This window comes from Exiguobacterium sp. s150, from assembly GCF_018618435.1.
Lineage (GTDB): Bacteria > Bacillota > Bacilli > Exiguobacteriales > Exiguobacteriaceae > Exiguobacterium > Exiguobacterium alkaliphilum.
Map to the genome: position 1 here is coordinate 1 of NZ_JACSMC010000009.1, position 57393 is coordinate 57393.

59 protein-coding genes and 1 pseudogene (1 of these 60 only partly in view) are annotated in these 57393 nt (G+C 55.0%); 45 read left to right on the forward strand and 15 right to left on the reverse strand.

Features of this window, described 5'->3' with window-relative positions; translation table 11 throughout:
* Positions 1-95: 95 nt before the first annotated feature.
* From KNP76_RS06435 to amyS, 5 genes are all read left to right on the forward strand, one after another.
* On the forward strand, positions 96-773 hold the full coding sequence (locus KNP76_RS06435) for an NAD-binding protein (RefSeq protein ID WP_371816169.1): 678 nt from the start codon (positions 96-98) through the stop codon (positions 771-773).
* Positions 773-1900 (forward strand): YfbR-like 5'-deoxynucleotidase, encoded by a 1128-nt coding sequence (locus KNP76_RS06440; RefSeq protein ID WP_214843587.1) that lies wholly within the window; start codon positions 773-775, stop codon positions 1898-1900. Before KNP76_RS06435 ends, KNP76_RS06440 begins: the two co-directional genes overlap by 1 nt.
* 117 nt (positions 1901-2017) lie before the next feature.
* On the forward strand, positions 2018-2350 hold the full coding sequence (locus KNP76_RS06445; RefSeq protein ID WP_034817594.1) for a PadR family transcriptional regulator: 333 nt from the start codon (positions 2018-2020) through the stop codon (positions 2348-2350).
* The gene (locus tag KNP76_RS06450; protein WP_214843589.1) at positions 2347-2874 is read left to right on the forward strand and encodes a DUF2812 domain-containing protein; all 528 of its coding nucleotides are present in this window, start codon (positions 2347-2349) and stop codon (positions 2872-2874) included. The genes KNP76_RS06445 and KNP76_RS06450 overlap by 4 nt, the downstream gene beginning before the upstream one ends.
* A 171-nt stretch (positions 2875-3045) precedes the next feature.
* A complete protein-coding gene (gene amyS, locus KNP76_RS06455; RefSeq protein WP_214843591.1) occupies positions 3046-4590 on the forward strand; it encodes an alpha-amylase in 1545 nt (514 codons plus the stop codon).
* A 26-nt stretch (positions 4591-4616) separates the two neighbouring features.
* Here the strand turns inward: amyS and KNP76_RS06460 are convergent, their stop codons facing one another.
* Positions 4617-5447, reverse strand: a complete 831-nt coding sequence (locus KNP76_RS06460) for a lipoate--protein ligase family protein (RefSeq protein WP_214843593.1) — start codon at positions 5445-5447, stop codon at positions 4617-4619.
* Between the two features lie 18 nt (positions 5448-5465).
* Positions 5466-6365: a lipoyl synthase gene (lipA, locus tag KNP76_RS06465; protein ID WP_260577607.1), complete on the reverse strand. Its 900-nt coding sequence runs from the start codon at positions 6363-6365 to the stop codon at positions 5466-5468.
* A 326-nt stretch (positions 6366-6691) separates the two neighbouring features.
* Between lipA and KNP76_RS06470 the strand changes: the two genes are divergently transcribed.
* Positions 6692-8641: a glycoside hydrolase family 3 protein gene (locus KNP76_RS06470; RefSeq protein WP_214843595.1), complete on the forward strand. Its 1950-nt coding sequence runs from the start codon at positions 6692-6694 to the stop codon at positions 8639-8641.
* 51 nt (positions 8642-8692) lie between these two features.
* On the opposite strand, the gene KNP76_RS06475 is transcribed toward KNP76_RS06470, so the two are convergent.
* Both KNP76_RS06475 and KNP76_RS06480 read right to left on the reverse strand, forming a co-directional pair.
* A complete protein-coding gene (locus tag KNP76_RS06475) occupies positions 8693-9538 on the reverse strand; it encodes a DegV family protein (RefSeq protein WP_214843597.1) in 846 nt (281 codons plus the stop codon).
* Between the two features lie 4 nt (positions 9539-9542).
* Positions 9543-10385, reverse strand: a complete 843-nt coding sequence (locus tag KNP76_RS06480) for a lipoate--protein ligase family protein (RefSeq protein ID WP_156028814.1) — start codon at positions 10383-10385, stop codon at positions 9543-9545.
* Between the two features lie 106 nt (positions 10386-10491).
* Between KNP76_RS06480 and KNP76_RS06485 the strand changes: the two genes are divergently transcribed.
* Both KNP76_RS06485 and KNP76_RS06490 read left to right on the forward strand, forming a co-directional pair.
* A complete protein-coding gene (locus KNP76_RS06485; protein WP_034817610.1) occupies positions 10492-11787 on the forward strand; it encodes an HD domain-containing protein in 1296 nt (431 codons plus the stop codon).
* Between the two features lie 22 nt (positions 11788-11809).
* A complete protein-coding gene (locus KNP76_RS06490) occupies positions 11810-13396 on the forward strand; it encodes a Na/Pi cotransporter family protein (protein WP_211780413.1) in 1587 nt (528 codons plus the stop codon).
* A 146-nt stretch (positions 13397-13542) separates the two neighbouring features.
* Here the strand turns inward: KNP76_RS06490 and KNP76_RS06495 are convergent, their stop codons facing one another.
* Both KNP76_RS06495 and KNP76_RS06500 read right to left on the reverse strand, forming a co-directional pair.
* A complete protein-coding gene (locus KNP76_RS06495; protein ID WP_034804254.1) occupies positions 13543-13731 on the reverse strand; it encodes a 2-hydroxymuconate tautomerase in 189 nt (62 codons plus the stop codon).
* A 66-nt stretch (positions 13732-13797) separates the two neighbouring features.
* Complete coding sequence (locus KNP76_RS06500; protein WP_034817615.1) at positions 13798-14577, reverse strand: VLRF1 family aeRF1-type release factor; 780 nt, start codon at positions 14575-14577, stop codon at positions 13798-13800.
* 155 nt (positions 14578-14732) lie between these two features.
* On the opposite strand from KNP76_RS06500, the pseudogene ypfJ reads away from it, so the two are divergent.
* From ypfJ to KNP76_RS06545, 9 genes and pseudogenes are all read left to right on the forward strand, one after another.
* Positions 14733-15587, forward strand: a pseudogene (gene ypfJ / locus KNP76_RS06505) (KPN_02809 family neutral zinc metallopeptidase).
* Positions 15588-15694: 107 nt separating this feature from the next.
* Positions 15695-16543, forward strand: coding sequence for a MurR/RpiR family transcriptional regulator (locus KNP76_RS06510; RefSeq protein ID WP_034804245.1), 849 nt, complete (start codon positions 15695-15697; stop codon positions 16541-16543).
* A complete protein-coding gene (locus KNP76_RS06515) occupies positions 16540-17004 on the forward strand; it encodes a GNAT family N-acetyltransferase (protein ID WP_214843599.1) in 465 nt (154 codons plus the stop codon). The genes KNP76_RS06510 and KNP76_RS06515 overlap by 4 nt, the downstream gene beginning before the upstream one ends.
* Before the next feature lie 126 nt (positions 17005-17130).
* Entirely contained in the window at positions 17131-18024 is an 894-nt protein-coding gene (gene murQ, locus KNP76_RS06520) for an N-acetylmuramic acid 6-phosphate etherase (RefSeq protein ID WP_214843601.1), read from the forward strand.
* Positions 18025-18037: 13 nt separating this feature from the next.
* Positions 18038-19411: a PTS transporter subunit EIIC gene (locus KNP76_RS06525; RefSeq protein WP_034804239.1), complete on the forward strand. Its 1374-nt coding sequence runs from the start codon at positions 18038-18040 to the stop codon at positions 19409-19411.
* Positions 19412-19460: 49 nt separating this feature from the next.
* Positions 19461-20513: a DUF871 domain-containing protein gene (locus KNP76_RS06530; RefSeq protein WP_214843603.1), complete on the forward strand. Its 1053-nt coding sequence runs from the start codon at positions 19461-19463 to the stop codon at positions 20511-20513.
* 59 nt (positions 20514-20572) lie between these two features.
* Entirely contained in the window at positions 20573-21076 is a 504-nt protein-coding gene (locus KNP76_RS06535) for a YwhD family protein (protein WP_214843605.1), read from the forward strand.
* Between the two features lie 158 nt (positions 21077-21234).
* On the forward strand, positions 21235-22497 hold the full coding sequence (locus tag KNP76_RS06540; protein WP_214843607.1) for a dicarboxylate/amino acid:cation symporter: 1263 nt from the start codon (positions 21235-21237) through the stop codon (positions 22495-22497).
* Between the two features lie 60 nt (positions 22498-22557).
* A complete protein-coding gene (locus tag KNP76_RS06545; protein ID WP_034817625.1) occupies positions 22558-23088 on the forward strand; it encodes a TVP38/TMEM64 family protein in 531 nt (176 codons plus the stop codon).
* Here the strand turns inward: KNP76_RS06545 and cls are convergent.
* Positions 23064-24593 carry a cardiolipin synthase gene (gene cls / locus KNP76_RS06550; protein WP_214843609.1) on the reverse strand — a complete coding sequence of 510 codons (1530 nt, stop codon included), beginning with the start codon at positions 24591-24593 and terminating at the stop codon, positions 23064-23066. The genes KNP76_RS06545 and cls overlap by 25 nt on opposite strands.
* A 135-nt stretch (positions 24594-24728) precedes the next feature.
* On the opposite strand from cls, the gene KNP76_RS06555 reads away from it, so the two are divergent.
* Positions 24729-24875, forward strand: a complete 147-nt coding sequence (locus KNP76_RS06555) for a hypothetical protein (RefSeq protein ID WP_214843611.1) — start codon at positions 24729-24731, stop codon at positions 24873-24875.
* A gap of 36 nt (positions 24876-24911) precedes the next feature.
* Here the strand turns inward: KNP76_RS06555 and KNP76_RS06560 are convergent, their stop codons facing one another.
* Entirely contained in the window at positions 24912-25832 is a 921-nt protein-coding gene (locus tag KNP76_RS06560; RefSeq protein WP_251137381.1) for an EAL domain-containing protein, read from the reverse strand.
* Between the two features lie 205 nt (positions 25833-26037).
* On the opposite strand from KNP76_RS06560, the gene speE reads away from it, so the two are divergent.
* From speE to KNP76_RS06580, 4 genes are all read left to right on the forward strand, one after another.
* Positions 26038-26877 carry a polyamine aminopropyltransferase gene (gene speE / locus KNP76_RS06565; protein ID WP_034804220.1) on the forward strand — a complete coding sequence of 280 codons (840 nt, stop codon included), beginning with the start codon at positions 26038-26040 and terminating at the stop codon, positions 26875-26877.
* Positions 26874-27755: an agmatinase gene (gene speB, locus KNP76_RS06570; protein ID WP_211780419.1), complete on the forward strand. Its 882-nt coding sequence runs from the start codon at positions 26874-26876 to the stop codon at positions 27753-27755. Before speE ends, speB begins: the two co-directional genes overlap by 4 nt.
* A 2-nt stretch (positions 27756-27757) precedes the next feature.
* On the forward strand, positions 27758-28126 hold the full coding sequence (locus KNP76_RS06575) for a Na-translocating system protein MpsC family protein (protein ID WP_034817632.1): 369 nt from the start codon (positions 27758-27760) through the stop codon (positions 28124-28126).
* Positions 28127-28327: 201 nt separating this feature from the next.
* Entirely contained in the window at positions 28328-29278 is a 951-nt protein-coding gene (locus tag KNP76_RS06580; RefSeq protein ID WP_214843613.1) for a sodium-dependent bicarbonate transport family permease, read from the forward strand.
* 35 nt (positions 29279-29313) lie between these two features.
* On the opposite strand, the gene KNP76_RS06585 is transcribed toward KNP76_RS06580, so the two are convergent.
* Positions 29314-30066, reverse strand: a complete 753-nt coding sequence (locus tag KNP76_RS06585; protein WP_034817637.1) for a homing endonuclease associated repeat-containing protein — start codon at positions 30064-30066, stop codon at positions 29314-29316.
* Positions 30067-30525: 459 nt separating this feature from the next.
* Between KNP76_RS06585 and KNP76_RS06590 the strand changes: the two genes are divergently transcribed.
* The 9 genes from KNP76_RS06590 to KNP76_RS06630 are packed head-to-tail and all read left to right on the forward strand — an operon-like array spanning position 30526 to position 40097.
* On the forward strand, positions 30526-32439 hold the full coding sequence (locus KNP76_RS06590; RefSeq protein WP_034804207.1) for a polysaccharide biosynthesis protein: 1914 nt from the start codon (positions 30526-30528) through the stop codon (positions 32437-32439).
* A complete protein-coding gene (locus tag KNP76_RS06595) occupies positions 32436-33464 on the forward strand; it encodes an NAD-dependent epimerase (RefSeq protein ID WP_034804206.1) in 1029 nt (342 codons plus the stop codon). The genes KNP76_RS06590 and KNP76_RS06595 overlap by 4 nt, the downstream gene beginning before the upstream one ends.
* The gene (locus KNP76_RS06600; protein WP_214843615.1) at positions 33464-34807 is read left to right on the forward strand and encodes a phenylacetate--CoA ligase family protein; all 1344 of its coding nucleotides are present in this window, start codon (positions 33464-33466) and stop codon (positions 34805-34807) included. Before KNP76_RS06595 ends, KNP76_RS06600 begins: the two co-directional genes overlap by 1 nt.
* 25 nt (positions 34808-34832) lie before the next feature.
* Entirely contained in the window at positions 34833-36197 is a 1365-nt protein-coding gene (locus tag KNP76_RS06605) for a phenylacetate--CoA ligase family protein (protein WP_214843616.1), read from the forward strand.
* Positions 36198-36210: 13 nt separating this feature from the next.
* Complete coding sequence (locus KNP76_RS06610; RefSeq protein WP_156028816.1) at positions 36211-37542, forward strand: nucleotide sugar dehydrogenase; 1332 nt, start codon at positions 36211-36213, stop codon at positions 37540-37542.
* A complete protein-coding gene (locus KNP76_RS06615) occupies positions 37530-38660 on the forward strand; it encodes a glycosyltransferase family 4 protein (protein WP_214843618.1) in 1131 nt (376 codons plus the stop codon). Before KNP76_RS06610 ends, KNP76_RS06615 begins: the two co-directional genes overlap by 13 nt.
* 27 nt (positions 38661-38687) lie before the next feature.
* Positions 38688-39389, forward strand: coding sequence for a hypothetical protein (locus tag KNP76_RS06620; protein WP_214843619.1), 702 nt, complete (start codon positions 38688-38690; stop codon positions 39387-39389).
* A gap of 58 nt (positions 39390-39447) precedes the next feature.
* Entirely contained in the window at positions 39448-39660 is a 213-nt protein-coding gene (locus KNP76_RS06625) for a hypothetical protein (protein WP_214843621.1), read from the forward strand.
* Entirely contained in the window at positions 39624-40097 is a 474-nt protein-coding gene (locus KNP76_RS06630; RefSeq protein ID WP_214843623.1) for a hypothetical protein, read from the forward strand. Before KNP76_RS06625 ends, KNP76_RS06630 begins: the two co-directional genes overlap by 37 nt.
* Positions 40098-40124: 27 nt before the next feature.
* Here the strand turns inward: KNP76_RS06630 and KNP76_RS06635 are convergent, their stop codons facing one another.
* Together KNP76_RS06635 and KNP76_RS06640 are read right to left on the reverse strand one after the other, a co-directional pair.
* Positions 40125-40886 (reverse strand): MerR family transcriptional regulator, encoded by a 762-nt coding sequence (locus KNP76_RS06635; RefSeq protein WP_214843625.1) that lies wholly within the window; start codon positions 40884-40886, stop codon positions 40125-40127.
* Between the two features lie 47 nt (positions 40887-40933).
* Complete coding sequence (locus KNP76_RS06640; RefSeq protein ID WP_214843627.1) at positions 40934-41398, reverse strand: GNAT family N-acetyltransferase; 465 nt, start codon at positions 41396-41398, stop codon at positions 40934-40936.
* Between the two features lie 214 nt (positions 41399-41612).
* Here KNP76_RS06640 and KNP76_RS06645 point away from each other — a divergent pair, with 214 nt between their 5' ends.
* The 7 genes from KNP76_RS06645 to mgtE all read left to right on the forward strand — a co-directional run bounded on the left by KNP76_RS06645 (position 41613) and on the right by mgtE (position 49276).
* Positions 41613-43340 carry a glycoside hydrolase family 13 protein gene (locus KNP76_RS06645; RefSeq protein ID WP_214843635.1) on the forward strand — a complete coding sequence of 576 codons (1728 nt, stop codon included), beginning with the start codon at positions 41613-41615 and terminating at the stop codon, positions 43338-43340.
* A gap of 127 nt (positions 43341-43467) precedes the next feature.
* Positions 43468-43887, forward strand: coding sequence for a YwiB family protein (locus tag KNP76_RS06650; protein ID WP_214843637.1), 420 nt, complete (start codon positions 43468-43470; stop codon positions 43885-43887).
* Complete coding sequence (locus KNP76_RS06655) at positions 43884-44312, forward strand: hypothetical protein (RefSeq protein WP_034804183.1); 429 nt, start codon at positions 43884-43886, stop codon at positions 44310-44312. Before KNP76_RS06650 ends, KNP76_RS06655 begins: the two co-directional genes overlap by 4 nt.
* Positions 44313-44359: 47 nt before the next feature.
* On the forward strand, positions 44360-44875 hold the full coding sequence (locus KNP76_RS06660) for a GNAT family N-acetyltransferase (RefSeq protein ID WP_034817664.1): 516 nt from the start codon (positions 44360-44362) through the stop codon (positions 44873-44875).
* A 6-nt stretch (positions 44876-44881) separates the two neighbouring features.
* A complete protein-coding gene (locus KNP76_RS06665) occupies positions 44882-45598 on the forward strand; it encodes a hypothetical protein (protein ID WP_214843644.1) in 717 nt (238 codons plus the stop codon).
* Between the two features lie 90 nt (positions 45599-45688).
* Positions 45689-47815 carry a (Fe-S)-binding protein gene (locus KNP76_RS06670; RefSeq protein WP_034804175.1) on the forward strand — a complete coding sequence of 709 codons (2127 nt, stop codon included), beginning with the start codon at positions 45689-45691 and terminating at the stop codon, positions 47813-47815.
* 102 nt (positions 47816-47917) lie between these two features.
* Positions 47918-49276, forward strand: coding sequence for a magnesium transporter (gene mgtE / locus KNP76_RS06675; RefSeq protein ID WP_034814467.1), 1359 nt, complete (start codon positions 47918-47920; stop codon positions 49274-49276).
* 31 nt (positions 49277-49307) lie between these two features.
* Here mgtE and KNP76_RS06680 read toward each other — a convergent pair whose 3' ends face one another.
* Complete coding sequence (locus KNP76_RS06680; protein WP_214843646.1) at positions 49308-50603, reverse strand: protoglobin domain-containing protein; 1296 nt, start codon at positions 50601-50603, stop codon at positions 49308-49310.
* Between the two features lie 167 nt (positions 50604-50770).
* Between KNP76_RS06680 and KNP76_RS06685 the strand changes: the two genes are divergently transcribed.
* From KNP76_RS06685 to KNP76_RS06715, 7 genes are all read left to right on the forward strand, one after another.
* Positions 50771-51199, forward strand: a complete 429-nt coding sequence (locus KNP76_RS06685) for a hypothetical protein (protein ID WP_214843648.1) — start codon at positions 50771-50773, stop codon at positions 51197-51199.
* Positions 51147-51485, forward strand: a complete 339-nt coding sequence (locus tag KNP76_RS06690) for a hypothetical protein (protein WP_214843650.1) — start codon at positions 51147-51149, stop codon at positions 51483-51485. Before KNP76_RS06685 ends, KNP76_RS06690 begins: the two co-directional genes overlap by 53 nt.
* Before the next feature lie 9 nt (positions 51486-51494).
* Positions 51495-52046 carry a hypothetical protein gene (locus KNP76_RS06695; protein WP_214843652.1) on the forward strand — a complete coding sequence of 184 codons (552 nt, stop codon included), beginning with the start codon at positions 51495-51497 and terminating at the stop codon, positions 52044-52046.
* A 90-nt stretch (positions 52047-52136) separates the two neighbouring features.
* Positions 52137-52616: a DNA-directed RNA polymerase subunit delta gene (rpoE, locus tag KNP76_RS06700; protein ID WP_051622659.1), complete on the forward strand. Its 480-nt coding sequence runs from the start codon at positions 52137-52139 to the stop codon at positions 52614-52616.
* Positions 52617-52854: 238 nt separating this feature from the next.
* Positions 52855-54450 (forward strand): CTP synthase, encoded by a 1596-nt coding sequence (locus tag KNP76_RS06705; RefSeq protein ID WP_034807595.1) that lies wholly within the window; start codon positions 52855-52857, stop codon positions 54448-54450.
* Between the two features lie 148 nt (positions 54451-54598).
* The gene (locus KNP76_RS06710) at positions 54599-55414 is read left to right on the forward strand and encodes a TVP38/TMEM64 family protein (RefSeq protein WP_251137382.1); all 816 of its coding nucleotides are present in this window, start codon (positions 54599-54601) and stop codon (positions 55412-55414) included.
* Between the two features lie 42 nt (positions 55415-55456).
* Positions 55457-56011 (forward strand): GNAT family N-acetyltransferase, encoded by a 555-nt coding sequence (locus KNP76_RS06715; RefSeq protein WP_034807605.1) that lies wholly within the window; start codon positions 55457-55459, stop codon positions 56009-56011.
* Positions 56012-56024: 13 nt separating this feature from the next.
* On the opposite strand, the gene KNP76_RS06720 is transcribed toward KNP76_RS06715, so the two are convergent.
* From KNP76_RS06720 to KNP76_RS06730, 3 genes are all read right to left on the reverse strand, one after another.
* Positions 56025-56693, reverse strand: coding sequence for a helix-turn-helix domain-containing protein (locus KNP76_RS06720; RefSeq protein WP_152545891.1), 669 nt, complete (start codon positions 56691-56693; stop codon positions 56025-56027).
* A gap of 115 nt (positions 56694-56808) precedes the next feature.
* Positions 56809-57021, reverse strand: a complete 213-nt coding sequence (locus tag KNP76_RS06725) for a hypothetical protein (RefSeq protein ID WP_034807587.1) — start codon at positions 57019-57021, stop codon at positions 56809-56811.
* 262 nt (positions 57022-57283) lie between these two features.
* Positions 57284-57393 carry the 3' end of an NADH-dependent flavin oxidoreductase gene (locus tag KNP76_RS06730; RefSeq protein ID WP_214843656.1) on the reverse strand. The gene runs 1006 nt beyond the window's last position, so 110 of the gene's 1116 nt are visible here — the last part of the coding sequence; its start codon lies off the right edge, out of view; the stop codon is at positions 57284-57286.

The following is a 57393-nucleotide window of genomic DNA, read 5'->3' on the forward strand; positions in this document are numbered from 1 at the left end:
AAACAGAAATGGACTGCGCTCGCACAAGCACTTCAGAATCCCACTCATCCCGAAGGGTGAGCTTGCGGCTTTAGCCGTGGGAGTGTCAAGTCTATATCGGGTGGTCACCGAAGACGAAGAAGGCGATTGACGAAGTGCTCGGCTACGAGCCGAACGCGGACATCGTCTTGATTGACCAATTAAAAGAAGAACCGTATGACCATGACCGCGTCCATTACGTGCATGGAGATGCCTCGGACGAGACGGTGCTCCTGCAGGCGAACATTCTCCGTGCGCGCCGCGTCGCCATCTTCGCGGACGCCCGGATCGCCGAGTCGTTGCTCGCCGACGGGAAGTCGCTCCTCATCGCTTCGGCCGTCGAGGCGCTGTCGCAAGCACAAGGCGTCGATTTGCATACGGTCGTCGAGGTGTGTGAAGAGCGGAACATCTCAAAGTTTAAACACGTCCGCATCGACGACTTCATCTTGGCGAACGACTCGGTGTCGCTCCTCATGGCGAAGGCGACGCTCCAACCGGGGACGACGTCGATTTTTCGGCAACTTTTGAGCAAGCAGTCGGGTGGCAACATCCAGGCACTCGCACCGCGCCCGGAATGGACGACGATTCGGGCGGCGGCCGAGGCGTTGCTCGGCCAGGGCGTCACGCTCATGGCCGTCAACGACCGGCTCGATTATGCGACCGTGCTCGACACAAAGCTCGAGGCGAGCGATACACTCTACGTCGTCTGTCACGACGACACGTGGGAACGATTGAATAAACAAGGAGGGGTTTGATGCATAACGGAACGTTCATCCGCAAGATGACACGCATGCAAAACGTCCAACGGTGGGACGAATATGCGCCGCACTATCACGACAATGCGGCGAGCCATAGTTTTCGCGTCGCGGTCTTCAGTTTGATCGCGGCTTATTATGAAGAACAAAAAGGACGTCCCGTCAACTTGCTCGATGTGTTAGGTAAGGCGCTCTTTCACGATATGAATGAGGTCCAGACGGGTCCGATCATGCACCGGACGAAAAAAGAGCCGACGCTAAAAGAACATATCGAGCGGATGGAGCGGACGGCGAGCCTCGGTCTCGTCGACTTATTATCGCAGTCGCTCCGACCTGACTTCTACCGCTTCCTCGTCGAGGCGGAGGACGACTCGTTCGAGGGACGGATCGTCGACGGCATCGACTCGTTCGATGCGATGTTGTTCGTCCGTCGCGAGGTCGCGCACGGGTCGCCGCACTTCGTCGCGAAGCTCGAGGAGATGAAAGCGGCGCTCCGGGAGCACCCGCTCGCTTCCGTCCGCTGGCTATACGATCAAGTCGAACAAGAGACGGAAGTGGCGACGTTCATCGAGAACGTCATGCGCATGGACAGCGTGAGGCGTTGGAAGGGTCGCTTCAACACGATTGACGACAACGACGCGATTCACGGCTTCCGGGCGGCGGCGCTAGGCATGTTCAGCGGGCTGATGGAGCAGAAGAAGTACGGCGTCGACGTCGATGTGGCGGAACTCGTCGCGCGCTTGCTTTGTCATGACCTCGTTGAAGGGGTGACCGGGGACGTGCTCGGTCCGGTGAAGCATTCGACGACCGAGACTGGGCAGGCGTTCGAGGCGTATGAGCGGGCTGAAAGTGAGGCGCTCTTATCGCTCCTCCCGGATTACATGCAATCGGCATTTCGCCGCTATATGGCCGACTCAAAAGACGATACGTATGAAGGCAAACTCGTCGACATGATGGACAAGCTCGACGCCCTCATCAAGATGAATATGGAGCGGAAGATGAACGGGGCCGAGTACGAGGTCATCTATCGGGAACAGCTGCGGAAAGTGCAGATGCGCTATGAGAACCCGAGTATGATTTTCTTCTTGGCGTACATTTTGCACGACCTGGATTATGTAACGAGTTGACAACGTCACGGACGAATTCGTCCGTGGCTTTTTTTATATCATTCATTGACATATATCATTTAACGATATATAGTAAACGTAAGAAGTATATCGTTGAATGATATAGGAGGTGGTCATATGCCACGGAATGACACGATCGAGCTCGGCGAGTTGACCGACAGCACGTTTTACATCCTGCTCGCCTTGACCGAGCCGAGACATGGCTACTTGATTATGCAGTTCGTCGAGGAATTGACGGCAGGACGGATGCAAATCGGACCGGCTTCGATGTATACGATTATCAAGAAGCTCGTCGCTGCAGGACTCATCCACCCGCTTGACGGAGACGGGAAGAAAAAGAGTTACTTGATCACCGATGCGGGGCGCGATTTGCTCTGCGATGATGTGAGACGACGCCAAGCGATTGTCGAGGACGCACGATTCATCTTAGAAGGGGAGGGACACGTATGAAACGGAAGTACATGTCGAGCTGGGGGCTCGCGTTTGCCGAAGAACGTGAGATGCGAAAGCTCGAACAGATGGCAGCTCAGGGATGGCACTTAGAAAAGTTCGCACCACTCGGTTATTCATTGGTCGAAGGCGAACCGGCAGACGTCCAGTACAGCCTCGATTACCGTACGCGTCCGGACGAAGAGTATTTCGAGATGTTCGCATCGAGCGGGTGGGAGCACGTGACATCGACCGGGGACGAGATTCACATCTTCAAAGGCCGTCCCGGAGCGCGGCCGATCTATTCAGACCGAGAGACGATGGTTACGAAGTACGCGACAGAAGAGCGGACAATGGGGCGTGCGGCGCTCACGTTTCTCGTCGTGTGGCTCGGCTTGCTCCTGTTGATGCAAGTCGATTGGTCTAGCGTGATGGCGACGGCGCTCTTCGTGGTCCATCTGCTCATCACGATCGGGCTCATCTTCACCGGACTCCCGTACCTCGGTTTCCTAGTGAAGCGAAAACGGATGGAACATGACAGCTGACTAGGCGGATGGCACAAGCCATCCGTTTTTGTTTTGGTCGACTGAACTATTCACGAAAAAAATAGTTAGGCGCGAAGCACCGTTTTAGCGAAACCCTCTATTCAACGAAAGTGAAATCGGGCATGATGATTAATGAAAGCGCTTGCATTAATCTTTTGAGGAGGAAAAGGGATGGGTAAACGACGGAAAGGGGTTGCTTTGACGGCAGGAGTCACAGCGATTGCACTGCTGGCTGGGCAACCGGTCGCGCAAGCGGCGACCCCGCAGAACGGCACGATGATGCAGTACTTCGAATGGTACGTCCCGAACGATGGGCTACATTGGAACCGGCTATCGAACGATTCACAGCATTTGAAAGACATCGGGGTGACGACGGTTTGGATCCCGCCGGCGTATAAAGGGACGTCGCAGAACGATGTCGGCTACGGCGCGTACGACTTATATGACCTCGGTGAGTTCAATCAAAAAGGGACGACCCGGACGAAGTACGGGACGAGAGCCCAGCTCCAGTCGGCCATTACGAGCTTGCGCGGCAAAGGCATCGGTGTCTACGGTGACGTCGTCATGAACCATAAAGGTGGTGCCGACTATACGGAGACCGTCCAAGCGATCGAGGTCAACCCGTCGAACCGCAATCAAGAGACGTCGGGCGAGTACGCCATCTCGGCGTGGACCGGCTTCAACTTCGCCGGGCGCAACAATATATACTCGCCGTTCAAATGGCGCTGGTATCACTTTGACGGCACCGATTGGGACCAGTCGCGAAACTTGAGCCGAATCTACAAGTTCAAGAGCACGGGCAAGGCGTGGGACACGGACGTCTCGAACGAGAACGGCAACTACGACTACCTCATGTACGCCGACGTCGACTTCGACCATCCGGAAGTGAGGCAAGAGATGAAGAACTGGGGCAAGTGGTACGCCGACTCGCTCGGACTCGACGGCTTCCGCTTGGATGCAGTCAAGCACATTAGCCATTCGTATTTACGGGAGTGGGTGACGAGCGTAAGGCAGACGACCGGCAAAGAGATGTTCACGGTCGCCGAGTATTGGAAGAACGACCTCGGCGCCATCAACGACTATTTGGCGAAGACCGGGTACACGCATTCCGTCTTCGATGTGCCGCTCCATTATAACTTCCAAGCGGCCGGGAACGGCGGCGGGTTCTATGACATGCGCAACATCTTGAAAGGGACGGTCGTCGAGCAACATCCGACGCTCGCCGTGACAATCGTCGACAACCATGACTCGCAGCCGGGGCAATCGCTCGAATCGACGGTCGCCAACTGGTTCAAACCGCTCGCCTACGCGACGATCATGACGCGCGGCCAAGGCTACCCGACACTCTTCTATGGCGATTATTACGGGACGAAAGGGACGACGAACCGGGAAATTCCGAACATGTCGGCGTCGCTGCAGCCGATCATGAAGGCGCGGAAAGACTTCGCCTACGGCACGCAACACGACTATATCGACCATCACGACGTCATCGGCTGGACGCGCGAAGGTGTGGCGGACCGTGCCAAGTCGGGTCTCGCGACGATTCTATCGGACGGACCGGGCGGCTCGAAATGGATGTACGTCGGTCGTCAAAACGCCGGCGAAGTGTGGAAAGATATGACCGGCAACAACGCTCGTCTCGTCACAATCAACGCCGATGGCTGGGGCCAGTTCTTCGTCAACGGGGGATCGGTGTCCATCTATACACAACAATAAGAAAAACGAGTCGCGAGACTCGTTTTTTAGCGTTTCCATATCCATTCGTCACTCTCGTACTTCAAGACGAGCTGACGGATTTCTTCTTGTTGCGACTCGGTGAAGACGAGCGGTTCGAACGTCAAGTCGAACGCGTCACGGAACCCGTCCGTGAACGCGGCAGCGACCTCATCGAACGACACGTCGCGCCCGAGCGTCTCGTTGAGCGAGACGGCCTTGTCCCCAAACCGTGCTTTCGCTTCCGCTTTTTCCTCTTTTTCGAGGTTGAAGCAGTCGAACAACACGTCATCGTTCATCGATAAGGGGATCGAGCCATGTTGCAAGACGGCGCCTTGATGGCGCACTTGGGCGCTGCCGGCGATCTTCCTCCCGTCGACGGCAAGCTCATAATACGAGGCGGCGTCGAAGCAGACGGCCGACTTCGGTTTCCGAAGTGCTTCGCGGTCGGCTTCTGTCAGCGGGACAGAAAATTCGGCCGGGACATCGAGTGCGCGGTATCCGCGACGTACCCCTTCGGTCAACAAGCGATAACTCTCGATGACGTTCGTCGGGAGGGACGGCATCGTCTCCGGCAAGATGACGCTATACGTCAGCTCATCCGCATGGAGCACGGCGCGCCCGCCGGTCAGGCGCCGGACGACCGGGATTTGGTTCTTCCGTAACGCGTCCCGGTCAAGGTCGCGCGTCGCCCGTTGGAAGCGACCGACGCTGATGGCGTGCGGGGCCCATGAGTAGAAGCGGAGCGTCGGTTTTAATTCGCCTCGCGCGACGAACGTCGCGACGGCTTCATCGATGGCCATATTTTCGGCCGGCGAGCGGCCTTCTGTCGTGATTAAGTGCCACGTCGTTCCATTCATACACTTCTCTTCTTTCTGTTAATCGATTGGGAGCATCGTGTGGCGACGCGCCTTGTGGACTTGTTCGTCGGCATGGTACGACGAGCGGACGAGCGGGCCGGCCTCACAGTGTGAGAAGCCTTTCATCAACGCGATCTCTTTCAACTCGGCGAACTCGTCCGGATGGTAGTAACGCTCGACGTCTAAGTGTTTCTTCGTCGGTTGCAAGTATTGGCCGAGCGTTAAAATATCGACGTGGTGAGCCCGGAGGTCATCCATCGCTTGAATCAACTCATCTTTCGTTTCACCGAGCCCGACCATGATCGACGACTTCGTAGGGATGTCCGGATTCAGCTCTTTTGAACGCTTCAAAAACTCGAGCGTGCGGTCGTACGTCGCTTTCGCCCGGACTCTCGGCGTCAGACGACGGACCGTCTCCAAGTTGTGGTTCATGATATCGGGACCGGCATCGATCAACGTCTGGAGCGCCGAGAAGTCGCCCATCATATCGGACGGCAGTACTTCAATCGACGTCTCCGGATTCATCGCGCGGACGGCCCGGACCGTCTCGGCGAACACCGTCGCCCCGTAATCGCTCAAATCGTCGCGCGCGACAGCGGTGATGACAACGTGCTTCAAGTTCATAAGGCGGACCGATTCGGCGACGCGTTTCGGTTCTTCCCAGTCGAGCTCGTTCGGTTTGCCGGTCGTGACCGCACAGAAGCGGCAGGCGCGCGTACAGATGCTTCCGAGAATCATGAATGTCGCCGTGCGGCGGACGGCCCAACATTCATGGATGTTCGGACATTTCGCTTCCTCGCAGACGGTATGTAGGTTTTTCTCGCGCATCATGTTTTTCAGGCCGGTGTATGTCTCGTTCGTGTTCAGTTTGATTTTCAACCATTCCGGCTTTCGTTTCAGTTCCCCTCGTGCCAAGATGATTTCCCCCTTTTTTAAGTTAACCCCTAACGAAATGAGTTTACCAAAAAATACGGAAGATTCGAACCACCGAAATTATTGGTTTTGCCAATACAGAGGAAGGTTGTTACAAAACAGGTTGTTTATTTCAAATTGGTTACGCTTTCATGTGAAGTGTTGTTTCCCTTTTTTGAAGTTGCTATACTGACGTTGACCACCTGAATAAGGACCATATGTAACTGATACGATCAGGCATGGGGTGAACGAGCGTTGATGAGGCAACGCTTCTTCCTCCGTGCCTTTTTGTTTAGGGGTCGGGGATAACTTTCAAAAAAGGAGTGGGGAACATGAACAAAGCATTGAACTGGACGGCGACACTCGGGCTGACGACGGCACTCTTCGTCTCATCGGTCCCGATGGCGAACGCGGTCGTGGCGGAGGAGGCACCACCGCTCTCGGTCGAGCAGCGGGTGACGAGCAAACTTGACGCCATGACGCTCGAACAGAAACTCGGTCAAATGATCATGCCAGACTTCCGATTATGGAACGGGGCGAACCATACGGCACTCGCACCGGACGTGGCCCGGGTCATCGACCGGTTCGACCTTGGGGGCGTCATCTTGTTCGCGGAGAACGTGATCGAGACCGAACAGACGACGAAACTCGTCCACGACCTGCAAGAAGTCGTCAAACAAGATGAGAGCAACGACATCCCGCTCTTCATCACGATCGATCAAGAAGGCGGCATCGTGACGCGGCTCGGGACCGGCACGAACCTGCCGGGCAACATGGCGCTCGGCGCGACGCGAAACAGCCAGTACTCGTATGATGCGGGGAACATCATCGGTTCAGAGTTGAACGCGCTCGGGGTGAACGTCAACTTCGGACCGGTCCTAGACGTCAACAACAATCCGGCCAACCCGGTCATCGGCGTCCGTTCGTTCTCGAGCGACCCGGAACTCGTCGGTGAGCTCGGTTCGGCGATGACGCAAGGCATCCAAGACCAAGGGGTCGCCGCGACGGCGAAACACTTCCCGGGACATGGGGATACGGCCGTCGATTCACACTATGGCCTCCCGATTGTCGATAAGTCGCTCGAGGACTTGCGCGGTCTCGAGTTGCTCCCGTTCAAGCGGGCGATCACCGAAGGCATCGACATGATCATGACGGCACACATCGGGATGCCGCAGATCGAGGATGAGGTCGTCGAATCGGCGCGCGGCACGTTCCCGCTCCCGGCGACGCTCTCGGACGATGTCATCACAGGCGTCTTACGTGAAGAGATGGGCTATGACGGCATCGTCATCACGGACGCCTTGAACATGCAGGCCATTTCGGACAACTTCACAGAGGCCGAAGCCGTTATCAAGACGTTCGAGGCGGGCGTCGATATCGCGCTCATGCCGACAATCTTACGGACGAACGCGGACGTCGTGAAATTGGAACGTATCTTTGATGAAGTGAAAGCCGCGGTCGAGAGCGGACGGCTCGATGAAGCGAAAATCGATGCGGCCGTCGAGCGGATTTTGACGCTCAAGGCTGAACGCGGTATTTGGGAAGAGTCGGTCGATACGACGACGCTCGAGGCGAAGCTCGCCGAGGCGAACGCGGTCGTCGGAAGTGCCGAACATAAAGCGAAAGAACGTGAGATCGCCGAAGCGGCTGTCACGCTCGTGAAAAATGATGACAAGACGCTCCCGTTCAAGCCGAAAAAAGGGGACACGGTCCTCGTGATCTCACCGGCGAAAGACCAGACGGACAGCATGGTGAAGGCGATCAAGTCGCTTGAGAAAAATGGGGGCAACATGAAAGACGTGGTCGTCACGACGGCGAACTATACGGCATCGACACCGCGCCTAGCGAACAATCCGAGCCTGAAACAAAAAATCGAGGCGGCGGACTATATCATCGTCGGCTCGAACGTGAACAACAGCGCGAAGCTCGGACCGAATGCGGTGGACAACTACGTGCCGGCGGAAGTGTTCCGTTACGCGAACGAGACCGGGAAGAAGTCGGTGCTCCTCAGCCTCCGGAACCCGTATGACGTCGCCGTTCAACCGGACGCACCGGCCCAGCTCCTCATTTACGGTTTCAAAGGGGACCCGAACGGACCGGACTCAGAGGCAGGGAACTTGAAGTCGGCTGGGCCGAACCTCCCGGCTGGCATCCGTGCCATCTTCGGTGAAGTGAAACCAGGCGGTAAGCTTCCGGTCGACGTACCGAAGTTCGAGAACGGGACGTTCCAAAACGAGCTCCACCTCGAATTCGGTGATGGTTTTACGAACTGGAATAAATAAAAAGACAGCGAGCGCCCAGATGGGTGCTCGCTGTTTTCGGTCGTCCATCGATTACGCCTCGAAATACGCGACGACGAGGAGGCCGGGACCGGTGTGCGCTCCGATGGCCGAGCCGACGATCGCCTTCGTCACGTGACGCGGCGTGACGTGTTCACGAAGCATCGATTCGAACTGGTCCGCCTTTTCAGGGTCGTCCCCGTGGCCGATAAAGACGTCCCCGCCTTCGATAATCGGTTTCGATTCGGTCATCCATTCCGTGATGCGACGCAACACTTTCTTATGGCCGCGAATCTTCTCGATCGGGACGAGTTTCCCGTCCTCGACCGTGAGGAGCGGGAGGATGGTGAGCAAGTCACCGATGAATGCGCTCGCTTTCGAGACGCGCCCGCCGCGCATCAAATATTCGAGCGATTCGACCGTGAACAAATGGCGAATCTTTCCGACGAGCGACACGGCATAGGCGACGGTCTCTTCATATGTATGCTCTTGACCATACTCGGCGACGGTTCTGACGAACAAGCCCTGTCCGACCGAGGCAGCACGAGTATCAAGAATATGGAACGTGCTATCCGGGTATTCTTCTTTTAACGCATTCCCGACCATGACGGCCGTCTGATACGTGCCCGACAGCTCGCCCGAAAAGGCGAGATAGAGGAACGGGACTTCTGATTCGAGCAATTGCCGGAAACAATGCTCGAGACGTGCGACCTCGATTTGAAACGTCTTCGGCGTCTTGCCGGCACGCATCGCCCCATATACGTCTTTCGGTTGAATCGTCTCGCCGTCTAGAAATTCTTCATTGTCGATGATGACACCGAGCGGTAATAGTTCTAACCCGTATTCAACGATTTGATCTTGAGTCAAATCGGCGCCGGTGTCCGTGATGATTTTAAACATGCGTTCACTCCTCTGTTAATTGGTGTTCGATGTCGCGAATCGGTTCATTTCGTTTCCACATCCGGTCGAGTTGCGCGGCGAGCATCTCTTGTTCGGCTGCGTCGAGCGTCCCTGACTTTAGCTCGCTGACGCTTCCGAGCACGTCGTACGCCCGTTTTAACACGTCTTGGACGGTGAGTGGAATCCCGAGCAACTCCTCGAGCGAGGCCATCGTCTCAGGAATGATGGCCGGATACGTGTGTCGTGTCGGTTCACCTTGAATCGCGGCGTCATAAAAGTCGCGGATGAGGGCGGCGCGTTCGCTCCCGCTTTTACGGACGCTCAAATAAATTTGAACGGCGACGCCACCGCGGACGCGGCGCTGCGAGATGCCGGCGAACTTCTTGCCTTCAATCGACAAATCGAAGCTACCGGGACAGTACGACCCGACGATCTCGCCGGCGACGATGGCGTCGGTCACGTCACGGAACATCTGTTGGATGAGTGACGTCATCGCCTCGTAGCCGCTGTCGATTTGAATTCCGTCATTCTCGGGTAAAATAAGAGATAAGTTCAATACATCTTCGTCAAGCACGACGGCAAGTCCTCCTGAATTTCGGACGACGGGGCGATACCCGCGCTCATGGAGCAGACGGATTCCGTCTTTCAAGTGGGGAAGGCGCGCGTCTTGAATCCCGAGCACGACCGTGTTCAAATGGACCCAGGCGCGGAGCACCGCACCTTGGACTTTCGTCGAGGCGCATAGCGTGTCGTCGGTCGCGAACGACTGCTCGGCTTGGAACATCGGACCGAGCGACGATTGGTCGATGAGGCGATAGGCCGGTTGGCGTAAAAGTGGATGGATCATATACATTAATTCCTTTTCAAAAGATAGTTTCCTGTTCATTATAGCATGGAGGGAACGACGCGCTGAAAGGCGAAATACATATTATTGAAACGTAGGGGGCAACGTCATGTACACGTCACGAGGTCAATTGTCCGGGTCGAAAGTGTTCAAAGACCCGGTTCATCGCTATATTTACGTCTACGATCATCTCATCTGGGAGTTGATTAACACGAAAGAGTTTCAACGGTTGCGTCGCATCAAACAGCTTGGGACGTCATTTTTGACGTTCCACGGGGCCGAACATACGCGCTTCCACCATTCGCTCGGCGTCTATGAGATCGCACGCCAACTCATCGACCAGTTCCATGAGTATCCGGAGTGGGACGACCGCAATCGGGAGCTGTTGCTCGCGGCGGCGCTCCTGCACGACGTCGGTCACGGGCCGTTCTCGCATGCGTTCGAACACGTCTTCTCGGTGCGCCACGAAGTGTGGACCGAGCGCATCATCTTAGGCGATACGGAAGTGAACAAAGTGCTTTCGGAGATGGGAATCGGCTTCCCGGAAGAAGTCGCGGCCATCATCAACAAGACGCATCCGAACCGGCTGCTCGTCAATATGCTCAGTTCACAGCTCGACGTCGACCGGATGGACTATCTTCTCCGCGACGCCCATTTCGCCGGCGTCAGTTACGGCAAGTTCGACTTGGAACGGATGCTTCGCGTCCTTCGTCCGGATGAAGATCAAGTCGTCGTCAAACAGTCGGGCATGCATACGATTGAAGACTATATCATGCGCCGCTATCAGATGTATTGGCAGGTCTATTTGCACCCGGCGACGCGCTCGAGCGACCTGCTCTTGAAAGCTGTCCTCGAGCGGGCGCAAGAACTGTACGAGTCAGGCTACACGTTCAACATGGAGCCGCGCCACTTCCTTCCCATCTTCAACCGCGAAGACATGACGCTCGCCCATTACTTGAAGCTCGACGAGACGGTCGTCTACTTCTATTTCCAAGAGTGGATGGAAGAGGCGGACCCGATTTTGGCGGATCTCGCGAGCCGATTCGTCAACCGTCGCCTATTGAAGTATAAGAACTTCCCGGAAGCGAGCCGGGTCCGCTATATGGACCGTCTTAGACAGACGATGGAGACGATTGGCCTGCCGACGCGTTATTACTTGCTCGAAGACCAATTGAGCCAATTGCCCTACGATTTATATAAAGGCCACGGCAACTACGAAGGGATTCTTCTACAGATGAACGATGGGGAGCGCCGCGAAATCTCGGAAGTGTCGATGCTCGTCCAATCGATTTTGAATTCACGCCAGTCGGACGAGAAGATTTACTACCCGGAGGACGTGCTCCTCAATTTGAAAGACCATGCTTCAGAAAAATCGTGGATGCTGTCAACGTTACGGGGGGACTGACACCTGAAAAGGAAGTGACACGATGGGGATCGCGACATTAATCGGAGGGATTGGGATTTTCCTGCTCGGCATGATGCTCTTGACGGATACGCTGAAAAGCCTCGCTGGGGAGCGGCTCCGGCGCCGGCTCAATCAGTTCGCGGAAGGGCCGGTCGCGGGTGCCGTGCTCGGGGCGACGCTGACGACGTTGTTTCAATCCTCGACCGTGACGACGCTCATGACGATCGGTTTTGTCAGCGCCGGCTTGTTGACGTTCGTGCAGGCACTGACACTCGTCATTGGGGCGAACGCGGGCAGTGCGACGACCGGGTGGATCGTGGCGCTCCTCGGTTACAACCTGGATATCCGCCAACTGTTCTTACCGCTCATCGGGGTCGGCATGGCGTTACGCTTTATCAATCGCCGGTTACGGCGAATCGGGATGTTGTTTGTCGGCATCGGGCTCATTTTTGTCGGGATCGGCACGCTCCAAGAGTCGATGCGCGACGTCGTCACGTTCTCGCTCAACGAGTGGAACGCGGACACGCCTCTGCACCAGTTGGCTTTGCTCGGAACCGGGCTCTTGATGACAGCAGTTTTGCAATCGTCGACGATTGGCCTCGTCTTGACGATGACGGCGCTCGCGACCGATACGGTATCACTGACGCAAGCTTGTCTGCTCGTCCTCGGGCAAAGCGCCGGGACGAGCCTTGTCGTCGCCATCGGCTCGATCGGGGGCTGGAAGTCGGCGAGACGGATCGTGCTCGCCCACGTCCTCATTCATGGGTCGATTTTAGTCATCGGTTGGCTGACGTTTCCGCTCTTGTTCGGAGTCGTCAACGAGGTGGCCGACCGGCTGAATTGGAATGAACTATTGCGGCTCGCCTTGTTCCATACGTCGTTTCACTTGCTCGGGGTGTTGACGTTTTTGCCGTTCCACGAGCCGTTCAGCCGGCGCTTGTTGACGTGGATTCCAAGTCGGGCTGAAAAGCTGACCCGGTTCCTCGACCCGAACATGTCGCGTATCCCGGCCGTCGCCCTCGAGGCGGCGAGACGGTCCTTGATTGAGATTGAACGGTATCTTGGCAACGAGACGCGCTTGTTGCTCGAGGAAGGACGAAAACGCGAAGATGAACTGCAACTCGTCGAAAAGACGCTCGGAGACGTCCGCGTATTCTTGAGCACGATTCAACTTGATGAATCGAAAGGACGAAACGATTACGGGCAGCATCTGTCGCTCCTTCATACGATTGACCACCTCGAACGTTGGCTTTTCGTCATGCGGGAAGTCGAGCCGGATGATGTGTTACGGGACACCGATTTCTTGGTCGCCCGTCAGCTCGTCTTGCATGAACTCGAACTCGTCGACGGGCTGAATCATCACACGCCGCCTGAGGAGTCGAGCCGATGGAAGCGCGCTTCGAAACAACTCGCCGAGTATCGGAAAGCGCATCGAGCGGAGTTGCTCGAAGAAGCTGCGACAAATCAACTCGAGATGGAGTCGTCGATTCGAAAAGTGCAGGCGCTTCTTTGGCTCGACCGGATCGGCTATCACGTCTGGCGGGCGACACGGCATTTGATTAAACCGACCGTGTCGAGTGAGCGGTTCGAAGTGAACTTGGAAGACTGAAAAAACATCAAGTCGTCGCGCGTGTACAATGCCGGACAGGGCAGGGCGGCTGAAGCAAGGAAAACAGAGGAGCGTCGTCCCGGTAGGGATGACGCTCCTCGATTCAAAAGCATTTGAAGTTTTTCAGTGCCAATCGGGTGCGCGTATTACTTCTTGTCCGCGTGCATGACACCGGCTTGGCCGTAATGCGTCGCATCCATCTCTTCGATGAAGACAGTGATGTTCTCTTTCGGTGCGTTCGTCGTCTCGGAGACGGCGTCCGTCACTTTCTCGATCAAGGCGCGTTTTTGCTCGAGCGAGCGTCCCGGTAACATTTTCACGGTCACGTATGGCATATCGATTCCTCCTTTTTCTCGTACGCTTTTATTTTAGAGAATCGAGGCGCGCGAGGAAAGTAAAAATCAATGGAATGCCGCTTCGACGATGTGCGATTCACTCGACTTCGACAAATTCTTATGCACGACACGTTCGGGTTTCGTCCGGAGCTCGTCTCGGAACGAGTTGGCCAGTTCGGCCTCGCCGATGACGACGAGCCCTTCCCAGTCGTGCGCGCCTTTCATCTGTTCGACCGTTTGGGCAAGGTCCCGGTAAAAGCGGTTCAAGTTCTCGGCGAGACGACGATCGAACTTATCGACTTGCGAGCTACTCGAAGCCATCCGGTCACCTGACGCCGTTCCCTCGAAGCGGACCCATTCTTCCGTCTCGGGATCGAATGCGAACGAGAAGGCGGCATCGACATGGCCAAGCGACGTGTCGAGGACAGTCACGTGATCGAGGTTCGTCAAGATGACGCCCGTCGACGGATACTTAGTATGCAACGCCTCGAGCGGTTCGAGCACCGGTTTCGTCTCCCAATGGAACGCCGTCTCGACGTCATGCTGTAAGTAGTATGACTCGAATAGGTTATTTTGTTCTGAGGCGAAGATGACGAGGCTGCGGGTGAGATCGTTCCGGTGTTTGCCAAGCTCGTCTTCGACTTGTTTGCGCAACTTTTTGAAGCTCTTCAGTTGCGTCGCATCCCCGGACGCCTCTAAGTATTCGCCGATGCGTTTCAAGCCGTTCTTCAGATGAATATTCCAGTCGCCTTGTTGGTTCGGTCCTGTATTCAAATAAACGGACAAGACGCACTTGTCCTTGCATTCGACATCACGTAAACGTTTCAAATCACTCGCTAATCCCATAATCATTCCTCCTTAAAATTTGTGTCTCTTAGTCTGTATCCTACTTGCCCTCCACATAAACGCTAGAGACGGTGGGAAATCGTGAAAAATCAGGTGCGAAACGTATAGAAACGGGGTAAAGAACAAGACAGACTCGACGTAGGAGGAAACGATATATGAAATGGAAGGGTAGACAGGCGAGCCGGAACGTGGAGGACCGACGCGGACAACGGGTCGGCGGGAAAGGCATCGCCGGCATCGGTGGTGGTTTCGGTCTCATCTTGGTCATCGTGTTCACGCTCTTGAACGGCGGCAACCCGGCCGACATCGTCAACAACATCGGATTGAATGAACCACAATCAGCTGAAACGTATCAAGGATCGGCCCGGGAAGAAGAAATGGCCGATTTTGTCTCGGTCGTGTTACGAGACACGGAGGAAGTATGGACCGACATCTTCGCCGAGAACGGACTCACGTATCGAGAACCGACGCTCGTCCTCTTCACCGGACAAGTCGAATCCGCATGCGGCATCGCCGGTTCTGCCGTCGGACCGTTTTACTGTCCGGGCGACCAGAAACTGTACATCGATTTGAGTTTCTATGACGAGCTGAGCCAGCGCTTCAACGCGCCAGGCGACTTCGCGATGGCCTACGTCGTCGCCCACGAGGTCGGCCATCACGTCCAGACGCTTCTCGGGACGACGAACGAGATTATGCCGCTCTGAAATGAGATGAGTGAGGCCGAATTCAACAAATACTTGGTCCGGTTCGAGCTTCAAGCCGACTATTACGCCGGGGTGTGGGCGCACCACGCCCAAGGGATGGGCTATCTCGAGGCCGGTGACTTTGAAGAGGCGATGAACGCGGCCCATCAAATCGGGGACGACACGCTTCAAAAGCAAGCACGAGGATATGTCACGCCGGACTCGTTCACGCACGGGACGTCGGAGCAGCGGAAACGTTGGTTCGAAAAAGGGTTCCAAAACGGGACGATTCAAGGCGGGAACACGTTCAACACGAACAATCTATGAGTCGAGGGTCGGGCGGATGCTCGGCCTTTTTTGATTGCGGTTGGCTTGTATTGAAAGAATCCGCTATCATTAGAACAAGACACCAGTAGCAGGAAGGGGATGACCGGATGGAATCCTTACTTAAGAAAATCGAACTCGCCTTGAGCGAGATGACGTCCGTCGAGAAGAAAATCGCGGACTATATTTTGACGCACTCGACACTCGTCCCGAACATGACGACGAAAGAGCTCGCGCAAAAGACTGACGTGTCGGAGGCGAGCATCGTCCGCTTCGCGCGTGTCGTCGGCATCGACAGCTTCAAAGCATTCAAGCTCGCGCTCGTGAAAGACTTGGCGATTACCGAGACGACGTTGACTGACTTCAATGTGCTCCAACAAAAGGACACCCCGTACGACTCGTTCCAAAAAGTCATCCATGTCAACAAGATGGCCATCGAGGCGTGTGCCGAGGCGATGGACAAGCGCGAGCTCGAGCACGCAATCGATACGTTCGCCCGTGCCAACCGGGTCGTCTTCTACGGCGTCGGTGGTTCGTCAACGGCAGCCTATGACGCGCAATATAAGTTCACGAAGCTCGGCTACGCCGCCCAGACGTCGCAAGACTTTCATTACATGTTATCGCTCATCCCGCACCTCGGACCGACCGACGTCTTCGTCGCCATCAGCACGTCAGGACGGACGAAAGACGTGCTCGAACTCGTGCGCTTCGCGAAAAAACAAAACGTTCCTGTCGTCGCCATCACCGATCTCGACAAGTCACCGCTCTACCGCGAAGCCGACGTCCGGCTCTGCACGCCGAACGTCGAGCGCGACTTTAGAATCGCGAGCATCGCCTCACGGATGACGCAACTGACGATCGTCGACACGCTCTACATGGGTCTGCTCCACCGAAAAGGAGAAGGGCTCATCGACAAGTACGCCGAGGCACGCGACGAGATGGTGAAATTGCGGCGATGAAGCTCGCGTCGTATAAAGCGGCGGACCGTGCGCGTCTCGAGGCGTTCCTTCGCCGGCAACAAACGTTCGCTGCCTTGAGCGGCCAGACGATCGATGCGTTTAGCGAAGAGAACGTTGCGGACTTCGAGGCGGACGGGACGATCAGCTTGCTCGTGGAAGCAGACGCTGAAGTGATCGCCGTCGTCGACTTGTTGAGACGGCATCCGGTCGACGGCTCGCTCTGGCTCGGTCTGTTCGTCGTCGACGAACGATACCACGGCAACGGAATCGCACAATCGCTTTATGAACAACTTGAGCAAGAGCAGATGCTTCCTTTTCACTCGGTATTCCGGCTCGGCGTCTTGCCACATAATGAACGGGCGTATCGTTTTTGGCAACGCCAAGGCTATGTGTACGAGAAAGAGTCCGTGACGGCACGAGGCGACCACGTCCACGTACTCATCAAGACAATCTGTCCGTAAACTCGACTGGTGAACAGTCGGGTTTTTATTTAGAAAAAAATGTAATGAAACTTTATTTCCTTATTTTTTTAAATAAGTTTGACTTTAAATTTCAAATTAGTAAAATGGACGTATAGAGAAGAAAGGATGGTGGCGATGCTACATAAACTTGCTACAGAACGACGGAATGAACGGACGATGCACTTAGACGAGCTGTCTGTCGAGACGTTATTGACCGTGATGAACGAGGAAGACGAGCGTGTGCCACACGTCATCAAGGAAGAGGTACCTGTCATCGCCCGAGTGGCAGAACGGGCCATCGCTTCGTTCAAACAAGGCGGACGTTTGATTTATCTCGGCGCCGGCACGAGTGGACGACTCGGGATTTTGGATGCGGCCGAATGTGTGCCGACGTTCGGGGTATCACCGGATGTGGTCGTCGGACTCATCGCTGGGGGCGAACGCGCACTCATCAAGGCGGTCGAAGGGGCAGAGGACAGCAAAGATTTGGCGGTTAACGATTTGAAAGCGCTTCACTTGACGGAGCGCGACACGGTCGTCGGCATCGCGGCGAGCGGACGGACACCGTACGTCATCGGCGGACTCGATTACGCCCGTGAAGTCGGGGCGACGACGGCGGCATTATCTTGCAACAAAGGTTCAAAAATCAGTGAACACGCCGAGTTCAAAATCGAGGTCGAGACGGGTCCGGAAGTGTTGACCGGATCGACGCGACTGAAGGCCGGGACGGCGCAAAAGCTCGTCCTGAACATGATCTCGACGGCGTCGATGATTGGCATCGGCAAAGTGTATCAAAACTTGATGGTCGACGTGCAACCGACGAATGAGAAGTTAGAGATTCGGGCGAAACGGATGATTGCGGAAGCGACAGGGGTCGACGAACAGACGGCCGCGCGTTATTTCGATTCATCGAACGGCCACGTCAAGACGGCTATCGTCATGATTTTAGCCGACGTCCCGTATGCGGAGGCAGTCGAGCGACTAGAGCGTGCGAACGGATTCGTCCGCGACGCGTTATAAGGGGGAACACGAGATGAAGAAAGAAGAGGTGTTGGCACACGCCATACTCGAGCATGTCGGGGGGAAAGACAACATCCGTCAGCTCGCACATTGCATGACGCGCGTGCGTTTGGCGTTAAAAGATCCGACGAAAGCGAATATCGAAGGTTTGAAAAAAATCGACGGTGTCATGGGGGTCATCGATGACGAGACGCTCCAAATCGTCGTCGGGCCGGGGACGGTCAACCGCGTCGCCGACCATTTGAGCCGCGAGACGGGACTTGCGATCGGGGAAGAAGCGGTCGATGCGAACTTGACGCCGGACGAACGGGCCGCCATCGAGCGTCAAAAAGTGAAAGAGAAGCAGAAGTCACCGTTCAAGCGTTTCTTGCGTCGCTTAGGAAATATCTTCATCCCGCTCATCCCGGGACTTGTCGCCTCGGGAATCATTAACGGGACGGCGAACTTCGCTAAAAACGCCGGCGTTGACCCGACCGAGACGTGGATGCAAATCCTCTTATTGCTCGGTAGCACGGTCTTTGCGTATCTCGCCATCCTCGTCGGCTGGAACACGGCGAAAGAGTTCGGTGGGACACCGGTACTCGGAGCCATCGCCGGGGGGATTCTCTTCAACCCGATGCTCGCCGACATTACGATTTACGGGGAGCCGCTCGTCGTCGGACGTGGTGGATTGTTCGGGGTCATCTTTGCCGCTTGGCTCATGACGTACATCGAGAAAAACGTCCGTCGCTTCATGCCGACGGCGGTCGATATCATCTTCACACCGCTCCTCACTGTCCTCGTCGTCGGTTTCACGGCGCTTTATGCGATCATGCCGGTCGCGGGCGTATTGTCAGACGGCATCATGCGTGGGTTGAACGCCGTGCTTGAGATTGGTGGGCCGCTCGCCGGCGCCGTCCTCGCCGGTTTCTTCCTCCCGCTCGTCATGGTCGGGTTGCACCACGGGTTGACGCCGATTCACTTGGAGCTCCTGAACACGGTCGGGAACACGGCGCTCTTGCCGATCCTCGCGATGGCCGGTGCCGGACAAGTCGGGGCCGCGCTTGCGATTTTCGTGAAGACGCGCAACCAACGTCTCCGTAACATCATCAAAGGTGCGATTCCGGTCGGATTCCTCGGAATCGGCGAGCCACTCCTCTACGGGGTCACGCTCCCGCTCGGGCGTCCGTTCTTGACGGCGTGTATGGGCGCCGCGGTCGGTGGTGCGTTCCAGGCGACGATGAAGACAGCCGCGCTCGGGATTGGCGTCTCAGGGCTCTCGCTCACGCCGCTCATCGACAACGGCATGTACTTGACGTATATTGGAGGTCTCGTCATCTCGTATACGGCAGGCTTCATCTTCACGTACCTCTTCGGCTTCAAAGAAGAGATGGCAGACGGGATTTGACAATCGAGGTGGCTCTTTGGAGTCACCTTTTTGCATAGGAGGAAGGCAGATGAGAGGACTATCGGTTTATTTGAGTCAGCCTGTGACGGCTGCATACGAGACGTGGCTCGCCGAGATGCGTCAGAGCGGGTTCACGTCGCTATTCACGTCGCTCCATATCCCCGAGGATGACGCGTCCGTCTACACGGAACGGCTCGAACACCTCGGGCGAATCGCCAAGGCGCTCGAGATGGAACTGTTCGCGGACATCGCCCCGACGTCGCTCGAAGCACTCGGGAAGACGTGGGACGACGCGCATACGCTCCTCGACTGGGGCGTGACCGGACTTCGCGTCGATTATGGCGTGACGCCGAAGCAAGTGGCCGACTTGTCGCAGCGGATGACGGTCGCGCTGAACGCGAGCACGTTGTCCGAAACGGAACTGGCCGAGATGGTGCGCCACGGTCTCGATTTGAGGCGGGTCGAAGCGTGGCACAATTTCTATCCGCGACCAGAGACAGGGCTTGAGCGGACGTGGTTCGATGAAAAGAATGCGTGGCTGAAAGGCCAAGGCATCCGCGTCCAAGCGTTCATCCCGGGAGACGGGACGCTTCGTGGGCCGCTGTTTGAACGGCTCCCGACGCTTGAAGACCATCGCACGTTGTCACCGTTCGCCTGTTTCCTTGACCTCGAACGACACGTCGACCGGATTCTACTCGGTGACCCGGCCGTGACCGACGAGACGCGTGAGCAGTTCAAGGCGTATGACGACGGAATCGTCTTGCTTCGAGCCGAAGCGGTATGCCCGCTCGAACCGATGCTCCGTGATGTGCAGACGAACCGGATGGACCCGGCCCGTGATATCGTCCGTTCGGTCGAGTCGCGCGCCTACGGTCGGCCTGGTCACCGCCTCGTCGAACCGCTCGCCGCGGCGCCGCGTCCGCTCGGGACGATTACGATTGACAACACGAACTACGGTCGGTATGCTGGCGAGATGCAAGTGACGAAGCGCGATTTGGAGGCAGATGACCGCGTGAACGTCATCGGCCGCGTCATTGCCGAAGACCGTCCGCTCATCCGTTTCATCGGACCGGGCGTCATGTTCCGCGTCTGTTGGGATTGAGTTCAGCATTGCCACATTCCCGCTTCTTTGTGTAAAGTAGAGAGGGAGGGACGCAACTTATGAAAGACATCAACTTCAATATCATCGCTGATGATTCGACGGACGGCCACGGTGGTTACGGCGTCGGCTCGCTCAGTTTGAACAATATGTCGCCGGTCATCATCGACGTCGAGGCGGGCACTGCCGTCATCGACATGGGTGCGATGCATGCCAAGTCGGCGATTGAAAAACGTATCAAGTTTTTGACCGATCGGGACGCCGTGCCGAACGGAAAACCGTATTGGATTGTCTGGGTGACGGTCGGTCGGAAGCCGGACGGGTTCTACTACGGCGGCGTCGCGGCGTGCGATATGACGGTCGACCTCGAGGCGCGCCGCGGCTACAAGCTATTGCCGTATCACGTCAACCAAATGGACAAGTCGCTCAAAGGCCGCATCCTGATCGACATGATGGATGCCCCGTCCCGGGACGTGTTGGCCCGTTTCTTAAAACAGCACCGTCCTGAAATTTGGGAACAGTCGACTGAGCTGCAAGATGAATTGACTCGCTTAACTGCCGAGTAAAAAGATTGGACCGTCCGCGGTCTCCAATCTTTTTTGTTTGGCATGAAGCGAAGGCGGGAACATACGCCTGTTATGACATTGTGATACAGCCGTAATTGTATGAAAATTCAGTATTATGGTATACTATACGCACTGTGTAAAAAAGAAAGGGTGACACGATGAGTGAAACGAAGAAAATTCTAATTGGTCTTGTACTGGGGGTCGTCGTCGGGCTCGGGCTCGCTGGCCTGTCTGGCAACGTATATGACATCGTCAATACGTACATACTCTCCCCGGTCGGGACAGTGTTTTTAAACTTGATTAAAATGTTGGTCGTGCCGATTGTCTTCTTCTCAATCATTCTCGGCGTCATGGGTCTTGGGGACCCGAAAGAGCTCGGGCGTGTCGGGTCGAAAGCGCTCCTCTTCTTCTTGACGACGACGGCGCTCGCCATCATGCTCGCGATGGGCGTCGCATCGGTCATCCAGCCGGGTGAGCGTGGCGACTTCGCGACGGCGAACCTAGAGTTCGAGACGGCGGCGACGGATGAGTCGTCGAATATCGTCCAGACGTTCGTCAACATGATTCCGACGAACCCGATTCAATCGCTCGCCGAAGGCAACATGCTTCAAATTATCGTCTTTGCGGCCTTGATCGGTTTCGCGATGATCGCTCTCGGGGACCGTGCCAAATCGTGGCGCCGGTTCGTCAAACAAGGCGATCGCATCATGATGCATCTCATCCATTTGGTCATGAAGCTCGCGCCGTATGGTGCCTTCGCCTTGATTGCTTCGGCAATCGGCGGGATCGGCTTTGATGCCGTTCGTGCGATGGCGTGGTATATGTTCGCCGTCGTCTTGACGCTCTTCTTGCATGCGACCATCGTCTATGGCGGGGCGCTCCTCTTCCTCGGGAAGATGAGCCCGGTGTTCTTCTTCAAGAACTTTAATGAAGCGATCACGCTCGCCTTCTCGACGTCGTCGTCGAACGCGACGCTCCCGGTATCGATGGAGCTCGCTCAGACGAAACTTGGCGTGCCACGTTCCATCTCGTCATTCGTCCAGCCGCTCGGTGCGACGGTGAACATGGACGGGACGGCCATTATGCAAGGGGTCGCGACGATTTTCATCGCGCAAGTGTTTGCGGCTGACTTGACGATTGCACAGCTAGCGACTGTCGTCATCACGGCAGTGCTCGCCTCAGTTGGAACGGCCGGGGTTCCGGGTGTCGGGCTCATCATGCTCGCGCTCGTCTTACAATCGGTCAACTTGCCAGTCGAAGGGATCGCCCTCATCATCGGGGTCGACCGGATTCTTGATATGCTCCGGACATCGGTCAACATCACAGGTGACGCGACGTGTGCGGTCGTCGTATCGAAACTTGAAGAGAAACACCTCCCGCCTGTCGACGAAGACGCGTGGGACGAAGTCGAAGCGAAGTAACAGAAAAAGGCTGCCCCGCGAGGACGGGACAGCCTTTTCGTTTGAAAGGAAGTGTGTGCGATGGAATGGGCACTTCTCCCACTCCCGCTGTTTGTCATCATCAGCATCGTATTGAATATACTGATTGCCGTCGCCGGCGTCTTGCCGAGCGCGTTTTTGACGGCGCTGAACGTTCAACTGCTCGGTTTCGGGCCGGGCGTCGCGGTCTCAATCATCGGCGAGGCCGTCGGGGCCATCATTAGTTTCATCGTCTATCGAAAAGCGCTCCAGCCGTATACGTCGCCGACCGGGACACGGTTCAAACGGCTGAGGGAAGCGGAAGGGATAGAGGCGTGGTTCCTCGTCCTCAGCATGCGGCTCATGCCGTTCGTGCCGTCGGGTCTCGTCACGTTATCAGCGGCGTTTAGCCGGATGACGCTACCCTCGTTCGCCGTGGCAAGCACGCTCGGCAAAGTCCCGGCCCTCTTGATTGAAGCGCTCGCCGTGACGGCGATCCTATACGTCGCGACCGGGTGGCAAATCGCGCTAATCGCCATGGTCGGCATCATCTATGTCGTCTGGCGTCGTCATAAAAGTGGCGAGAAGATGTGACAGAACGCTTCGACGAACCGTTTGCCGTTCGTCTTCTTCCGCAGGATCGACCAGTCGATGAGGATGGATTCGTCAAAGTCTTTTAAGAAGGCGTCATGCAGTTCTTGGACCGAGGACGTCTCGAATTGGGCGATCGTCATCTCGTGATTCAAATACATGCTCCGAAAATCTACATTAGCCGTCCCGACGAGTGCGATTTTGCCATCGATGAGGACGGTTTTCGCATGGATGAAATGGCGATTGTATTTATAAATGCGGACGTTTCGTTTCAATAATTGTTCAAAGTAATACTCAGTCGCGTGAAAACTGAACCACTCATCGCCTTTCCCCGGGACGACGATTCGGACATCGATGCCGCTCTTACTTGTCACTTCAAGCAGAGCGAGCAGTTCAGGCGGTGGAATCAAATACGGGGTCGTGATCCATATCGATTCCTTTGCCTCCATCATGAGTTGCATGAGACCGTCGCGAATCGTGACGTCTTTTCCGGGCGAGGTGACGAGCAGTTGTGTCGCTCCGTTCGAATCTTTTGGTTCATCGATGAAATATTCAGGGAGATGCTCTTCGTTCGCGAACAAGTCCCACGTCTCTTTGTCGTCCTCGATACCGGCATAGAGCCAGTTCTCGATAAAGAGGCGTTGCAGTTCACGGACGAGCGGACCTTCGACGCGAAGGTGCGTGTCACGCCAAAAGCCGAGTTTTTCTTCTTTCCCCAAATACTCGTCGCCGACGTTCAATCCGCCCGTATAGGCGATCTTCCCATCGATGACGATCAGCTTTTGATGGTTCCGGAAGTTGGCGTTGAAGACGAGGAGCGGATGGACGACCGGGTCGAACGCTTCGACGTGGACGCGCGATTCGCGGAGCGGCTCGATGAAGTCTTCCCCGATCTCTTGACTACCGAGCCCGTCGTATAGGAAGCGGACGGTGACGTTCTCGTTCGATTTTTTGATGAGGGCGTCGCGGATTTTCGAAGAGATGTCATCGGTTCGGAATAGATAGTATTGGACGTGGATATGGTGCGTCGCTTGCTCGATGTCGTGCAAAACGGCCTCGAACTTCGCCTCACCGTTGACGAGCAGTTTCGTCGACGTATGCCCGTCGGCCCCGGTTGCCCCGAGCTTTTGGAGTGTGCGGGTGAGCGGGAAGCGATCCGAGACGGCGTTCGCGGTCTCGATGCGCTCCATCTCAATCGCTTGGCGGAACATGCGAATCTCGGATGACGTCCGTTTGACGCGGCGGTGGCGGCGCGGCGTTCGACCGAACATGACCCAGGCAAGGGCGCCGAGGAACGGGATGAACAGTACCGCGAGCAGCCAAGCGAGTTTCGCCTGCGGTTGGACTTGGTCAAACAGGATTTGCCAGCCGACGATGAGCGGGGCGGCGATGGCGATAACGATCAAGAAGGGGATCAATCCATCAATCGAGTACAGGAGGACAAGAAGGAGCATACCGAGCAGGATCATCGTGAAAAATTGTAAGACGCGTCGTTTCAACAGGTACACCTTCTTTCAGTTCAGTTGTCATCACTGAATTCATTCCACCGTTTACACATTGTTAATCTAAATACACGTTTTGGGATGTGGTCGACGGGAATGAACCATACTGTACGACGAAAACAATAAAGGGGTGTTTTTATGATGAAACGTAAAGGAACGTTAGCGGCATCATTGCTCGCGACAGGTATCATTCTCGGGGCTTGTGGGGGAGCCGACGAGGAGCCGATGGATAACAACGATACAGAGATGCAAAACGATATGGAAGATACGGAAGAAAACGACGACTAAAAAATGGCCCCGAGCACATGCTCGGGGCCATTCGTCTTAAAGGGCGTATGGGGCCGGTTTACCGAAGTAGTAGCCTTGCGCCAAATCGAAGCCGAGTTCGCGACAGACGTCGACTTCTTCGGCACGTTCGATACCTTCGGCGAGGAGCGTGATGCCCATCGTCCGGGTCAATTGACGAACGTTTTTCAAAAATGCCCGTTTCTCGGCATCCTGATCGCAAAATGAGATGTACGACCGATCGATTTTGACATAATCGGGCTCGAGCCGCTTCAACATATCGAGCGTCGAAAAGCCGGCGCCGACGTCATCGAGGGCGACTTTCATTCCGCGTTTCTTGTATGTAGAGAACACGTGCTGCAAATGGGCCACGTCTTGCACTTTTTCCGTCTCGACGACTTCGAAGATGAAACGGTCGGGGCTGAGGTCGTAGCGGTCAATCACTTCGAACGTGTGCTGCAGGCAATAGTCCGGATTGTAAATCGTCGACGGCAAGAAGTTGATGAACGTCTTCTCGTGAGGCAAGACGGCGTGATACGTCGCTTTAATCGCCTCGGCACGGGCGCGCTGATCGAGCTTTGAGTGCAAGCCGAACCGGTTAGCGGCTTGGAATAGCTGGCCAGGCGAAATGTCGTTACGACTGCGCAGGAGCGCCTCATAGCCGAAACGTTCCCCGGTATCGAGGTGGACGATCGGTTGCAAGTGGCTCTCGAATTCACCGTGTTGGATGAGCTCGATCGTATCGCGGTTGGCGATTTGATCCAACAGATTCCCGGCGGTGATGGGCGCGGTTTGGCGATTCGTCACGGGATCGATGCAGTAGACGTTCGATTGGATATCCGCGAGTCGGTTCGTCAACTCTTCTAGCGAGTCGTAAGGATGGGACTGTTCGTTGACGACGACGAGTCCGCGTTCAAAAAATGGGATGGTCGTGGCGCATGCCACGCAAGGTGACCACATGGTGATTCCTCCTTTCGGTTGTAAGAAACTTCTATATATAGTGTATCGGTTACAACTCACGGAAATCTCACACATCTAGACAGATTAATAAAAAAATCGTGCAAAATGGGTACAGGTTTTGTATACTTCCTATCGTATGAATAAGAAGCGCCTCAAAACGCCACTCGCATACGAACAACTTTTTAATCAGAAAGGGGTTCTATCGATGGACCAAAAATTAAAATTATGGTTTACGGAGCACCAGACAGAAGATTACGGAATCACGTTCCGTGTAAACCACGTTTATGAGAGCGAACAAACGGAGTTTCAACGACTAGAAATGGTCGAAACGGACGAGTTCGGAACAATGTTGTTACTTGACGGAATGGTCATGACGACGGATAAGGACGAATTCGTCTATCACGAGATGGTGGCTCACGTCCCACTCTTCACGCACCCGAATCCGAAGCATGTGCTCGTAGTCGGCGGTGGAGACGGCGGCGTCATCCGTGAGATTATGAAACACCCATCAGTCGAAAAAGCAGTTCTCGTCGACATCGACGGGAAAGTCATCGAATATTCGAAGAAATACTTGCCAAACATCGCCGGTGAACTCGACAACCCGCGTGTCGAAGTCATCGTCGGCGACGGTTTCATGCATATCGCCAAGTCGGAGAACGAGTATGACGTCATCATGGTCGACTCGACAGAACCGGTCGGCCCAGCGGCGAACTTGTTCACGAAAGGCTTCTACGCCGGCATCTCGAAAGCGCTCAAAGAAGACGGCATCTTCGTCGCGCAGACAGACAACCCGTGGTTCACACCAGAACTCATCCAGACGGTCCAACGCGACGTGAAAGAGATTTTCCCAATCACGAAGCTTTATACGGCGAACGTACCGACGTACCCGAGCGGCATGTGGACGTTCACGATCGGCTCGAAGCAGTACGACCCGGAAGCCGTAGCACCAGAGCGGTTCCATGACATCGAGACGAAGTACTACACGCCGAAGCTTCACAACGCGGCGTTCGTGTTGCCTAAATTCGTGGAGGATTTGACAAAATGATTAAACGTTTCGACGAAGCCTACTCAGGCAAAGTGTTCATCGCGAGCCTCCCGGAAGTCGCTGACGCGAAGACGGTATTGTACGGCATGCCGATGGACTGGACGGTCAGTTTCCGCCCTGGTTCACGTTTCGGCCCGAACCGCATCCGCGAAGTCTCCATCGGACTTGAAGAGTATAGCCCGTACCTCGACGGCGATTTGACAGAAGCGGCCGTCTACGACGCCGGTGACATCCCGCTTCCGTTCGGGAACGCACAAAAGTCGCTCGACATGATCGAGTCGTTCGTGAAAGACGTCATCGACGCCGGCAAGTTCCCGCTCGGAATGGGCGGCGAGCACCTCGTCACATGGCCGGTCATCAAGGCGATGCACGATAAATACGGGGACGATTTCGTCATCTTGCACTTCGATGCGCATACGGACCTCCGTGACGAATACGAGGGCGAGCCACTCTCGCACTCGACCCCGCTAAAAAAAGCGGCCAACTTGATTGGCCCATCGAACTGCTACTCGTTCGGAATTCGTTCTGGGATGAAAGAAGAGTTCGACTGGGTGAAGGAAGTCGGCTACAACATGTTCATGTATGAAGTCATCGAGCCGCTCAAACGCGTCTTGCCGACGCTCGCCGGGAAGAAAGTGTACGTCACGATCGACATCGACGTCCTTGACCCGTCGGCAGCACCGGGTACAGGCACGCAAGAAATCGGCGGCATCACGACGAAAGAGTTGCTCGAAGCCGTTCACGCCATCGCGAACGCGGACCTCGACATCATCGGCGCCGACCTCGTCGAAGTGTCACCGGCATACGACCAGTCGGACATGACGGCGATTGCCGCCGCGAAAATCCTTCGCGAGATGATGATCGGGTTCGTGAAGTAATCATGCCGAAAAAAGGTCAGCTGGAGATGGAACTGAGCGCCCGCATCACCCAATGGGAGAAAGAGTATCTCGGACGCGGTTCATTGACGTGTAAGGCAGACCTGCTCCGCGACTTGGCCATCGTGACGTTACAAGGCGTCTTGACCCCGGCCGAGTACGATCTCGCCACGAAATCGGCGGGGCGCGAGCAATTGAAGAAGTATCGCAACAATCTCGTCGAATCGGGTCGTCCGCAACTCGAGACGATTGTGGCAGACGTCCTCGGACGGCGCATCATCTCGCTCCATACGGATATCAGTACGAAGACGGGGGAACGCCTCATCGTCTTTCGGCTCGATGCCGCGTGGGACAGTGGGATTGACAAGCCGTGACGACGTTTATAAACTAAAAGACAGATACGTGTCAGGATTGGCGGAGCGAGCCTCGGAGCGCTTCGTCACCGTCTTGACCCGGAGCTGAACGAATCATAACCCGACAGTTGTCGGCTAGACGGAGCGAACGCGTTCGAGCCGTCGGCATGCAGCGCACACCGTTTTTTCGGTGTGCGCTTTTTGTCGCCTAGGAGGAGAAACATGGAACTATTGACGTTTTTATTGACGAGTGCCCCGGTATTAATGTTTGTGACCGGTGTCGTGGCCGCGCTCGGCAAATCGAACTTAAAAATCCCGGAGTCGCTCGGCATCACGCTCAACTTATACTTATTGCTCGCCATCGGACTCAAAGGCGGGATGGGGCTCGCCTCGGTCTCGTTTGACGACTTGGCGCTCCCGCTCGCGGTGACGCTCGTCCTCGGGATGGTGTTGCCGCTCGTCGCATTCGGGCTCGGTGGCTTATTCAAGTTCAGTTTTCATGAACGGATTGCCATGGCGGCGACGTTTGGTTCGGTCTCGCTCGTGACGTACGTCGCGGCCGCGGCCCAGCTCGAACGGCTCGGCATTGCGTACGAACCGTTCATGACGACGCTCGTCGTCGTCCTCGAGATCCCTGGTCTCGTCGTCGCGTTGTTGTTATACAATCAGACGCGCGTTCTCGGCATCACGGCCGCCCCGAGCCAGTCGTTCACCGTCATTCGGGATAGCCTGCTCTCGAAGAGCATCTTGCTCCTCATCGCCGGTCTCGTCGTCGGACTCGTGACACCGGACACGTCGGCGCTCACTCCGTTCTTCATCGATTTATTCCCGGGAGTGCTCCTCCTCTTCTTGCTCAGTCTCGGCGTCAAGGTCGGGCAACAGTTGAAGACCGTGCCGTCCTATGGAATGAAGTTTTTGGTCATCGGGATGACGTTCCCGCTCATCGGTGCGGCGATCGGCTACGCCGGTGCGCAATTCGCCGGGTTATCGGACGGCGGGACGATTCTACTCATGACGCTCGCGGCGAGCGGGTCGTATATCGCGGCCCCGGCGATGCTGCAGGCGTCGGTACCGGAAGCCGAACCGTCGTTTTATTTGACGCTCGCCCTCGCCGTCACGTTCCCGTTCAACTTGCTCGTCGGGATCCCGCTCTTCATTTCAATCGTCACATGACAAAACGCCGTCTCGGCTCCCGAGACGGCGTTTTCTTATTGCATCACTTTCTGTTCTTCCATGCATCGTAACGCGGCGGTCCAACTGCCGAACAAGGCGTTGATCGTCGACGTGCTCGGCACGTTTCGACCTTCCGCCCATTTGCGGTAATGGAGGATGCTGAAATGGTTCAATTCGTCCTTGGCGAGTCGGAGTGCGTCGATGACGTCATCTTCATCCCATTTCCGTTTCGGCGGGGCGATGTCGAGGACGAACAAGGCATAACTCCAAGAACCATACTTGCGGGCGATTGTCGCCACGGTCGGATAGCCTTTCTCTTGCGCCCAGACGGCGTAATGTTGCGACGTGAGCCGTTCGAGTTCGGCCGACGCTTCGATGAGGGCTTGGATGATTCGCTCTTCATTGTTTCGAGCCGTCGTCGTTTGGAGTTTTGCTTCACGGAGCGCATTCGACCAAGAACCGAAACGGCTGCTAATCAAGGTGAGCGACGGCGCTTGGGCGATTTTGGCCCATTCACGATACGTCTGGCTCGTGAAGATATCGAGTTCTTCGGCGGCCTCGTTGAGCGCGGTCAAGATGTCTTCATCGGAATAATAACGGTACATCATTTTAATATCGGCGGCCTGGACGGCTTCGCGCCATGAGCCAAACTTGTAAATCACGGTCGATAGGGAAGGGACGTCTTTGCTGCGGGCCCATAGAGTGTAATGTTTTGTATCGAATTCGTCGAGTTCGTTCGCTGCTTGTTGTAGGCATGAGAGGATCTGTTGCTCTGTCCATCGTTTCATCGTGATGTCTCTCCTTTTTGGAAGCGAAGGTCGCTTCAAAGGTCGTGGTGTGGTTGAACAATGATGGTCCTTTAAGGAAAGCCCAAGCGGTCAAGGGCACGTATACAATTGGCAACGTTCAAGAAAGGGAGCCGAAGTCGGCATGTGAGAAAGGCAAGTTCGTGTTCAGGTTATTGGACGGTGCAGTGACACGTTTCGATGAATCATGTAACCTCCTTTGTTATTTACAATTTACACCTAATTTACAACCATGTACTTTCCATATTACCCATTTAATCCGGAAATATTCACAAACCAAAAGAAATAGTCAACACACATTCATAAAACCGTTTAATGGCTAAATTTCGTTGCTATGAAAAAGCTATGGTTTTCTTTCGGATTGTGAATCGTGAACGGGTACTAATGTAGCATCCACCCATACATCGACTCATTTTCGTACTCTGCAAAGGCGGTGACAGAATGACTACACGATTCACGTATTATCCGATGGACCGGAAAAACGCAATGCTCATGATGCTTGACGTCATGATTGCGGCGGCGGCCATCTTCCTTACCTTCAAGTTGCTTTTCGCCCACGACACGACGGTCTCGGGTGACACGACGAAACTGATGACGATTTTAGCGCTGAAAACGGTGGCGCTACTCGCGCTCGGGTGGGCGACACGAGTGTATCGCATCGATTGGCGCTACGGCTCGATGCGGGAGTTGCAGTTGCTCGCGCTCGTCTTGCTCACAAGCGACCTGCTCGTACTTGGTGCGGCGCTTGTCGTTTTAAAGAGCATCTCGTATCAGGCGTTGTTCGTCCAAAGCTTGCTCGCCTTCAACGGGATGTTGTTCATCCGGCTCGTGGCTCGAACTCGTTCGTTCTTCCGGTTCCGTCACGCCCAACCGAGCGGGAAAGCGACGCTCATCATCGGCGGCGGCGACTCCGGACAAAAAATCACGAAAGAGTTGAAAGAGTATCGGACGAACGTGTTGAACGTTGTCGGGATTTTGGACGACAACCCGCTCTTACAACGGCTCTACATCCACGGAACACCGGTCATCGGCTCAATCGATGCACTCGAACGGAAAATCGAGGAATACGGGATCGAGGTCGTCGTCCTCGCCATCCCGTCGCTTCCTTATAGCAAGCGTATCCAATTATTGAAACGAATCGAGAAGACGGGCGTCGAGTCCCATGCCTTGCCGATGCTGTCGGAGCTCGCGTCGGGGAAAGTGTCGATGAACGAGATGCGCGAAGTCGCAATCGAGGATTTGCTCGGACGCGAACCGGTTCAGCTCGATGTGTCTGAGATTTCGCAAAAACTAAAAGGTGCCACCATCTTTATCTCTGGCGCTGGTGGGTCGATCGGTTCGGAGTTGTGCCGGCAGTTGATCAAGTTCGAACCGGGACGCCTCGTCTTGTTCGGGCACGGGGAGAATAGCATCTACTCGATTGACCGCGAGCTGCGCGGACTCGACACCGAGACGGACATTTACCCGGTCATCGGTGACGTCCAAGACCGGAACCGGTTAATCGAAGTGTTCGAGCATTACGAACCTGACATCGTCTACCATGCCGCGGCCCACAAGCACGTCCCGCTCATGGAAGGAAATCCGAAAGAAGCCGTCAAGAACAACGTCTATGGAACAAAAAACATGGTGGAAGTGGCCCACTTGTTCAATGTCGAGCGGTTCGTCATGATTTCGACCGACAAGGCGGTCAATCCGACAAACGTCATGGGCGCGACGAAACGAGTCGCCGAGATGGTCGTCCAGCAGCAGGCCCGTCACAGCGAGACGACGTTCTCGGTCGTCCGCTTCGGCAACGTCCTCGGCAGCCGCGGCTCGGTCGTCCCGTTATTCAAAGAACAAATTGAACGGGGCGGACCGGTCACGGTGACCCATCCGGAGATGACACGCTACTTCATGACCATCCCCGAGGCGAGCCGGCTCGTCATCCAAGCGAGCGTCCGGGCGAGCGGGGGCGAAGTGTTCGTCCTCGATATGGGGCAACCGGTCAAAATCGTCGACTTGGCGCGGCGCATGATCACGCTAAGCGGCTTCACGCTCGACCAAATCCCAATCGAATACAGTGGCATCCGCCCTGGGGAAAAATTGTACGAAGAACTGCTTGCGACGAGTGAAAAAACGGACAGCCAAGTATACGACAAAATCTTTGTCGGTTGTACACGGCCGTTCAAGTCGGTCGATCCGATCCTGTTGACAATCGACCATCTCCTCGACCAACCGAATGCGCTCACCTCCTTCCTCTTGTTCGTTGCCAATAGCGAGATTCCGGAAGAAGTGATGGAAAACATGTTCACCCCTCAAATCGAACCTGTCCGGATGCGGACGAACGATTCAACTCAAAGGAGGAAGACGTTATGACAAAGACCGTACTCGTCACGGGCGTGGCAGGGTTTATCGGGTTTCACTTGGCCCGCCGACTATTACGAGAGGGGCATCGGGTCGTCGGGATTGATGAAGTGAACGATTATTACGACCCGAGTTTGAAAGAGTCCCGACTCCACGTGCTCACGCATCCGAACTTCAAGCTATATCGTGATTCACTCGAGAATAAAATGGCGGTCACGCGGGTGTTTGAGAAGCGGCGGCCCGACATCGTCGTCAACTTGGCGGCCCAAGCAGGTGTGCGCTATAGTCTTGAAAATCCGGACGCCTACATCCAATCGAATATCGTTGGATTTTTGAACGTACTCGAGGCGTGCCGGCATTATCCGGTCGAACAACTCCTGTACGCATCGTCTAGCTCGGTGTACGGATCGAATCGGAAGATGCCGTTCTCCGAACAGGACCCGGTCGATCATCCGCTCTCGCTATACGCCGCTTCGAAGAAGGCGAACGAGCTGATGGCGCATACGTACAGTCATTTGTTCGGGATCAAGACGACCGGGCTTCGTTTCTTTAGCGTCTATGGACCGTGGGGGCGCCCAGATATGGCGCTCTATAAGTTCACGGAAGCGATTATGAAAGGCGAACCGATTGACGTCTACAACTACGGGCAGATGGCGCGTGATTTCACGTACGTCGACGATGTCATCGAATCGATTGTCCGCTTGATGGACATCCAGCCGCTCGCTGATGAAGAGTTCGACTATGTCGCGCCGCTCCCAGACCGAAGCGACGTCCCGTTCCGTGTCTATAACGTCGGCAATCATAGTCCGGTCCAACTGATGGACTTCATTCGCATCATTGAGCAAAAGCTTGGCAAGCGGGCGATTTTAAACGAACTGCCGCTGCAACCGGGCGACGTACCAGAAAGTTTTGCCGATGCCTCGGCGCTGTATGAGTCGGTCGACTTTCGACCGCAGACACCGATCGAGCGCGGCGTCCATGAATTTATCGACTGGTATCTCGCTTATCACCATGCGTTGAAGGAGGGGATTGAGTGATGCCGTCCCTACATGACAAAATCTACGCCCATTCACCGCTCCCGGTTCAAAACTGGCTCATCTCCCTTTACGGGTTGAAGTTGTACCGAGAACGCTATGGTCCATATTACGACAAAGAGTTAAAGAAACTGCGAAGGCAACGGCTCGTCGACCCGGATGCGGCCCAGCTGAACCGACTCAACCGCTTCCTCCACTTCTGTCAGAGACACAATCGTTATTATCGAAACTTGTTCAAACGCCATAACATCGAGTTGCCGCTCAAGCACCTCGAGGAGCTCCAGCAAATCCCGGTGCTCGAGAAAGAGACGCTCCGAACGAATCCTGATATCTTCTCCGATATCAAAGCACCGATTATCGGAAGTACGGGTGGGACAACGGGAACGGCGCTCCAAGTCCGTTTCACCGTCGAAGACTATCAAGCGCGGATGGCCCACCTCGACTATTTCAAAGAACAGCATGGCTTTACGAAAGGGATGAAGCGGGCGAGCTTCACGGACCGGATGATTTGTCCCCGTGACCAAGAGGAGCCGATCTATTGGCGCTACAACGCCCCGATGAAACAAATGCTCTACTCGGTCGTCCATTTCCATGAACGGACCATCCCGGATTATGTAGACTCGTTGAACACGTATCGACCGGACGCCCTCGACGGTTCACCGTCCGCGATGATTGAAGTCGCCAAGTACTTAAAAGAGACGGACACCCGGTTGACGTTCAAACCGATCGCCATCTTCCCGACGTCTGAGACGTTGTCGCCGTGGGGACGGGCGTTATTGACCGAAATCTTTCAAGCCCCGGTTTACGATCAATACGCTTCCTCGGAAGGGGCGCCGCTCGTGACGGAGTGCAAACATGGACGGATGCACCTGCATCCGGAGACCGGCATCATCGAGCCCGGCGAGAACGGTGAGATTTTAGTGACGAGCTTCACGACGCACGGGACGCCGCTCGTTCGTTATCGTATCGGCGATCGCATGACGCTCAGCGATGAGACGTGCCCGTGTGGTCACTCGGGGACAGTCATCTCTTCCATCGACGGTCGGCAGATGAATTACGTCGAAACACCGGAAGGTTACAAAGTATTCGAAGGTGATTTGACGGCGACGGTCGCCGTCTTGCCGAACTCTGTCCTCCAAGTCCAAGTGTTGCAACACGAGGTCGATCAAATCGAGATGCTCTACGTCAAAGACGAAGAACGATTTGAAGACGAGCATGAGACGATCCTCAAACGAGAGGTCGAGCGACTGTTCACCCCGAACATGCGGATTCGCCTAAAGAACGTGCCAGCCATCAAAAAAGAGCCAAACGGAAAAATCCGGGTCGTGAAGCGACTTCACGTCTGACCTATACAAAAAGGGGAGTTCAAGAATGACCACTTTCGCGTTGCGGGACATGTATTTCAAAACGCCGATTCGGTTTCAAAACTGGATGACGTCACTATATGGATTGAAGTTATGGCAAGAACGGTATGGTGAGGCGTATCGACGGGAGCTCATCCGTTTGAAGGACCGCCCGACCGACGCGGAAGCCGTCTATCAGGATCAGCTTGATCGGTTGAACGTCTTCCTACAGTTTTGTGCAGCGAACAACGACTATTATGCACGCTTGTTCAAGGAGGCGAACGTGACGCTCCCGCTCCGTTCGTTCGAGGAGATGCGCCATATTCCAATCCTCGAGAAAGAGACGGTCCGGGCGACCCCTTCGATTTACTCCAACATCAAGACGGACATCGTCGGAAAGACGGGTGGGACGACCGGGGCGTCGCTCCAGGTGAAGTTCACGAAAGACGATTATCAAATCCGGATGGCCCATCTCGACTACTTCAAAGAGCAACATGGCTTCAAGAAAGGGATGAAACGGGCGAGTTTCACCGGTCGCGTCATCTGTGATCCCAACCAGGCGGCCCCAGTGTTCTGGCGTTACAACCGTCCGATGAATCAATTGCTCTTATCGCTCTTCCATTTGACACCGGACAACATCCCACACTATATCGAGGCGCTCAACCGGTTCAAACCGGCCGTCCTCGATAGCGCGCCGTCCGCCATGGTCGACATCGCCTCGTATATGAAAGAGCACGGCATCACGCTCGACTTTCAAATGATCGCCATCTTTCCGACGTCCGAGACGTTGACGGCGGGTGGGCGCAAACTGCTCGAAGAGGCGTTCAACGCCCCGGTGTACGATCAATACGCCTCCTCAGAAGGGGCACCGATTTTGACCGAATGCAGCCACGGTCACATGCATCTGCATCACGAGACGGGCTATATCGAACCGTACGGCGACGATGGAGAGATTCTCATCACGAGCTTCACAACGCACGGGACACCGCTCGTCCGCTATCGAATCGGTGACCGCATGAAGTTTGGAGAAGGGACGTGCCCGTGCGGCCAAGGTGGTACGTACGTCACCTCGATTGAAGGACGACAGTCAAACTACGTCGTCACCCCGAAAGGATTGAAAGTGTATGAAGGCGATTTGACAACAATCGTCCGCGTCTTACCGAACTCGGTCATCCAGACGCAATTCCGGCAGTTCGATTTGCATCATATCGAGATGCGCTATATCAAAGACCCGGAACGATTCCTTCCGTCCCATGAACGGGTACTCGAGCGAGAGCTGAAAGAGTTGTTCGGGGAAGGCGTCAAAATCACCCTCACCCCGGTCAAACAAATCCCTCGCGGGAAAAACGGGAAAATCGTCGTCGTCGAGAAGTTGATGGATCAAATTTCATAATAACTGGAGGCAGATGGACATGGACAAACTCATCTCAGAATCACGGACAACACGACGAACCATTGCCAATCGCCATATCGCCGTCGTCGGACTCGGTTACGTCGGACTCCCGGTCGCGGTCGCGCTCGGGGAAGTCGGGGACGTCATCGGCCTAGACATTAACGAGGCGCGCATTCACGAGTTGAACGAACACGTCGACAGCACAAGGGAAGTCGAACGGGAAGCACTCGAGACGGCGTCGGTCACGTATACAACGGATGCAAAGAAACTGGAGGAATCGGACTTCATCATCATCGCCGTGCCGACCCCAATCAATGAGCAGAATCAACCGGACCTCGGCCCGATTTGCGGCGCCACGCGCGCGGTCGGGAAACATTTGCAGCCGGGGACAATCGTCGTGTACGAATCGACGGTGTACCCGGGGTTGACCGAAGAAGAATGCATCCCGCTCCTCGAGCAAGAGTCTGGTCTTCGGGCCGGAATCGACTTCAAAGTCGGCTATTCGCCTGAACGAATCAATCCAGGTGACCGGGTGAACACGTTCCGGACAATCAAAAAGGTCGTCGCCGCCGAAGACGAAGCGACGCTCGACGTCGTGGCCGCCGTCTATGAGACGGTCGTCGACGCAGGGGTGCACCGGGCTTCCTCGATCAAGGTCGCCGAAGCGGCGAAAGTCATCGAGAACACGCAACGCGATTTGAATATCGCCCTCATGAACGAACTCGCCATCATCTTTGAGCGGATGGACATCGACACGCTCGAGGTGCTCGAGGCGGCAGGCACGAAGTGGAACTTCCTCAACTTCCGCCCGGGGCTCGTCGGCGGACACTGTATCGGCGTCGACCCGTTCTATTTGACGATGAAGTCCGAGATGCTCGGCTATCATCCGGAAGTCATCTTAGCCGGCCGTCGGATCAACGAGACGATGGGCAGTTTCATCGCCACATCGCTCATCAAGACGATGATTCGCCAAAACATGCCGGTACTCGGCTCTCGCGTCACCGTGCTCGGCATGTCGTTCAAAGAGAATGTGAGCGACATCCGCAACTCGAAAGTCGCCTCGCTCATCCGTGAGATTGAAGAGTTCGGGCTCGAGGTGCAAGTGTACGATCCGCTCGTCGACCATGAAGAAGTGAAGCACGAGTACGGCATCGAGGTGAAAGCGTACCATGAGCTGAAACCGGCCGAGGTCGTCATCTATGCCGTCTCGCACGACGAGTTCGTCGATGCCGGCTGGAAGCTTGCCGCCCGCCAGTTGAAGATGGGTCGCGGTGTCGTCATGGATTTGAAAGGCATCCTCGACCGCACGACGAAACCGGAGGAGGTGCACTTATGGCGCCTTTGAAGATTCTCCAGTTCTGCGCGGTCGATGCGACGGCTGACGTCTTGTTGCGTCCCCTCATCGAGTCTTTGAAAACCGAAGGCCATCAAGTCGATATCGCCTGTGCCTACGGTGACCGGACCGATCAGTTACGAGAGGAAGGCTGGGTCATCCACACGTTGCCGATTGACCGGAAGTTCCATCCGAAACGAAATTTACAGACGATTCAAGAACTTGTCACGCTGTTGCGGCGGGAAAAATACGATGCGATTCACGTGCATACCCCGGTCGCCGCTGCGCTCGGCCGCGTCGCTGCCCGCATCGCGCGAACCCCGCACATTCTTTACACGGCGCACGGCTTCTACTTCCACGAACGGATGAGCCGTTTCGCTTATGAACTCGTGTTCTGGCTCGAAAAATCGCTCGCCGCCCTCGCCACGGACTGGCTGCTCCTTCAAAGTGAAGAAGACTATTCCCTCGCGAAGACGCGTCAGTTCAAGCGGGACGACCGTCTGCTTCATCTCGGTAACGGCATCGACTTGAACCGCTTCAAACCGATTGCGAAGACGCATAATCCGGAACAGCTGAAATTTTTGTTCGTCGGCCGCCTCGTCCGAGAGAAAGGGATCTTGGATTTGCTCCAGGCGTTCACGCAACTTTCGAAAACGCACCCTGACGTGACGCTGACGATCGCCGGCGAGCTGATGGTGAATGAACGGGACCAAGAAACCGGGAAACTCGTCGAGGCGTACCTCGCCGACAATCCGAACGTCCATTATGCGGGCTTTGTCAAAGATACGCCGACACTCTTCAACGATCATGACGTCTTCTTGTTGCCTTCCTACCGAGAAGGGTTGCCGCGTTCTATCTTAGAGGCGATGGCATCCGGTCTTCCGGTCATCGCGACGAACATCCGTGGTTGCCGTGAAGAAGTGATTGACCACGAGACGGGCTATCTCGTCCCTGTCGCCAGTCCCGATGCACTCGCCGAAGCGATGGAGTCGTTCATCCTTCATCCGGATCGGCTCGAGACATACGGACGCCGTGGCCGGGAAGTCGTCGAGGAACGGTTCGATGAATCGATTGTACTGACACGGCAACTCGATTTATTCGCGCAAATCAGTGCGCGGGAGGTCGGCTGATGCGGGCGATTGAAAGGGGGAGGCGGCATGGAAGAAAAGCAAGTCGTTAAGCAACTGAGGACGGCGGCCGTCGACGGCCGCCTCACCATCCATATGTATCAGCAATGGCAAAAGCGCAACGATGGTCCGACGGTGATCGAATTGCTCGAGACGTACGGATCGTGGGCGAACGTGCTCCGCCTCGCCGGACTCGACAATCAAATGCCTCGTTTCACGAAAGCCGAGGTGGTTCGGGCGCTCCGTCGGGCCGCGAAAGAAATGGGTTCGATTACGAGTGCGGATTACCGGAAGTGGGCGCTTGACCGGGACGTGCCGTCATTGACCGAGGTCGTCATCTTGTTCGGGTCATGGAAAGTCGCCTTGATTGAAGCGGATTTACTCGGCATGATGGCCAAAGACCAAAAGTGTGAAATCATTCAAGCCCTCCTCGAAGCGAGTGAGGACATCGAGCCGCTCACATCGACCGCTTATGCGAAGTGGGCACGGGCGCGTCAACAGCCGAGCATCACGAAAGTCGTTCGACGGTTCGGTTCGTGGAGCCAAGCACTTGAAGAGATCGGGCTCTCGAACCGCAAAACGTTCACGGAAGACGAGATTTTAAACGCATTGAAAGAGGCGGGTGAGGAACTGGCAATCCTCTCGCCATGGGGTTATGAGATGTGGCAAAAAAAGATGGGAAAGGGCCGGCCCTCAAAGAAGTTCAACAGATGTTCGGCTCTTTTGACATAGCGGTGGAAGAGATGCGACTGAGCCGGAGTGAAGGACGGAATCGGAAAGGAGGTGCGTCATGACGAGACCAATCGTGTTATGTATCGGGGACAACAAGATGTCGGCTTACGTATATCAGGCGATTCGGCACCTCGGGGTGACGCACGTCATTCGAGAAGACGGCCCATCCGAAGAAAAGCCTGACTCGTTTCGAGGCTGGGTCCGGCAGTTGTACGTCCGGTACGCCCACCGTTCATGCGCTGGACGAGCCGGGCGCGCATCCAAGAGTTGAAACGGCGTCATCCGTTACGAGACGAACCGATCCCGATGCATCACGTCTTGAAAGTGACTTCGCTGAACGATGCGAGGACGAAAATGTGGCTTGACCGTCTCATGCCGGAACTCCTCATCTTCCATGAGACGGGACCGATTGAGCCGGATGTGCTCAATCGAATCGATTGCCCGATTTTGACGATTCGACCATCGATGGCGGCGGGACAGCTCGAGGCGTATTGGGCGTTCCGGGCCAAACCGGACGTCTGTGAGGTACGCATCGAACAGTGGAGCGACCGCGGCTGGAGCGTCCTCGACCGGGCCGTCCTCTACCTCGGCGGTACGGACAATTTCGCGACTTATCCGTACCTCCAGCTCTCGACTGGATTGCCGCTCTTGAAGCGTCAAATCGAGATGATGCTCGAAGAGGACGTCTACGACCGTAGAATCGAGTAAAAACGGCCAGAGCTTTCGCTCGGCCGTTTAACTTTTGGTGATGCAATAATGTTGAATCGCGTCGTTGTAGTAGACGGCGAGACCGGGGGCGTACTTGTCATAGAACGCCGTGAAGCGCGAGTCTGCCACGTACATCTGTCCGAGGCCGCTGAACATATCGAGCGAGCAATCGTAGAAGTGGTCGTGGATGAACGCATGGTTCGCCTCGACCACCACTTGGACGCGCGGGTCTTCGACCGGGACACCGGCCGTGAACAAGTCGACGAGCGGTTTGACGAGGTCGACTTGCTGTTGGCTGAGCGTCTCCCAGTCCTCTTTCGTCCGTCCGTGGGCCCGTTTTTGTGACGTCGCATAGGCGTCACTGTCGCCCCAGCGTGACGTCACTTCCGCCTCGTGTTTCGTCTCGTGCGCTTTCAGCTCGTCGAACGACAAGCCTTTGAACAATGATTCGTCTTCCATTTGAACGCCTCCTTCAAGTGAGGCGAGCGTCGCTTCGGCGGTCTCGGCGAGTGTCGCGAAATAGGCCGCCTTTTTACGCAGCGCGTTCACTTGTGTCTTAAGGATGTGAGCCCGGTCGGTGTCCGTTTTTAACAACGTATGAATCGTCTCGAGTGGAAAATCGAGCGAGCGATAGAACAAGATGAGTTGGAGCCGCTCCATGTCTTGTTTCGAATAACGGCGGTACCCGTTCGCGTCACGCGACGGGACGAGCAGCCCGATCGCGTCGTAATGCCGAAGCGTCCGGGTCGTCGTGCCGGCGAGTGTTGCGAGTTGTTGAATCGTAACCATCTGCTCACCTCCTTATGGACAGCATAAGCCTTGACGTCGCGTTAACGTCAACCCTCTTTTGTGAATAAGGAAAACCCGTCGCGTTCACCGACATACGCAAAACCGAATTGTCGATAGTAACGGTTCAAAAATGTGTTCGTGGCGACACAGTCGAGGCGAATCGTCCCGACCGTCTGGGTGAGCGCGTGGCGCATCAATTGTTCGCCGACACGCTTCCCTTTCATCCGGGCATCAACGACGAGCCGATGCACGTAGACCGCTACCTCGGCGTCATCCCATAAATTGTGGTCCCATGACGTCGGGGGAATCAAGCTGACCGACCCGAAAATCTTTCCGTTTTCTTCATATACATAGACCGTCCCGTTCGTGACGTCGTGACGGACGAACTCGGTCCGACTCGGTTCCAAATATTTTTCCCACTGCGTCTTTCCGGCAGCGCGAAACGCTTTTGCCTTATTCAAAATCAATGAATCGATCGCTTGAAGATCGGCCCGTGTGGCCAAACGAATCATGTAAGTCGCCTCACTTTCATTTCATTTCAAAATCGTGTAGGGTACACGTTGAGTAAGCTGTTGAAAAGCTCATTGTAGCGGTTTGTCTTTTTTGTTAAGATAAACGTAGTGCATCGTGCAAACGATTGCGCTAATTAAGAGATAACGTCAACAGCACTGATATTAGTATATAGGATGAGCAGTGAGTTTAGGGATAAGGGAGTATCATTGACACATGCAACTTTTACAACGTGACCAACACACAAAAGGATTTCAACAGACACAAACAAAAACGCTAAAACGTAATTGGTGGAAAGAAGCCGTCGCATACCAGATTTACCCGCGCAGCTTTTACGACGCGAACGGGGACGGAATCGGCGACATTCAAGGCATCATCGATAAACTCGATTATTTGAAAGAGCTCGGCGTCGACGTCATCTGGATCTGCCCGATGTACAAGTCGCCGAACGACGACAACGGCTATGATATCTCGGATTATCAAGATATCATGGATGAGTTCGGGACGATGGAAGATTTCGACCGCCTCTTGAATGAAGTCCACGCACGCGGCATGAAGCTATTGTTAGACCTCGTCGTCAACCATACGTCGGACGAGCACCCGTGGTTCATCGAGTCGAAGAGTTCGAAAGACAACCCGAAACGCGACTGGTACATTTGGCGTGACGGGAAACCGGACGGCTCGAAGCCGAACAACTGGGAATCGATTTTCGGCGGGTCGGCATGGGAGTTCGACGAGACGACAGAAGAGTACTTCTTGCACGTCTTCTCGAAGCGTCAACCGGACCTCAACTGGGAAAACGCGGACATGCGCCAAGCCGTGTACGACATGATCAACTGGTGGCTCGAAAAAGGCATCGACGGGTTCCGTGTCGACGCGATCAGCCACATTCGCAAAAACCCGACGTTCGGCGACTTGCCGAATCCGGAAGGCCTTGATTTCGTGCCGTCGTTCGAGATGCACATGAACGTTGACGGCATCCACGACTATCTCGAAGAGCTTCGGGACGAGACGTTCAACAAGCACGACATCATGACGGTCGGGGAGGCGAACGGTGTTTCGCCTGACGACGCCCATCTTTGGGTCGGCGAGCAAGACGGCAAGATGAACATGGTGTTCCAATTCGAACACATGGGCCTCTGGCGCGAAGACGCCGAGTCGAAACTCGACGTCGTCCATTTGAAGAACGTGTTGTCGAAGTGGCAAAAAGGACTCGAGGAAGACGGCTGGAACGCCCTTTACGTCGAGAATCATGACCAGACACGTACCGTATCGGCGTGGGGGGACGATGAGCGCTATTGGAAAGAGAGCGCGAAATCGATCGGGATGATGTACTTCCTCATGCAGGGAACACCGTTCATCTATCAAGGCCAAGAGATTGGGATGACGAACGTCAAGTTCGACTCGATTGACCAATACGACGACATCGCGACACGTAACCGCTATTACATCGGTCTCGAACACGGCAAGAGCCACGAAGAGATGATGGACATCACATGGAACTCGTCGCGCGACAACTCACGGACGCCGATGCAGTGGAGCAGCGCAGCGAACGCCGGATTCACGTTCTCGGACACGCCTTGGTTCGGCATCAATCCGAACTACACGGCCATCAACGTTGAAGAACAACTTGAAGATGAAGACTCAATCCTCAACTTCTATAAAGAGATGATTCGCCTCCGGAAACAAGATGAGACGTTCGTGTACGGCACGTATGACGTCGTCTTGCCGGAACACCCAGAGATTTACGCGTATACGCGCACGCTCGGAGACAGCCAATACCTCGTCATGACGAACTTGACGGGTGGCGAGGCGATCTTCGCTTCAGACCTCACACTTCGCTCGGAGGATGTCGTTTTGAAAAACATGCCGCTCGATCCGCATGACGAGACGACACTCCTTCACTTGAAGCCGTTCGAAGGACGCGTCTATAAATTGAGTTAACCGTTAAGACAGGGGCGACCCTGTCTTTTTGTGGTGTGAAGCACATGCGAACCGGGAAAAAAAAAGTTAGCGATTCCGGACCGTTTGTGAGGTATGGTACGATGGGACAGCGGAAAGGGGAATCATCATGGCAATTGAACCGAAACGTATACGCGTCCGTCAGACGACGAAAATGAGCGAACTCGATGAACCGATCGTGCTCGTCGCGGACGGTCTCTATTACGAACTGAAGACGGGCTTCATCTTGACGTTTGACCAAGAGCGTGAGGACGGCATCGTGCCGACGACGTTGAAATATACGACGGGGCGGCTCGCCCTTATGTGTAAAGGACCGATTGAGATGAACCATTCGTTCATCGAAGGACGGCTGACACAGAGTGTATACAAAAACCCATATATGGCGATGACGATGGCGACGACGACGGAACGCCTTGACGTTTCAGACGGGCGTTGCCAATTCGACTACGCGTTAACGATGAACGACGATGTCGCCGGCACGTACGCGGTCGACGTCACATGGACGTTTAAAGGAGGAGACGAAGCATGAACTTTCAAGAGCGAGTGAAAAAGATTGAAGAGATGTTGAACGAGGACTGGTTCGAGATGCTCGAGACGAACGAGGACGAGTATGAGGAATGGCGCGGTCGCCTCGAAGATCATGCCGAGCACGTCATCGGACATTACGACAACGAGACCGGCGTCGACATGGACTCGGTCGACAAGTTGCTCCAGTTGAACGACGAGTTCCCCCTCCTTTACGGAGAAGACACGGTCCGGTTGTACCTCGCCTTAATCGAGGCACGTCCGGAAGACAAGTCGGTGTACGAACGTTACGTCGACTATTTGGCCGCAATCGGGGACGCTTCGCACGAAGAGTTTTTACGGTTCCATACGCTCGTCGACGCGGGCAGGCTCGACGAGGCACGAAAGCTCGCGCCGGAGATGCCAGCACGATTAGGACTCGAAGAATAAGGCCGCATTGCGGTCTTTTTTCTACATAAAGATAAGGGGGAAGGGCGATGTTACGTCTTGTGAAGACATCGATGGACCAAGAACAGCAAGTGCATGCATTTTTGAAGGAGTGGCGTGAACGGGATGAACGCATCGTCCCGAACGCGGTCGACGGGGAGGCGTCTGACTTTGAGACGTATGTCAAAGCGATTCGGGCGCGTGAGGTACGCGCGGAGAACGCCGGTTGGGTGCCGAGCACGACGTATTGGTTGACCGACGGGGAAGAACTGCTCGGGGCGGCCAACATTCGGCACGAGTTGAACGAGCAGTTACTCAATTTCGGTGGTCATATCGGCTACGGGATTAAACCGAGTGCACGGGGGCGGGGACTTGCGACGAAACAGCTCGCCCTCGCGCTCGAGAAGGCGAAGTCGCTCGGCATCGAGCGCGCGTTGATCACGTGCAATCGAACGAACGTCGCCTCGAAGCAAGTCATCTTGCGTAACGGTGGGGTGCCGGACACGCCGTTCATAGAAACGGACGGGACGGTTGTCGAGCGGTTTTGGATTGAGCTGAAAGGGTGACGACACATGGGCGACTGGATCGTGGTGTACTTGGCGGCCATCAACTTCTTCGGCATCTATTTGTTCCCGCGGGACCTTATCCCGTCGAAGAAGTGGTTCTCGTTCTCGAGCGGGATCGCCATCACGTATTTCTTCATGTACTTGCTCCCGTCGCTCAATAAGCGCCAAGACACGCTCCGAGTCGACTGGCTCGACCTTGCCTTGCCTTCAGAGATTTATGTCGTCAGTCTCATCGGGTTCACCGTCTTTTACGGGACGATGCGGTTCGTGCGGACCCCGCACTTCCAAGATGAGACGCTCGACCGAAACGTCTCGTACTGGCTTCAAGTGACGCTCCTCACGGCGTATATGTCGTTCTCGGCATACGTCGTGACGGAGACGTCGGTGACGAACGTCGCCCAAATGTTTTATGCGACCGCACTCGGCGTCCATTTTCTCGCCGTCGGTCACGACTTGTATCGCCATTACGGCGAGGTCTACTTGACGCAAGGACGCTACTTTTTCACGGTCGGTATCCTCGTCACCGGCTACGTCGCCCGCTACGTCGACTTGGCGTCGCACATCGAGACAATTCTGTTCGCGTTCGTCGCCGGGGCGATGATCCTGAACATCGTCAAGTTCGAGTTGCCGGCCGACCGGAATCTTCACTTCCGGACGTTCGTGCTCGCCGTGACGATTTACGGGGGACTTCTTCTCATCTTGAAGCATGTTCTCTATTTTTAAGTTCCCCCAAGAAAATGAATGACTGTTCATTCATTGTTTGGTATACTGATTCCAAGAATGAATCCGTTTTCATTAAGGGGGATGTTGGGGATGTCTACATTTTTAATCGTCAACTGGATTCTGTTCTTGCTCGTTCTCGGCTATGGCTTGTACTTGTTCGCGTCGCTCGTCTATCAGCGGTACACGTTCATCAAGCTCGGGAAGAAGGCAGAATGGAGCCAGACGAACAAAGAACGGCTTGAACAGGTGATGATCAACGTGTTCGGGCAAAAGAAATTGTTGAAAGATAAGAAGAGCGGCATCATTCACGTCATGATGTTCTATGGGTTTATCCTCGTCCAGTTCGGGGCGATCGACTTCATTTGGAAAGGGCTCGCCGTCGGGACGCGTTTCCCGCACGTGCCGCTCGGTCCGCTCTATCCAATCTTCACGTTCATGCAAGAGATCGTCATGCTCATGATTCTCGTCGCGGTCGTTTGGGGATTCTACCGCCGCTATATCGAGAAGCTCGTGCGCTTGAAGCGGAACTTTTTGGCCGGTCTCGCGCTCATCTTCATCGGTGGGCTCATGGTGTCCGTCTTGTTCGGGAACGGCTTTTACCTCGTCTATAAAGAAGAGCTCCCGATGTGGGGCGAGCCGGTCGCGACCATCATCGGCTCGGCGTTCGCCTGGGTACCGGGCAGCGTCGCGTTCGCGCTCTTCATCGTCTTCTGGTGGCTGCACCTGCTATTCTTACTCAGCTTCATGGTGTATATCCCGCAAGGCAAGCACGCTCACTTGATTGCCGGCACACTCAACGTCTGGCTCGGCCGGACGCATAAAGTCGGTCGTCTCGCACCGGTCGATTTCTCGGCGATGGAAGAGGCGGAAGAGTCGGATGAAGAGGTCGTCTTCGGGGTCAACAAGATCGAAGACTTCAACCAGAAGCAGCTCGTCGACTTGTACGCCTGCGTCGAGTGCGGACGCTGTACGAACGTCTGCCCGGCGACCGGTACTGGCAAGATGCTGTCGCCGATGGATCTCATCGTCAAACTGCGCGACCATATGAACATGAAAGGGGCCGCCATCACCCGGAAGTCGCCGTGGGCGCCGGCGCTCTTGTTCCAAAATACGCAAGGCGCGGAGATCGCCGCGGCCGCGATGGATGGGAACATGCTCGTCGCCGACGAGTTGATCGGCAACGTCATCACGGAAGAAGAGATTTGGGCGTGCACGACGTGCCGCAACTGTGAAGACCAATGCCCGGTCATGAACGAGCACGTCGACAAGATCATCGACCTTCGTCGTTATCTCGTCATGATGGAAGGGAAGATGGACCCGGAAGCGCAGCGCACGGTCGCCAACATCGAACGTCAAGGCAACCCGTGGGGGATGAACCGGAAAGAGCGCGAGAACTGGCGCAAAGACACGGAACTCGTCATCCCGACGGCGAAAGAAAAGAAGAAGGCGGGCGAAGAGTTCGAATTCCTCTTCTGGGTCGGGGCGATGGGCTCATATGACAGCCGCAGCCAAAAAGTCGCCCAGAGCTTTGCGAGCGTCTTGAACAAGGCCGGCGTCTCGTTCGCTATCCTCGGCAACGAAGAGAAGAACTCGGGCGACACGCCACGCCGCATCGGGAACGAGCTGTTGTTCCAAGAGCTCGCCGAGGCGAACATAAAGCTGTTCGAGAAGTACGGCGTCACGAAAATCGTCACGGTCGACCCACACGCATACAACACGTTTAAAAACGAGTATCCGGACTTCGGGCTCACGGGGGTGAAAGTGTATCACCACACCGAGCTCCTCGCCGAACTGCTCGACACGGGGCGCGTCAAACCGGACTTCGCCGTGAATGAACGGGTCGTCTATCACGATTCGTGCTATCTCGGTCGCTATAACGGCATCTATGACGCACCACGCTTCGTCTTGGAGCGCATCCCGGGCGTCGAACTCGTCGAGGCGGCCCGGAACCGTGAGAACGGGATGTGTTGCGGCGCCGGCGGCGGTCTCATGTGGCAAGAAGAGAAAGTCGGGACGCGCGTCAACGTCGCACGGACGGAGCAATTACTTGAAACGAAACCGACCGTCATCGGATCGGCCTGCCCGTATTGCTTGACGATGCTCTCAGACGGGACGAAAGCGAAAGAAGTCGATGAGACGGTCGGCACGTTCGACGTCGTCGAACTGCTCGATCGTTCACTCGCTCCGCTCGAAGTACCCGAACCGCTCGTCCAATAAATTAGTGACCCGCTTCCGTATGCTGGAGCGGGTCTTTTTAGTTTCGATGAGGCGAAATATCGGAATAAGAAAGGAGATACATTTAGCAGAGGAAGTGAGCGTATGGTTGAAATGATGACGGACAACGAGATCGCCTTGGCCATCATCCAAGCGTTGAAAGACGGAAGACGCACCGAGTTCCAGGAAATCGTGGACGAGCTCCAACCGTATGACGTCGCCCAACAGTACAAGCTGTTGCCGGGTAAGCATCAAAATAAGTTCTTGCTTTACTTGACGCTCGAACAGATGACCGACATGATTCAAGAGCTCGACCAGACGACGCGGCTTCAGGTGTTGCACCGGCTCGGGTTCGAGCGGACGTCCGAAGTGCTCGATTTGATGGAGAACGATGAAGTCACGTCGTTCATGTCCGAACTCGACCCGGAACGTGTCGAGGAACTGTTGTCGGAAATGAGACAGGAAGAGTCGAGCGTCGTCCAAAACATGATGACGTACCCGGAAGAGACGGCGGGACGTCTCATGAACAACCGGTTCGTCTGGATTCCGGAGCACTACTCGATTCGGCAAGCCGTCGACAAGTTGAAAGATTTCGCGGCACTCGCCGAGTATTTGAACTATTTATACGTCGTCGATGCCGATAAACGGCTCGTCGGCGTTATCTCGTACAAGGATTTGATTTTAGCCGACATCGATGACGCCGTCGCCGACGTCATGTACAAACGCGTCGTCAAAGTCGATGTCATGACCGATCAAGAAGAAGTCGCCAAACTGATCAACCGGTACGACTTCATCTCGATTCCGGTCGTCGAGGACGGCGACCGGCTCGTCGGCATCATCACGGTCGATGACGTGCTCGATATCGTCATCCAAGAAGCGAACGAGGACATCGAGAAGCTGTCGGCTTCCGGTAAGGCGATTGACTTCGACACGAAACCGCTCGTCGCCGCCTATCGCCGCTTGCCGTGGCTCATCTTGCTCTTATTCATCGGTTTGATTTCAGGCAGCATCATCGACGGGTTCTCCGGCACGCTCGAACAAGTCGTCGCACTCGCGTTCTTCATGCCGATGATTGCCGGGATGACGGGGAACACGGGGACGCAATCGCTCGCCGTCGTCGTAAGGGGTCTCGCGACGCGTGATTTAACGTTCCGCCAAGTCGTCGCGCTCATCTTCCGTGAGTTGTGGGTCGGTGTCATCATCGGTGTCACGTGTGCCATTTTAATCGCCGTCATCGCGTTCGTCTGGCAAGGGAGCTGGACACTCGGTTTCGTCGTAGGCAGCTCGCTCCTCGCGACGCTTATCATCGGGACGCTCGCCGGCACGATCATTCCGCTCATCCTATACAAGTTGAACGTCGACCCGGCCGTCGCATCCGGTCCACTCATCACGACAATCAATGACATCTTGTCGCTCCTCATCTATTTCGGGGTGGCGACCGCCTTCTTGACGCGACTCATGTGAAAACACCCGGACAACGGTCCGGGTGTTTCGTTTATTGCTCGGCTTTCGTCAAAAGCGATGACGTAAGATGGGACAACCCTTGTGTCGTCTCATTGATGGCTGAAATCGTTTCAACCATTTGACTCAAATCTTCTTTGTTTCGTTCGAACGAGAGGGTGTAGTTGCCCATCTCATCTTTCACCGTCATGAAGCCTTCCTTGACCGCCCCGAGTTGACGCATCGCTTCATCGTTCGTGCGATGCATCTGCCCCATCTGTTCAAGTAGCGCGGCGATGTTCGTCTCGTTCTCATGGATGAGGACGTTAATTTGACTGCTCAGCTGCTTGGCGTTCTCGGCGAGTGTGCGGACCTCGGTCGCGACGACGGCGAAGCCTTTCCCGTGTTCTCCGGCGCGGGCCGCTTCGATGGATGCGTTCAAGGCGAGTAAGTTCGTCTGGTTGGCGATTTGCTCGATGCTTCGAGTCATGTTGACGATTTCCTCGGACCCGTGCTTCAGTGACGTGATGCGTTCGAGCGATGTATCGACGTACGTGGCCGAGCGCGTGAACTCGGATTCCATCTGTTCGATTTGCTGCCCGTTCGTTTCCGTGAGCGTCATCAAGTGTCGGCTCATCTGTTCCGTCTGTTCGGTTTCCCGTAGCACTTGATGGGCCCGATCGCTCGTTTCCGCCATGGCGCTCCCGGTCCGTTCCATCGTTGTCGCGACTTCTGAACTGACATGGCCGATGTCGCGCAACAAGGCGTCGCGTGCGTCGCTCGCCGCCTCGATTTCATCAAGCCGCGCGTCGACGTACTGCTCGGTCACGATTTGCGCGTCCAAGTTCATCGCATGGGACAAGGCAAGGAGCGCCTCGGCCATCGTGGCCGGGTCGTGTTGATAGTGTTCGACGATTTTTGGGACGAGGAGCGTATTGAATGCGGCATACGTCGCGAGGAACCACGTGACCGGGACCGCATAATGATGGTGCGTCTGCCCCATGCGTTTCCGCATGGCGAGGAACTTGTCATCGATTCGTCCAGTCAATAGGCTTCGGAAGTAGTCAGCGAATACGTTTTTCAGTCGCTCCCGTGTCGAAGCGGCGCTAGCGAGCTGGGCCATGTCAGGTTGTTGCATCAAATGGTCGAGCACGCTCTCTAACACATCGTCTAATACAGATTCGACGAGTGGCGCCATCGCTTGTAGCTGTTCGACTTGTCGCGACGTGTAGCCCATGTAGTGAGCCCGGCCGTTAAGGGTCGGATCGCTCGGTTTGGCGATCGTCGTCGCATCGGGAAAACCGATTGATGCGATAAACGAAGCGGATGATGATTTACGGAAGAGTGCCATATTGTTTCTCCTTTTTCTCATGAAGCTTAAAGTACGTTCTCTTCTATATCGGCAAAATGATGAAATAAGTGAGAAGTCGATGTGCAAGCGGGAAATCCGGGAATGAATCATGTAGAAGTCGATGCACTGGATAGCGAAGGAGGCCGAGATGTGAAAAATATCTTCGTGTGTTGACAATCGTCAGTGCCCTAAGTAGCCAAATCTTGCCTCAAATTTTATTTCTCGCGGTCATGGTGCAAGGCGAAGGGGCGAGTCGGGTGATTCCGTTCATGATCTTTTACGTCGCCAGCATGTCGGGGCTTCTCGTTTGGATTTATGTCGTCGGTCGAATCGGCTCAAAGCGAACATTTTTGCTGGCCCTCTTCGTCTTGGTCATCGGGCTCGGCTGTTGGTATTTGCCGTTCGCTTGGGGTGTCGAAGTGAGTGCGTTTTTCATCGGTGTCGGATCGATCGGTGTCGGCACGATGATGACGACGATCCTGTCTCAGCTGAAGGAGTTGTCTCCACAGAAGGAAGGGGGGGAGTTCGCTTCCACTCGTCATCTTGCTCGTCGCGTGGATTGTGTTATTCTCGTACGCGCTCACGCGCTCAAATGATCTCGCAGTCTTGTTCTTTATAATCAGCCTGAGTTTGCCGTGGTTGTTCGTTCGAAAGCTCCCACTTACGCGTGAAGCGACATGGACGTTCTCGACGACGCTGTTCCTTCGGGCGTTTCTCGTCGTCACCGTTTTCACACTCCTCAGCCGACTCGTCAGTCTACTAGAAGGGACGCGTGGGTATCTCGAGATTTTCTTCTTGACGCTACTCCTCGTCAGCTATATGGTCTGGCTCCTGCTTCAGCGGAAGACACGGAATTATGTGACGACGAAATCGACGCGCTAAGTCCAGTTCTTGGCGTATGCCGTCGGACTGTTCGGAGGGTGGACGTTGATTGGGGCCGTCTTCACGAGCCTCGCCCTCTATTCCTTCAACGTATTGCTCTTTTATGTCTTCGTTCCGTTTTTATTTGGGGTCATCGGCTGGATATTATTCGGTCAGGTCGTACCAGGTGTCAAACGTCCGTATTCGTTTCTACTCGTCGCATCGGTCACATTCTTCCTCGGCTTTTGGCATCCGATTGCCTTCCTCCCGGTTTTGTTCGTCAATGGCTATATTCAAACGATGTATTCGAGCATCGGACACGTGCAGTTGTATACGGCCTATCGAGAGAATAAAGAGTTCGCGGCGCTCGTCATGCAACTGTGGAAGAAGCTTGGGATGGTCGTCGCCCAAGTCTCGCTCATGCTCGGCATCCTCGCATACGGGCTGACAGTTGACCAAACGGTCAATGCCGACTTGTCCTTCGCCATCCCGAAGAGCTGGATGGTCGGCGTGCTCGCCGTGACGTGGGCGGTGAACGTCGCCGTCATCACCGTCTATTGGCGTCAAATCGTCCGGAAGTAAGTCGAAACAATTTTCTCTAGCTTTTTCATATCGCTTTTGTTTATAATGAGGAGTGATGTTTAACAAGTGACGGAAAAGGAGTGTCCTTTAATGAATAAATCGTTGATCGATTTCGTTTACGAGATTCTTCAAGAGACTGGCGAGCAACCAGTATCATTTGATGAAATCCGTGAGCAGATCAGACAAAACTATACGTTCGCCAGTGAAGAGGAAGAGCTCGAGAAAATTGCGCAACTCTACACGGACATGAACATCGACGGACTATTCGTCAACTTGGGAGCGAACCGTTGGGCGCTTCGTGTTTGGTATCCGTTCGATAAGTCAGACGAGGATCTCGTCATCGAAGCACGTCAACGCGGTGAGCTTGACGAGTTCGAAGAAGATCTCGATGAGACGGACGAAGGCATCGTCGACATCGAAGACGACCTCGACGTCTTTGCAAAAGGTGAAGATTTTGACGCATCTGAGTTTGAGACAGACGACGACGCCGAAAAAGTTCCAGACCTCGATGATTTCGAGGACGAGGACTTGGACGACGACCTCGATGTCGAAGACGAGGATGATTTATAAGAGACCGCAAAAAGCCGGGCATTTGTCCCGGCTAGGCGTGTCTCTTTTTCTTTTTTTGCGGCTTTCGAAAAAGAAAAAAATAATGACTTGACGACTGCATCGTCTCTGACGTAAATTAGTCATGGGCTCGTTTAGCACATGCCGATGCAGCAAAAGTGTCCTCCATTTCAGTGGGGGCACTTTTGCTTTTTTTGTTTTTTGTTTCCCATAGTGGGCATTCATGAGAGGAGAAATGATGATGACAAAGTATATTTTCGTAACAGGTGGGGTCGTATCCTCACTCGGTAAAGGAATCACAGCCGCTTCACTCGCACGTCTACTCAAAAACCGAGGATTGAACGTGACGATTCAAAAGTTTGACCCGTACATCAACATCGACCCGGGCACGATGAGCCCGTATCAACACGGGGAAGTGTTCGTCACAGACGACGGCGCCGAGACGGACCTTGACCTCGGCCACTATGAGCGCTTCATCGACATCAACTTGTCGCAAAACGCGAACGTGACGTCGGGCCGCATTTACTCGACGGTCCTCAAAAAAGAGCGCCGTGGGGATTACAACGGTGGAACGGTTCAAGTCATCCCGCACATCACGAACGAGATCAAAGACCGCGTCTTCCGTGCCGGCCGTGAGACGAACGCGGACGTCGTCATCACAGAGATTGGTGGAACAGTCGGTGACATCGAGTCGCTTCCGTTCATCGAAGCCATTCGCCAAGTGAAAAACGACATCGGCAAAGAGAACGTCATGTACGTCCACTGTACGCTCGTCCCATATCTCCGCGCAGCCGGTGAGATGAAGACGAAGCCGACACAACATAGCGTCAAAGAACTTCGCAGTTACGGGATTCAGCCGGATATCATCGTCCTCCGTACGGAGCATGACATCCCAGAAGACATGCGTGAGAAAATCGCGCTCTTCTGTGATACACGCAAAGAAGCGGTCATCGAGGCGCAAGACGCATCGACACTCTATGAAGTACCGCTCAACCTTCAAAAACAAGGCATGGACCAACTCGTCAACGACTACTTCGGTTTCAACACGCCGGCAGCAGACATGACGGCTTGGAAAGAACTCGTCCACACGGTGACGCACCTCGAGAAGAAAGTGAAGATCGCCCTCGTCGGGAAGTATGTCGAGCTCCGTGACGCGTACATCTCGGTCGCAGAATCGCTCAAGCATGCCGGCTACGCGTTCAACGCCGATATCGACATCGACTGGGTCAACGCAGAAGACGTGACATCAGAGAACGTCGCGACACTTCTCGGCGACGCGGACGGAATCCTCGTCCCAGGCGGGTTCGGGGAACGCGGCATCGAAGGGAAAATCGAAGCGACGCGTTTCGCTCGTGAGAACAACGTGCCATTCTTCGGGATCTGCCTCGGGATGCAACTCGCGACGGTCGAATTCGCCCGTAACGTCTTAAAACTTGAGGGCGCCCATTCGGCAGAAATCGATCCATCGACGAACTATCCGATTATCGATTTGCTTCCGGAACAAAAAGACATCGAGGACCTCGGTGGCACGCTTCGCCTCGGCCTCTACCCATGTAAACTCGAACAAGGGACGAAAGCGCACGCCGCTTACAACCAAGAGCTCGTCTACGAGCGCCACCGTCACCGTTACGAGTTCAACAACGAGTACCGTGAAGCGTTCGAGGCGGAAGGGTTCAAGTTCTCAGGAACGAGCCCGGACGGTCGTCTCGTCGAGATTATCGAGATTCCAGAACACAAGTGGTTCGTCGCGTCGCAGTTCCACCCAGAACTCATCTCGCGTCCAGAGCGCCCACAGCGCTTGTTCCACGACTTCATCCAAGCCTCGCTTGGCGAATGATTCACGAGCCGCAGTCGTCGACTGCGGCTTTTTCTATCGGACGAAAGGATGAGGTGTGTGACTGCTTCAGATGGATACATGTTCTCCGAAATCCGGGTAAACTAACAGTAGAACGGGGAGAGGGCGATGCGATATGCGGGAACGGTGGATGATTTATGGAGGGTACGGGGTATCATTGCTTTTGCTCGGCCTATTACCGTTTGTCGTCTTGCCGACCCTCTTGTTGCCGTATCAGCTCGGCTGGAGCGGGATTGTGCTCCTCATACTCACGATTGGGCTGTTACGGACGATTCGGGAAGGGTCGAGTACGTATTTGAAGCAGATGTTGAAAGTGACGTTCAGCCTGTTTTTGTTGTTCGTCTTCATTTATTACGTTTCATTTGGACTCGTCTTATATGACACATACGGCCTTGACCGCTTGCTCGATCGCTATGAGGACCAGGCCGCCTTCGTGTTCGCGGCGTTCAGTTTCTTGCAACCGATCGCGTTGCCAATCCCTGAGGCGGTCAGCGTACCGATTGGAAGTGTCGCCCTCGGTCCGCTTCGCGCCGCGCTCATCGGGAGTGTGGCGACGACGCTCGGCATCGTCGTCATGTACGGGTTAGCCCGTTTTGGACGTGAGCGGGTCATGCGACTTTTGGATGCGGATAAGCTGGCCACATATGATCGGTACGTCGAAAGATATGGGCTTGGGGTCTTGCTCGTATTGTTCATCATCCCAATCTTGCCGGACGAGGTGATCTGTCTTGCGGCCGGTTTCAGTCGCGTGCCGTTCGGTCGCTTTGTCCTCATCGCGGCATCCGCGAAACTCGTGACGTCGTTCGGCCTTGCCTACTCGGTCACGCTCGGCGAGTTATTCCTCACGGGTGCGAGCCCGTTCGCCATCGTCTCGGTCACGGCAAGTCTCATTCTCGTCTTACTCGCTTTCATTTGGCGACGACGGAAAAAAGGAGATTCGAACTGACATCTTGAAAGAGTGGACAGCACAGATCAAAAGGGAGATAGCATCGTGAACGACAAGACGTTACAGATTCGGCCGATTGAGGCACGCGACTTAGATCGCATTTGGGAATTGATTTACAAAGATGAGACGCCGGAGTGGAAGCGGTGGGATGCCCCGTATTTTGAACACTGGGCCATTCCGTACGAGACGTACCGCCAAGAAGCGGACGGCCACGTCGGTCGCGAAGACATGTGGGTCATCGAAGCCGAAGGGACGGTGTATGGAACCGTTTCTTCCTATTATGAGGACGCAGGAGAAGAATGGCTCGAAGTCGGAATCATCCTGCATCAAGCCGACCGCTGGAATCGTGGTCTCGGCACCCGGGCGCTTACGCTGTGGGTGAATCATTTGTTCACGACCCGTTCGACGGTCCGAGTCGGGTTGACGACATGGTCCGGTAACGAGCGGATGATGCGCGTCGCGGAAAAGGTCGGGATGCAGCTCGAAGGACGGATTCGTCGAGTGCGCGTCGTCGACGGGGTGCGGTATGATTCGATTCGCATGGGCATGCTTCGTGAAGAATGGGAACAACGGCAAAAGCGCAACGTCTCAATTTGAGGCGTTGCGCTTTTTATAGGTGGAACAGTTGGCGATATTGGAGCGGCGTCATCCGCTTATACGATTTGAACGTGTTGATGTAGGCGGTGCAGGACGCGAAGCAAAACTTTTCACCTATTGTACAAATCGGTACGTTCGTCCCGAGCAAGTCGGCGATGGATGCATCGATACGGCGTCGGCGAATCCGTTCCGGTATGCTCTCGCCGACTTCTTGCTTGAAGAGGGCGGACAAATAGTTGTTCGACAGACCGACCTGGTCGGCAATCCAAGGGAGCGACAGCGACGCGTCGCGTAAATGTTCTTCGATCAAGCGCAGTGTCGTCGAGACGTTCGGGTTCGTCGACACGGGTGGGGACAAGAACGCGGTCACTTTTGCTAAATACTCGACGATGACCGGAATGGCGTACAAAAAGTCGAGCGTCGTCTCCAATTCATCGATTAATGTCAGCAAGGCGCTCGTATAAGTGAGCGCGGTCTGCACGTTCGGGTTGTCGACCGGGATGAGACGGATGATGTGGTAGACGAGGCCACGATAATAGAAGCGGACACTCATATACTCATCATCTGACGGCAACGTCAACAAGTCGAGCGTCAACGTCTCGAGCAGTTGTTCGGCCCGAATCGGGTGCGCGTTTCGCAGTGCGCTCACGATTTGTTGGTCGAGCGAGTAAAAATTATCCACATGAGAAAAATCATCGAACAAGTTTTTGTCTCGATGAAGGTGATGTAGAAATTGACGTTTAATTTTATTTTCCAACGGATGATTCACTTCTTTCGTCGTCCGATCGGGAACCGTTTTATTTCGTGCGAGGGACGTTCCGTTTCGTTGCTTGTTTCAACTCGGCGATTTCGCGCGCTAAAGCTTCTTCACGGGAACGGGCGGATGATTCGAGGTGGTGTTCAAGTTCTTTGCTCTTTTGTCGATACGTCTCAGCGACTTCTTTCGTGCGCTGTTGGTGCTGATTGAGCTGTTTGTTGTACGCATCGAGATCAATTGGCTTTTTCGTCATACTTATATGCCCCTTTCAAAAGACGGTCAAACAGACAGTTGAGGTGCAAGCGAGGCTTGACCCGAAGTCTCATGGAGGAAAACGACTCCTGTCCTTAGCTTACGAAGGGGAGCATGTCTTGGGAAGTTTGGTCGCTACGAAACGAGTGGTGAAAACGAAGAAAAATGTGACGAAATTGTGTCCGGATTCATTTTTTTACACACAGGCTCACGCAAGAAGACGAATCAAAAAATCCGCAGACATGACGTCTGCGGATCAAGGATTACTTGACCGCCTGGTCTTTAATTGGGAACCAGCCGGCACGTGTCGTGATGGCGTTCCAAAGCGGGGCTGGGACGGCGAGTTCAGCTTGTTTGTTCAAGTCGAGCTCGG

What these genes read in the sequence shown, in the direction of transcription:
- KNP76_RS06440 (WP_214843587.1), top strand. Translation starts at nt 773, where the DNA reads ATGCATAACGGAACGTTCATCCGCAAGATGACACGCATGCAAAACGTC.
- KNP76_RS06445 (WP_034817594.1), top strand. Translation starts at nt 2,018, where the DNA reads ATGCCACGGAATGACACGATCGAGCTCGGCGAGTTGACCGACAGCACG.
- KNP76_RS06450 (WP_214843589.1), top strand. Translation starts at nt 2,347, where the DNA reads ATGAAACGGAAGTACATGTCGAGCTGGGGGCTCGCGTTTGCCGAAGAA.
- amyS (WP_214843591.1), top strand. Translation starts at nt 3,046, where the DNA reads ATGGGTAAACGACGGAAAGGGGTTGCTTTGACGGCAGGAGTCACAGCG.
- KNP76_RS06460 (WP_214843593.1), bottom strand. Translation starts at nt 5,447, where the DNA reads ATGAATGGAACGACGTGGCACTTAATCACGACAGAAGGCCGCTCGCCG.
- KNP76_RS06470 (WP_214843595.1), top strand. Translation starts at nt 6,692, where the DNA reads ATGAACAAAGCATTGAACTGGACGGCGACACTCGGGCTGACGACGGCA.
- KNP76_RS06475 (WP_214843597.1), bottom strand. Translation starts at nt 9,538, where the DNA reads ATGTTTAAAATCATCACGGACACCGGCGCCGATTTGACTCAAGATCAA.
- KNP76_RS06480 (WP_156028814.1), bottom strand. Translation starts at nt 10,385, where the DNA reads ATGATCCATCCACTTTTACGCCAACCGGCCTATCGCCTCATCGACCAA.
- KNP76_RS06485 (WP_034817610.1), top strand. Translation starts at nt 10,492, where the DNA reads ATGTACACGTCACGAGGTCAATTGTCCGGGTCGAAAGTGTTCAAAGAC.
- KNP76_RS06490 (WP_211780413.1), top strand. Translation starts at nt 11,810, where the DNA reads ATGGGGATCGCGACATTAATCGGAGGGATTGGGATTTTCCTGCTCGGC.
- KNP76_RS06495 (WP_034804254.1), bottom strand. Translation starts at nt 13,731, where the DNA reads ATGCCATACGTGACCGTGAAAATGTTACCGGGACGCTCGCTCGAGCAA.
- KNP76_RS06500 (WP_034817615.1), bottom strand. Translation starts at nt 14,577, where the DNA reads ATGGGATTAGCGAGTGATTTGAAACGTTTACGTGATGTCGAATGCAAG.
- KNP76_RS06510 (WP_034804245.1), top strand. Translation starts at nt 15,695, where the DNA reads ATGGAATCCTTACTTAAGAAAATCGAACTCGCCTTGAGCGAGATGACG.
- KNP76_RS06515 (WP_214843599.1), top strand. Translation starts at nt 16,540, where the DNA reads ATGAAGCTCGCGTCGTATAAAGCGGCGGACCGTGCGCGTCTCGAGGCG.
- murQ (WP_214843601.1), top strand. Translation starts at nt 17,131, where the DNA reads ATGGTGGCGATGCTACATAAACTTGCTACAGAACGACGGAATGAACGG.
- KNP76_RS06525 (WP_034804239.1), top strand. Translation starts at nt 18,038, where the DNA reads ATGAAGAAAGAAGAGGTGTTGGCACACGCCATACTCGAGCATGTCGGG.
- KNP76_RS06530 (WP_214843603.1), top strand. Translation starts at nt 19,461, where the DNA reads ATGAGAGGACTATCGGTTTATTTGAGTCAGCCTGTGACGGCTGCATAC.
- KNP76_RS06535 (WP_214843605.1), top strand. Translation starts at nt 20,573, where the DNA reads ATGAAAGACATCAACTTCAATATCATCGCTGATGATTCGACGGACGGC.
- KNP76_RS06540 (WP_214843607.1), top strand. Translation starts at nt 21,235, where the DNA reads ATGAGTGAAACGAAGAAAATTCTAATTGGTCTTGTACTGGGGGTCGTC.
- KNP76_RS06545 (WP_034817625.1), top strand. Translation starts at nt 22,558, where the DNA reads ATGGAATGGGCACTTCTCCCACTCCCGCTGTTTGTCATCATCAGCATC.
- KNP76_RS06555 (WP_214843611.1), top strand. Translation starts at nt 24,729, where the DNA reads ATGAAACGTAAAGGAACGTTAGCGGCATCATTGCTCGCGACAGGTATC.
- KNP76_RS06560 (WP_251137381.1), bottom strand. Translation starts at nt 25,832, where the DNA reads ATGTGGTCACCTTGCGTGGCATGCGCCACGACCATCCCATTTTTTGAA.
- speE (WP_034804220.1), top strand. Translation starts at nt 26,038, where the DNA reads ATGGACCAAAAATTAAAATTATGGTTTACGGAGCACCAGACAGAAGAT.
- speB (WP_211780419.1), top strand. Translation starts at nt 26,874, where the DNA reads ATGATTAAACGTTTCGACGAAGCCTACTCAGGCAAAGTGTTCATCGCG.
- KNP76_RS06575 (WP_034817632.1), top strand. Translation starts at nt 27,758, where the DNA reads ATGCCGAAAAAAGGTCAGCTGGAGATGGAACTGAGCGCCCGCATCACC.
- KNP76_RS06580 (WP_214843613.1), top strand. Translation starts at nt 28,328, where the DNA reads ATGGAACTATTGACGTTTTTATTGACGAGTGCCCCGGTATTAATGTTT.
- KNP76_RS06585 (WP_034817637.1), bottom strand. Translation starts at nt 30,066, where the DNA reads ATGAAACGATGGACAGAGCAACAGATCCTCTCATGCCTACAACAAGCA.
- KNP76_RS06590 (WP_034804207.1), top strand. Translation starts at nt 30,526, where the DNA reads ATGACTACACGATTCACGTATTATCCGATGGACCGGAAAAACGCAATG.
- KNP76_RS06595 (WP_034804206.1), top strand. Translation starts at nt 32,436, where the DNA reads ATGACAAAGACCGTACTCGTCACGGGCGTGGCAGGGTTTATCGGGTTT.
- KNP76_RS06600 (WP_214843615.1), top strand. Translation starts at nt 33,464, where the DNA reads ATGCCGTCCCTACATGACAAAATCTACGCCCATTCACCGCTCCCGGTT.
- KNP76_RS06605 (WP_214843616.1), top strand. Translation starts at nt 34,833, where the DNA reads ATGACCACTTTCGCGTTGCGGGACATGTATTTCAAAACGCCGATTCGG.
- KNP76_RS06610 (WP_156028816.1), top strand. Translation starts at nt 36,211, where the DNA reads ATGGACATGGACAAACTCATCTCAGAATCACGGACAACACGACGAACC.
- KNP76_RS06615 (WP_214843618.1), top strand. Translation starts at nt 37,530, where the DNA reads ATGGCGCCTTTGAAGATTCTCCAGTTCTGCGCGGTCGATGCGACGGCT.
- KNP76_RS06620 (WP_214843619.1), top strand. Translation starts at nt 38,688, where the DNA reads ATGGAAGAAAAGCAAGTCGTTAAGCAACTGAGGACGGCGGCCGTCGAC.
- KNP76_RS06625 (WP_214843621.1), top strand. Translation starts at nt 39,448, where the DNA reads ATGACGAGACCAATCGTGTTATGTATCGGGGACAACAAGATGTCGGCT.
- KNP76_RS06630 (WP_214843623.1), top strand. Translation starts at nt 39,624, where the DNA reads ATGCGCTGGACGAGCCGGGCGCGCATCCAAGAGTTGAAACGGCGTCAT.
- KNP76_RS06635 (WP_214843625.1), bottom strand. Translation starts at nt 40,886, where the DNA reads ATGGTTACGATTCAACAACTCGCAACACTCGCCGGCACGACGACCCGG.
- KNP76_RS06640 (WP_214843627.1), bottom strand. Translation starts at nt 41,398, where the DNA reads ATGATTCGTTTGGCCACACGGGCCGATCTTCAAGCGATCGATTCATTG.
- KNP76_RS06645 (WP_214843635.1), top strand. Translation starts at nt 41,613, where the DNA reads ATGCAACTTTTACAACGTGACCAACACACAAAAGGATTTCAACAGACA.
- KNP76_RS06650 (WP_214843637.1), top strand. Translation starts at nt 43,468, where the DNA reads ATGGCAATTGAACCGAAACGTATACGCGTCCGTCAGACGACGAAAATG.
- KNP76_RS06655 (WP_034804183.1), top strand. Translation starts at nt 43,884, where the DNA reads ATGAACTTTCAAGAGCGAGTGAAAAAGATTGAAGAGATGTTGAACGAG.
- KNP76_RS06660 (WP_034817664.1), top strand. Translation starts at nt 44,360, where the DNA reads ATGTTACGTCTTGTGAAGACATCGATGGACCAAGAACAGCAAGTGCAT.
- KNP76_RS06665 (WP_214843644.1), top strand. Translation starts at nt 44,882, where the DNA reads ATGGGCGACTGGATCGTGGTGTACTTGGCGGCCATCAACTTCTTCGGC.
- KNP76_RS06670 (WP_034804175.1), top strand. Translation starts at nt 45,689, where the DNA reads ATGTCTACATTTTTAATCGTCAACTGGATTCTGTTCTTGCTCGTTCTC.
- mgtE (WP_034814467.1), top strand. Translation starts at nt 47,918, where the DNA reads ATGGTTGAAATGATGACGGACAACGAGATCGCCTTGGCCATCATCCAA.
- KNP76_RS06680 (WP_214843646.1), bottom strand. Translation starts at nt 50,603, where the DNA reads ATGGCACTCTTCCGTAAATCATCATCCGCTTCGTTTATCGCATCAATC.
- rpoE (WP_051622659.1), top strand. Translation starts at nt 52,137, where the DNA reads ATGAATAAATCGTTGATCGATTTCGTTTACGAGATTCTTCAAGAGACT.
- KNP76_RS06705 (WP_034807595.1), top strand. Translation starts at nt 52,855, where the DNA reads ATGACAAAGTATATTTTCGTAACAGGTGGGGTCGTATCCTCACTCGGT.
- KNP76_RS06710 (WP_251137382.1), top strand. Translation starts at nt 54,599, where the DNA reads ATGATTTATGGAGGGTACGGGGTATCATTGCTTTTGCTCGGCCTATTA.
- KNP76_RS06725 (WP_034807587.1), bottom strand. Translation starts at nt 57,021, where the DNA reads ATGACGAAAAAGCCAATTGATCTCGATGCGTACAACAAACAGCTCAAT.